We start from the raw sequence: 57,671 nt of genomic DNA, 5'->3' as shown, positions 1-57,671 counted from the left end.
TACGCGGGCATCGCCCTCGGCGCGGTGACGATGCTCTTCGTGTCCAACCCGCTGTCCGGCCTGGCCACGGGGTGGCAGTGGCTGCCCAGCGGCTGGGGCGAGTTCGGCCAGCTGCTCCCGGTTGGCGCGGCGGGGAACTTCCTGCGCTCCGTCGCCTACTTCGATGGCGCGGGCATGGGCGGCTCCCCGTGGGTGCTCGCCACCTGGTGCGCCGCCGGCACGCTCCTGCTCGTCCTCGGGGCCTGGCTCAAGTCCCGCAAGCAGGCCTGAGCCGGAGGCGGCACCGGAGGATCTCGCGGGGTGCCGGCGGGGCTGCGCCGGGGCGCCCGGGTTCCTACCGGGCGCTCCCGGGCGCCCGCCTTCGTACCTTCCGCCCCGGATCCGCACCCCGTATAGCACCGACCCGGACACCCTAGGTACGAACCCGATGACCGGCCCGCCGCCCTCAGCCGGACGCCCAGGCCTCCCACAAACGGGTGTACTCCCCTCCCGCGGCGACGAGCTCGTCGTGCGGACCGAGCTCGACGATCCGGCCGTCGATGACCACGGCGACCCGGTCGGCGGCGGCAGCAGCGTCGAGCCGGTGGACGATGGCCACGACCGTCCGGCCGGCCAGCACCCTGTCGAGCGACCTCTCCGCCGAGCGCGCCGCACTGGGGTCGAGGAGGCTAGTGGCCTCGTCGAGCACGAGGGTCGCGGGGTCCATGAGCACGATCCGCGCCAGCGCCACCTGCTGAGCCTGGCCGGGATCGAGCTGGACCCCGCCGGCTCCCACGCGGGTGTCGAGACCCTCGCTCAGCCGCTGCGCCCACTGGCGGGCGCCGACCACCTCGAGCGCGCCGAGGAGCTCCTCGTCGGTGGCCCCGGGGTCGGCCAGGCGCAGGTTGTCTGCCAGCGAGCAGGAGAAGACGTGGTGCTCCTGCGTGACGAGCACGACCTCCTTGTGGAGGGCCGCCTCGGTCAGGCTGGTCAGGTCGACGCCCGAGCACTGCTCGCAGGCGGCCTCGCCGTCGTCGCCAACGGCGGGCCCACTCCCACCGGGCCCATCCGACCCGCGGACCCCTCCCACGGTCACCCGCCCGCGCGTGGGCGGGTGGATGCCGGCGAGCAGGCGCCCCAGGGTGGACTTGCCCGAGCCCGAGGGGCCCACGACCGCGAGCCTCTCGCCGGGCACGAGCCGCAGCGAGACCTCGTGGAGGACCTCATGGCCCTTCCGGTAGGCGTAGGACACCGCGTGCGCCTGTGGCGGCTCGCCGACAACCTCCTGGCTCGTGGGCCTCCGGTCGGGCTCGACGAGCTCGACGCCCACGATGCGCGCCATGGCAGCGCCGGCCGACTGGAGGGTGTCGATCCAGAAGGTCATCTCAGCCAGAGGCGCGCGCAGCTGGACGGCGTAGAGGACGGCCGTCGTCACCGCCCCGAGGGTGACCGAGCCCTGTCCGAGGAGCCAGGACCCCCAGGCCAGGGCGGCGACCACCGGTGCGAAGGCAGACAGGCTGAGGGTCGTGATGAGGACGATCCGCAGCCACAGGGTGTAGAGCTCGGTCGACCACGCCTCCTGGAGGATCCTGTCGAACAGCCGGTTGCGTCGCACCCCCAGGCCCAGGGCGTCGATGCTGGCAGACTGGTCGGCGGTCTCGGCGATGTTGCCGTCCAGCTCGGCCCACATGGCGTTCATCGCGCGGTAGCCGGGAACCGCCCGGCGCATGTACCAGCGGGACACCGGCATCGTGAGCAGCAGCGGGACGAGGAGTGCGAGGCTGAGCACGGGTGAGGCGAGGACCGAGGCGCCGATGATCGTCGCGACGGTGAGCACGAGGATGATCACCTGGCTCACGCCCCGCTGGACGACGAAGCCGATGGCGTCCAGGTCCCGGTTCGTGCGCCCCAGGAGGTCGCCCGTGCCGGCGGACTCGACGACGCTGAGCGGCAGGTGCATGACGCCGGCCATCAGCTGTTCGCGCTGCTCGGCGAAGACCCGCTCGCCCAGGACCCGGGCGAGGTAGTCCCCGACCCCACTGAGGACGGCGTTGACGGCCGCCAGCACGATGACGGCGGCGATGAGCAGGTGCACACGACCCGCCGCGCCGGCCTCGGTGCCCGCGCCGGTGACCTGATCGACCATGGCGCCCAGGACCCAGGGGATGCCAACGGCCGCCAGGGCGGCGCACAGCTGGACGGTCGTGGCTGCGGCCAGGGGTCCGGCGTGGTCGGCGATGATCCGCAGGGCCCGACGGCGCACGGCGGCGCCATCGGCGACGGGAAGTCGGCGGCTCATCAGGCGTCTCCGTCCTGGGAGGCCGGCTGCTCGGCCAGGGGCGCCGCAGGGGACTCGGCCGGGGGCGCTTGACCGCCGCGCGCCACGATCTCGCGGTAGGCCGCGCAGCCGGCGATCAGCTCGTGGTGGGTGCCACGTGCCACCTCCTTGACCGCCCCACGCCCGTGGTCGCGGACGGCGAGCAGAACGACCTCGTCGCACCGGCCCAGCAGCAGCGGGGAAGAGGTGACCACGACGGTGGTCAGTCCCTGCCTGGTGGCGCGCAGGCGCTGGGCGACGATGTCCTCGGTGTGGGAGTCGAGCGCGCTCGTGGGCTCGATGAGCACGAGCACCGGGGAGCGGCGGGCCACCGCCCGGGCCAGGGCGAGACGTTGCCGCTGGCCTCCCGAGACATTGCGCCCCCTCTCGGTGAGGACCCCGGCCAGGCCGCCCAGGGAGTCGACGGCGTCCTCGGCCGCCGCGACCTCGAGGGCGGCGCCCACGCGCTCGCGCTGCTCGGCGCTCAGGGGAACGGCGTCCCCGGCAGTGGGCCCCTGGGCGCCGAGCATGTCGGCTCCGGTGCGCAGGACCTGGGCCAGGGGGCGCGGGGCCGATGGCGGGACCTCAGCGCCGAGGACCTCCTCGGCGAGGACCCCTCCGAAGACCTCGGCGTGGGCGCCGGCGACCACGATGGTGGCGCGCACCTCCTCCAGGCTGACCGCCCGCAGGTCGGTGCCGCCCAGGGTCACCGGGCCAGCGGCGTCGTCGACACGTCCGAGCCGCTCGGCCAGGACGGCGGCACGGGCCGGGTCGGCGCATACGAGCGCCGTCATCCGGCCCCCGCGCAGGATGACCCCGGTGGACCCGTCCTCGAGGTCGCCGTCGGCGTCCAGGCGGGCGCCGGGCCGCAGGTGCGTGTCGCCGGTCAGCGGCTCGACGCCCTGGATGCGGGCGACCTTGCGGATTCCCACCCAGGCGCGGGCGGCGAACTGGATGAGCTCGGTCATGACCCCCAAGGGGCCGACGAGGAAGAGGGTGTACCCGTAGAAGGTGACGAGCTGGCCGACGGTGATGGCTCCGGCCAGCGCCGCCTGCGCGCCGGCCCCCACGACGACGGCGGTGAAGACCATGGGGGCGCCGGCTCGCACCGCCGCCAGGGAGGCCTGGGTGGCGGCAACACGGATGCCGGCGTCGCGCACGCGCGCCGAGGCCCGGACGTAGCGGGCCGAGTAGACGTCCTCTCCGCCGATGCCCCGCAGGACGCGCAGCCCCGCGACGGCGTCGGTGGTGACGGTGGACAGGCGCCCCTGGGCCTCACGCCGGGCGGACAGGCGGGCGTTGAGAGGCTTGACCAGCACGCCCACGAGACCCAGGACCACCGGCAGCCCGCACAGGACGAGCAGGCCGAGGCTCACCGAGGTGCGCAGCATGAGCACGCCCACAACCACGACGCTGAGGAGCGCGCCCAGGACCTTGACGGCGTAGTAGCCGAACTCCCCGATGTGATCGGTGTCCCCCAGGATGGTCTCGACGGCGTCACCTCCGGCGACCTCGCGGGTCACCGCGCGTGAACGCAGGGCGATGCGGTGGGCCGGAGCGCGCACGACGTGCTTCCACAGGCTCGTGAACGCGGCCATGCTCGTCGCGGACTCCATCCCCGCGGCCAGCGCCCCGACCACCCCGAGGGCCGTCAGGGCGAGGAGTCCGGGCAGGAGCTCGGTGCTCAGGCCTGTGGCCAGGCCGGTGTCGAGCAGCGAGCCCACGACGGTGGGGACGAGGGCCTGGCTGAGGAAGACGACCGTCGAGGTGGCCACGCCGACCACGATGGCGGGCGCGCCCAGACGACCCAGGGCGAGCAGGAGCGCTCCGGGGGTGGCGGGCAGGTCGGGGGGCGGGGCCGTGGGAATGGTCAGGGTCGCCGGCCAACGGCGCGGGTGACGGGCGATGGGGTAGGGCAGCGGAGTCCGCTCGGCGCCGCACTGGGCCGGGGTCCGGGAGGTCATGGTGTCTCGTCTCGTCGTAGTCGTCAGCGGCGCGAGCACGGCTCGGCGGGTCGCGGGCATGCCGTAGCGCGCGGGGGTGGGCCACATGGGTGCTCCGGGGTGCCGGAGCACGGCCTCAGCTGTGGTCTGGCGCGATGAGCATGACGACGGACATGGGACGACCATATGGGGCGGGGTTCCCGGGGGCAAGCGCCCGGAGGCACGCTCCGTACGCGCCTGCTCTGTGCGTGCCCGCGCGGCCGCGTTCGTACCTTCCGCCGTCGGTGCGCACCCCGGGGCGCCCGGGTTCGTACCTTGCGCCTCGGGCGCGCACCCTGTGGTGCCGATCTGGACGCACAAGGTACGAACCCGGCGACCTCGCCTCCCACCCCAGGGACGATCAGACCACAGTCAGCCACTCGACATCCTGCTCTGGGAAATTCTTTTCCGATACGAGGGGCTTGTGCTACGTTCGGGGCATGCTCCTCACCTTCTCCGTCGCCAACTTCCGGTGCTTCGCCGAGGAGACCACGCTCGACCTGACCCATGACCTCAAGACCATCAACCCCGGCGCCGACTCGACCTGGCAGGACTCGACCTGGCGGGTCGCCGCGATCTACGGCCCGAACGCCTCTGGCAAGTCCACCCTGCTCGACGCGCTGACCCGCCTGTCTCATGCAGTCGGGGGCGAGCGCGACCTCCTGCACCAGCCCTACCTGCTCGACGCCGCGAGCCGACGCACCCCGACCCGCTACACGGTCGACTTCGTCCACACGGGTCGGCGCCTCCAGTACTCGGTCGAGGCCTACTCCTGGGGCATCGCCCGCGAAGAGTTGTGGGCCGCGGGCGCGAGGTGGCGCAAGCTCTTCGTTCGCACCCAGGACGCGGAGGACGCCGAGCCCACCTTTGACGCCGGACCCTCCCTGAGAGGCGCGACCTCCGAGGTCCGTCGTATCACCACCGCCAAGGACCTTTTCCTCGCGGTGGCCATGCGCTACGGTCACGAGACCCTGGCTCCCATCGGTCGAGAGCTGCGCTCCATCCGCACGATCCACCACGACGATGAGGAGCGTTGGTCCCGACTCCGGTGGCTCATGAGCCGTCTGGCGGAGAAGCCCGAGTGGTGGCACGACCTCGGGGACGCGATCGCCCGCGCCGCCGACCTCGGCATCACCCGGGTCGAGCTGGAGGAGCAGGAGGTTCCGCCCGAGGTCCTCGAGGAGATCCGACGTGTCGCCGCGACATTGAGCGAGGACGAGGAGATCAAGATCCCGGATGAGGTCCTGCAAGCCATGCAGCGGTCTCTCGTGTTCTTCCACCGAGGCTCTGACGGCATGAATCACCGGCTCAGGCTCGGCGCGCAGAGTCAGGGCACACTCACCTGGCTGGCCACGGTCGGCCCGGCACTCGACGCCCTCCACAAGGGCCAGGTCCTGCTGGTCGACGAGCTCGACGCGAGCCTGCACCCCACGCTGACGGCGAACCTGGTCGAGATGTTCAAGGACGAGGGCCTCAACCGCACAGGCGCGCAGATCGTCTTCACCACGCATGACACCTCCCTGCTTGACAACTCCCCCACACAGTTGCTGGTCAAGAACGAGGCGTGGCTGTGCGAGAAGAACGACGACGGCATGAGCGAGCTCTACTCCCTGGCCGACTTCTCGAGCACCCGCCAGGGCACGAACAAGCAACGCCGTTACCTCGCCGGCGCCTTCGGCGCCATCCCACGGGTGGACACCACCGCGATCCGCCTCCTCCTGGCCTCCGACCCGGAGGAGGATTGAGGTGGCGCCGAAGCGTCGTCCTCAACGCCCTGCACGTCAGGAGCGGCGGACCGTCCTGCTCGTCACAAACGGCAAGCAGACCGAGAGGACCTACCTCGACCAACTCAAGCGGCGGGTTGCCACGAGCATCGCGGTGACGACTAAGTTCATCAACGGAGCTCCGCTGACCGTCACCAAGGAGCTGCAAGGTCCTCGCTCCGACACCTCGTCCTTCGATGAGGTGTGGATCGTCGTCGACCACGACGGGACCGACCGATCCGACTTTCTGGCGGTGTGCCGGAGAATGAGCACGCGCAAGACTGCCGTGCACGGCGTCGTCTCGGTGCCCTGCTTCGAGGTCTGGCTCAACGCCCACTACGGTCCGATCCGCAACTACCAGGACCAGGCCGACGCGCAGCGCCACTACCGCGACCTGGTGCAGGCGCCTCCGGGCGGGGACAAGGGCATCCCACCGGAATTCCCCTGGGACAAGATGTCCGAGGCCGCGCATCAGTGCTACCTCACGCACGCGGGCCTCCCAGCCATCGACACTCAGGGCCCCTGCCCCTCAACGACGATGCCGCACCTCCTGGCCGGCCTGGGGCTCCTCACACTCCCAGTGCCTCCGGCGTGACGCAGCCGGGTCCCGCGTTCGTACTTTGCGTCTCGGGCGCGCACCCTGTGGTGCCGATCTGGACGCACAAGGTACGAACCCGGCGTCCTCGGGGGCGCGATCGCCGGCTTGACGCGCGCGGCGCGGCGCGCGGTAGGCTTCCGCCATGGCCTTCTCGACGCGACAGACCCGTACCCGGCAGGTGCGCGCCCTCGTCACGCGTCGAATGCCCATGCGCTGACAGCGCCAGCCGTCGCTGTTCACCGAGTAACGGTCAGAGTCCGAGCCGCGCCAGCGCCGCTCGTCGCACTCCGCGGCCCCGCCACCGGCGGACCCGTGTTCATCCCTCCCCACGTCATTGCCGCACGCGCGCCGGGCCATGATCCGGCGTGCCCGTGCGCGCCGCCCCGAAGGAACCACAGCCATGCACGCCGCCTGGACCCAGTCCACCCCCGCCTGTCCGGCCACCGCCGTCGCCCCGCGCACGCCCACTGGCCAGGACCCTGACGGGCCCTCGGCCCCCGGCCGATCCGCCGGCCTCAGCCCGAGCACCCCGCCCGCAGGCGCCCGCGCCCCGTGGCCCGCAGGCCCCGCCGGCCCCGGCGCTGGCGGCGTCCCGGTCCCCTCCCCCGGCGTGATCTCCCCCTTCGACCTCGTCCACGACCGCACCGGCACCGGCTCACTCAAGTGGGACTTCGCCGCCGAGCGCGGCAAGCCCGCCTCCGCCCTACCGCTGTGGGTGGCCGACATGGACCATCAGGCGCCGGCATGCGTCACCTCGGCCCTGCTGTGGCGGGTGCGTCACGGGATCTTCGGCTACTCCGAGCCCGACGCCGACTACGACGCCGCCCTCGTTGACTGGTTCGCCCGCCGCTACGACTGGGCCGTCGACCCGGCGTGGAACGTCATCACCGCCGGGGTCGTACCGGCCCTGGCCCTGGCCGTGCGCGCCCTGACCGAGCCGGGCAGGGCCGTGGTCATCGAGGAGCCCGTCTACTACCCCTTCCGGGAGGTCGTCGAGGCCAACGGCCGCACGGTCGTCTCCGTGCCGCTCGTGCGCGGGGCCGACGGCGTCTACCGCCGCGACCCCGCCGCCCTCGAGGAGGCCCTGACGAGCACGGGCGCCCGGCTCCTGCTCCTGTGCAACCCGCACAACCCGGTGGGCCGCGTGTGGTCGGCCGCCGAGCTCACCGAGCTGGCGGAGATCACCGGCCGCCACGGCGTGCGGGTCGTGGCCGACGAGATCCACGCCGACCTCACCCTGCCCGGTCACCGCACGACGCCCTTCGCCTCCCTGGGCGCGGAGGTCGCCGCGCGCACGATCACCTGCACCTCGCCCTCGAAGGCCTTCAACCTGGCGGGGCTCCAGATCGCCAACATCCTTATCCCCGACCCCGGGCTGCGCGAGGCCTTCACCCGCGAGCTCGCCGCCACCGGCTACTCCCAGCCCAACGCCCTGGGGCTGACCGCCTGCCGCGCGGCCTACGAGTCCGGCGACGCCTGGCTCGAGGAGCTGCGCGAGCACATCGCCGCGGCCCGCCGCCACGTCGTGAGGCGCCTCGAGGCGATCCCCGGGGTCGAGGCGTGCCCCTGCGAGGGCACCTACCTGTTGTGGCTCGACTGCTCGGGGCTGCTGGCGGCCTCGGGGCTGCGGGCCGGCGAGCTCGACGCCTTCCTGCTGGAGGAGGCGGGCCTGTGGCTCGACGACGGCGCGATCTTCGGCGCCGGCGGCGAGGGCTTCACCCGCATCAACGTCGCCTGCCCGCGCGCCACCCTTGATGCGGCCCTCGACCGGCTGGCCGCAGGGGTCGAGGCGCTCCTGTCCCGCCGGACCAGCCGCCCCGTCCCCCTGTCCGCCTAACCCCGAGATCGGGACATATGACACCTCGACTTCGGGACATATGACACCTCGAGATCGCCACACCCAGCCCGGCCCCACGACCCAGGACCACCGATGAGCCACACGCCCCCGTCCCCCGAGTCCTCCAACCCCGCCTACGACGACCGCTCCGAGTGTCGCAGCGCACCGATCCACCACCACCCCTCCTGGGCCCTGTGGCCCGACCAGGCCGAGTCCTGGGGGATCGACACGCTGCTAGCGCACGCAGGCACCTCCACCGACCCCACCACCGGGGCGATCACCGCCCCGATCCACCTGTCAACCGCCTTCGGCCACCCGGGCATGCGCCAGTCCACCGGCTATGACTACACGCGCACCGCCGCCCCCACCCGTGACGTCCTCCAGGACGCCCTGGCCCGGCTCGACGGCGGTGCGGCCGGCTTCGCCCTGACCTCCGGGATGGCCGCCGTCCAGCTGGCGGTCACGACCCTGGCCGCTCCCGGCTCCCGGATCGTGGCACTCGAGGACGTCTACGGCGGCACCTACCGCTACCTGGCGGTGCTGGCCGAGCAGGGCGTCTACGAGGTCGACTTCGTCGTCGGCTCCCAGGGGTTGCGCGAGGCCCTGGCACGCCCCGCCTCCCTCGTGCTCATCGAGACGCCGACCAACCCGATGATGGTCCAGATCGACATCGCCGAGGCGGCCCGGTGGGCCCATGAGGCCGGCGCCCTCCTTGCGGTCGACAACACCTTCTACACCCCGATCATCTGCCGCCCGCTCGAGCTGGGTGCCGACGTCGCGGTGTACTCGGCCACGAAGTACCTCGGCGGTCACAACGACCTCATGGCGGGCACCCTGGTCGTGGCCGACCCCGCCCTGGGCGAGCGGCTCCAGTACATGCTCAACACGACCGGCGCGAACCTCGGGCCCTTCGACGCCTTCCTCCTGCTGCGCGGGCTCAAGACCCTGGCCCTGCGCATGGAGCGCCATGAGTCCAATGCGGCGCGGGTCGTGTCCTTCCTGGAGTCCAGCCCCCACGTGACGCGGGTGCTCTACCCCGGTCGCTCCGGCATGGTGTCCTTCGAGCTGGCCGAGGACGTCGACATCCCCACCTTCCTGGAGTCGGTGCGCGTGTTCACCTTCGCCGAGTCCCTGGGCGGGGTTGAGTCGCTGGTCACCTGCCCGAGCGTGCAGACCCACGCCGACGTCCCGCCGGCGGTCCGGGCGGCCTACGGGCTGAGCGACCGGCTCATGCGACTGAGCGTGGGGATCGAGGATCCCGCCGACCTCGTGGACGACCTGCACCACGCCCTCGAGGCCGCCCACACCTGACCGAGCCCGGGCCGACCCGACCGACGCCGACCCTGCCGGCGCCGGAGGCGGCGGGCAGCCCGGGGCGCCCTGCCGCCGGGCTCACCAGGACACCGGAACTGGCGCCCCCTCGCGGTACCCGGAGGCGGACTGGATGCCGATGACCGCCTTGTCGCGGAACTGCTCGATGCTCTGCGCCCCGGCGTAGGACAGGGCCGAACGGACCCCCGCGACGATCGAGTCAATGATGTCCTCCACCCCGGGGCGGGCCGGGTCGAGGTACATACGCGCGGCGCTGATGCCCTCCTCAAACAGCGCCTTGCGCGCCCGCTCGAAGGCGTCCTCCCCGGCGGTGCGGTGCTGGACGGCGCGGGCCGAGGCCATCCCGAAGGACTCCTTGTAGGCGCGCCCCTGGGCGTCGTGCTGGATGTCGCCCGGGGACTCGTGCGTCCCGGCGAACCAGGAGCCGACCATGACGTTGGCGGCTCCGGCGGCCAGGGCCAGGGCGACGTCACGCGGGTGGCGCACCCCGCCGTCGGCCCACACGTGGGCGCCCAGGCGGTCCGCCTCCTCGGCGCACTCCAGGACCGCGGAGAACTGGGGCCGCCCGACGCCGGTCTGCATCCGGGTGGTGCACATGGCACCGGGGCCCACCCCGATCTTGACGATCGAGGCGCCGGCCTCGACCAGGTCGCGCACCCCGGCCGCCGAGACGACGTTGCCCGCGACAACCGGCAGGTCCGCGGGCAGTGCCGCACGCACCGCCGCCACCGCCTCGACCATCCGGTCCTGGTGCCCGTGGGCGGTGTCGACGACGAGCACGTCGACTCCGGCCTCGACGAGCTCGGCGGCCTTGCGGGCCGTGTCCCCGTTCATGCCGATGGCGGCGCCCACCCGCAGCCGGGAGGAGGCGTCGACGACGGGGGTATAGATGGTCGCGCGCACCGCGCCGGAGCGGGTGAGCAGTCCGACGAGCCGGCCGGAGGCGTCAACGACGGGTGCCAGCCGGCGGTGGGCGGCCTTGAGGCGGGCGAATGCCTCGCGCGGGTCGATCCCCTCGGGCAGGGTGAGCAACTCGGTGCTCATCACCTCGCGCACCTGGGTGAAGCGGTCGACGTCGGAGACGTCCCCGACGTCGACCAGGCCCACGGGCACGCCCGTGGCGGGGTCGACGACGACGGCGGCGCCGTGGGCGCGCTTGGGGATGAGGCCAAGGGCGTAACCGCAGGTGTGGTGCGGCTTGACGGTCACGGGGGTGTCGTAGACGAGGTGGGAGGCCTTGACCCGGGAGACCGTGTCCGCGACAACGTCCAGGGGGATGTCCTGCGGGACGATCGTCAGCCCGCCCCGCCGGGCGACCGTCTCGGCCATGCGCTTGCCCGCCACAGCGGTCATGTTGGCCACGACCAGCGGGATCGTGGTGCCCGACCCGTCCCGGGTCGACAGGTCGACCGCCGTGCGCGAGTGGATGCCCGAGCGCGAGGGGACCATGAAGACGTCGTCGTAGGTCAGATCGAAGGTCGGGGTCATACCGTTGAGGAACTGCACGCCTCGATCCTATCGGCCCGCCCCCGACCCACCGCCCCCTTGTTTCCGCGCCGCCCTGCACCGCGCCGACCGCGGCCGTGATCGAACCGTGATCTTGTTCTCGGGGAGGAGGCCTGGGCTCCCCGCCCCGGGGGGACAGTGGCGTCATGAGACGTGTGAGACGCTCATTGACCTGTGCCCTGACGACCGCCGCATGCCTGATCCTGACCGCCACCGCCTGCCAGCCCCTGAACCCGAGCACGCGGCCACGGCCGCAACCGCCGAGACGATGGTGACCAATGGCCGGGAGACTGCGGCGCTGTGCGAGCAGTTCGACAACTGGCACCTGCTCACGGTCGATGCCGCGATTCACGGCCAGCTCGGGGCGAACAGCTGCTCGACCCAGCGCATAGGCGAGTTCCTCGTGTCCGGCACGCTGCCCGCCCAGGAGCAGACCTGCCCCTCCGATCCCCTGCCGCCCTTCGAGGGCTGAGCGGCCGGCCGGGGGCGGGAGAGCCCCCGGCCGCCCCGCCGCGGCGGGGGTGCTCAGGCGCGTGAGACCCGGGAGGCCTCGGCGACCTGCTCGGGGGTGGGACGCACCCCGGTGTAGAGGGCGAACTGCTCGGCGGCCTGGAGCGCGATGACCTCCGCACCGCTGATGACCGGCTTGCCCGCGGCCTCGGCCGCCCGCACGAGGGGGGTGCGGGAGGGGAAGGCGACGACGTCGAAGACGGTCCGGGCGGCCTCGATGAGCTCGGGGCCCACCGGCAGGTCGTTCTCCGCGGGGCCGCCCGCCATGCCCACGGGGGTGGCGTTGAGGAGCAGCTCGGCGGCGCCGTCGGCCAGCTCCTCGGGAGCGGCCGCCCAGCTCCAGCCGTACTGCTCGGCCAGGGCAGGGCCGGAGGTGGCGTTGCGGGCGACGACGGTGCCGGGCCCGAATCCGGCGTCGGTCAGGGCGGCGACGCAGGCCTTCGCCATGCCTCCGGCGCCGAGCACGGCACAGGAGGTGCGGGGCACCTCGTGGGTGTCGAGCAGGGTGCGGATGGCGATGAAGTCGGTGTTGTAGGCGACCAGCCGGCCGTCGTCGTTGACGATCGTGTTGACCGAGTGGATGGCCTGCGCCGAGGGGGTCATCTCGTCGACGAGTGCGATGACGTCCTCCTTCCAGGGCATGGACACCGAGCAGCCGCGGATGCCCAGGCCCCGCACGCCCGCGATGGCCGCGGTGATGTCGGTGGTCGTGAAGGCCTTGTAGACGAAGTCGAGGTCGAGGAGCTCGTAGAGGTAGTTGTGGAAGCGCGTGCCGATGTTGGTCGGACGGGCCGACAGGGAGATGCAGAGCCGAGTGTCCTTGCTGATGTCTCGCATAGGCCAATCGTGCCACGCGCGCCGCCCCGGTTCATCGTTTCCGGGCATTGGAAAACGCCCCGTCGCCGACTTGTCAGCCGATGGCGGGGCGTTGGTGCGCCCGAAGGGATTCGAACCCCCAACCTTCTGATCCGTAGTCAGATGCTCTATCCGTTGAGCTACAGGCGCGATGTCAGGACTGACAGTCAGGAAGATTACCCGCGGGCGGGGGGTCCGCCAAATCGGGGGGCAGTGAGTCTCGGCACAAGAGACGTCGTCGTCCGCCCTCCGGCGCCAGGTGCCGTCGCGGCTTGCTCAGGCCCGTCGGCGGCGCACCATGAGCAGCGCACCGCCGGCGAGCAGCCCGATGGCGACGACGATCAGTCCTCCGGTCGCGCCGGTGCGTGCCAGCCAGGTGCCGGCGTGCCCCGGGGCCAAGGCCCCGGTCGAGGCTCCGGCCGTCCCGCCGGCGGCCCCGCCCGTCGTCCCGCCACTCGCAGCCGGGCCGGTCGGCTGCGCCGTGGCCGGGCTGGTCGCCCCACCACTCGCCGGGTCGGTGGGCTGCGCCGTGGGCTGGTTGGCCGAGCGCTCGCCGGCCGCGCGGATCTCGGCCGCCCCAATACTGACGTCCTGGCCCGTCTGGGCGTTGGCCAGCTCGACGCGCAGGAACCGGGCACTGACGGGTGCGGGCAGCTCCAGGACGGCCGGGGCCCAGCGGGCCGGGTCGATCTGGCCGGAGGCGGCCTCGGTCCAAGTCACCCCATCCAGGGAGGTCGACACCGTCCAGCTCGTGGCGTGGGCCGAGGCGAGCTCCTGGTCGGGCGTGTAGTGCACCCTGGTCAGGTCGTAGACGGCGCCCAGGTCGGAGTCGTAGGGCGCGGTCGTGTCCTGCTCGACAGTGGTGAAGATGTTGTCGTCGACAAGAGCGACGGCATCGGCCGGGGACACGACGCTCAGCTCGGACTGCTCGATGTACCCCTCGGTCTTCCAGTCGATGCTGATCGTCGGGGAGGTCCACGTCGCCCAGTCCTCGGGGCGCCGGCCGTCGTCACCCACCGGCAGGACACTGACCCGCAGCTGGTACTGCCCGGTGGGCGCCTGCTGGACCGCCCCCGACTCATCGACATAACTGCCGTCCCACACGAGCGACGGGGCGTCGGAGCGCAGGTACCAGTTCTCGTCGATGGTGGCCTGACCGAGCTCGGTGACGGTCCCGTCGGCGGCCACCCCCAGGACCTCCAGCAGCGCGCCGCGGAAGGGGATGAGCGGTTCGATGAGGACGCCGGGGCGGTCCTCATACATCCCCTCGGTGGTCCGCGTCGAGGAGCCGAAGACGTAGGTGGCGGTGTCCACCGGGACGCCCTCGGCGTCGACCACGGCGGTGTTGGGCCCGAAGACCTCGGCCTGGCCGAGGTTGCCGCCGACCCCGGAGAAGGGGATGCGCACGGCCGCCTGCCCCGACGCCGGGGTGAGCACGATCCAGCCGCCGTAGAAGTCACCGTCGTCGATCCCCGCCGGGGCCGTGATCGTCACCTCCAGGGTCGCGCTGCCCCCGGCAGGCACCGTCACGCTGGAGCCGTCGGTCGACACGGTCGCGGGCGAGGAGGTGCCCTGCACGGGGGTCCAGGAGCCACCGGTGATCGTCACCGCGTCGACATGGCTCAAGGCGTAGGTCACGGGCGCCGCCGAGCGGTTGGTCAGGGTGAACGTCTGCGTGCGCCCGGACGGGTAGTCCTGGGACTGACCGAGGTTGATGACACTCGGGTCCGTCTCCAGCTCGGCCTGGATCGCCCGGTCGACCGCGATGAGGCCGGCGCCCTGGCGGGCCAGGGGCTCGAGCAGTGCGGGGTCCCCGGCCGCCTGGGTCCAGGTGACCGGCGCCGCCGTCGAGCGCAGCCGCCAGGCGACCTCCTCGAAGGCCTCGAAGCCCTGGGCGTTCTTGATCTCCGGGTGCGCCTGCACGATGAGCGCGGCCGCCCCCGCCACGTAGGGGGAGGCCATCGAGGTGCCCGAGCTCGTCCGGTGCGGACCGTCGCTCTCCAGGGGCCAGGTCGACCAGATGAGGCCGCCGGGGGCGACGACGTCGGGCTTGAGGGACAGGTGCTCGTTGAGTCCCCAGGACGAGAAGTACGAGACCTGGCCGGTGGTGGGGACCGCGAACTCGGAGTAGTCCTCGGAGAAGGTGAAGGTGGAGTCGGCGGTCAGCCCCGCGCGGATGGCCTGGCCGTCGGCCTGGGAGATGGTGACCACCGGCACGGAGATGACGGCGTTGTCCTCACCGTACAGGTCGGCGATGAAGCCCCCCTCGACGTTGTTGTCGAGGATGACCGCGGTGGCGCCGGCATTCTGGGCGTTGAGGACCTTGTCCCGAAAGGCGCAGGCCCCGCGGCGCACGAGAACCGCCTTGCCGCTCAGGGAGCCGTCCGGCAGGGCCTGGCACAGCACCGAGGCGTCGGTCGGCTCGTCCCCCCCGTCGGCGGCCGGGTCGCCCGCGGCCACAAGGTCGATGGCGACATCGTCGTCCCGCGTGACCGCGGCGGTCGAGCCGGAGGCCTCGGTGTAGAGGATCTCCCGCCCAGGGCTCGTGGAGACCGTGAGGTAGAAGTTCGTCTCGACGGTGTTGTCGACGCTGCCCACGGCCAGGACGTGCTCGGCCGCCGCCGGGGCGCCCATCGTCCACCGTCCGCCCTCACCGAGGTTGCCCTGGGAGGCGGTGACGATGACCCCCTGGGAGGCGAGGTTCTCGGCGGCCACGGCGGTGGGGTAGTCGGTGAAGACGACGAAGTCGGCGCCGATGGAGATGTTGACGACGTCGACGCCGTCGGCCGCCGCGCGCTCCATGGCCGCCGCGATGACGTCCGCCCCGGTGCTGCCCTGGCAGCCGAGGACGCGGTAGACGGCGAGGTCGGCGTCGGGGGCCACACCGCGGATCTCCTCGGTGCCCGGCTGCCCGTCGGCGGCGGCGATGCCCGCCACATGGGTGCCGTGGCCGTCGCAGTCGTCGGGGTAGGAGTCCGGGGAGGCCGCGTAGCGGGTCGCTATCGGGGCGGCCGGGTCGCCGTAGGCGTTGCCCACGAAGTCGTATCCGGCGGTCACCTTCCCCGTGGGGAAGGCCGTCGACCCATCCCCGTCGGCGGGCTCAGGCCCGGGTACACCCGTGCCGCCGAACTCCGGCAGGTCGTAGTCGACGCCGGAGTCGATGATGCCGATGCTGACCCCCTCGCCGGTGTAACCGAGCTGGGACTGGGCGACGTCGGCGCCGGTCATGCCCAGGGCGTGGGTCATCTGCGGGGTCGAGACGCCTTCGGCCGCCTCGGCCTGCGAGAGCGTCATCTCCTGGGCCTGGGCCTGGGACTCGGGGCGCGGGACGACGACGACCGGCTGGATCGAGACGACCTCATCGAGCGCCGCCAGGGAGTCGAGCTCGGCCTCGTCGACGGCCAGGGTCACGCCGTTCCACAGCTGTCCGTACTCGGCCGTCACCTCGGCCTCGATCCCGGCGTCGTCGATGGCCTCGACCAGGGCGTCCTGCTCCTGGCCGATGGCGGAGGCCGAGCCGCCGGCACTCTGGGCCGGCTCGGTCAGCTCGATGAACCACCGGCCGGGAATGTTCTCGGCCTGGCTGCCGTCGGCCAGGGTGACGGTGCGGGCGATCTTCGAGGAGGGATCAGCCGAGGAGCCGGTGGAGGGGTCATCGGGGGCGGCGGAGGCCGCCGGGACGACAAGGACGCAGGCCGTCAGTGCCGTGACGGCGGCCGCGAGCAGACGACGTCGTGCTGGGATCGTGGGCACGGTTCAGCTTCCTGGGCGAGGGGTGGGCGCGGGAGACGCGAGCCGACGGCTCACGGGTGACGGTATCGACTCCGGGGCGATGAGGCAAAGAACACACCGCCGCGGGGAGCTTCGTCCCGCGACCGCACCAGTGGGAAGGGACTTGACCGGACGGCGATGACTCGGGACGGCGACCCCGGGCCCGCAGGCCAGGGGTCGCACTCGGGTGGGAAGCGGTGGCGGAGATGGGGAGATTCGAACTCCCGAGGGGTTTTATCCCCAACCTTCTTAGCAGGAAGGCGCACTAGGCCACTATGCGACATCTCCATGACCCTGGCGGGCGACTGCCAGCCTACCGGTCGGCCGTCCCGCCGGGCAAACCGGGTGGGCGCGGAGAGGGAGGGATTCGAACCCCCGGTGCGCCAGGCGCACAGCGGTTTTCAAGACCGCCACATTCGGCCGCTCTGTCACCTCTCCCAGTCCCGGACAGCCGAGGCCGACGGGACGGTGCACGACACTACCACCTCCGGCCGGCCCGTCGTCCACCGGTGGCCGGCACGTCGCCGTCAGGACCGGCCGAACAGGCCCCGGCGGCGGGCGGGCTGGGCCTTGATCGGGATGTGGGCGGCAGGCTTGTCGAGGCGGCCCTCGGCCAGGGCCTGCCCCATCGCCGGCCACACCGGCAGGCGGGGGATGAGGGTGGTCTGCAGGGCGTGGTAGATGTCCGGGTGCCCCGCCCAGGTGCGGGTCGAGGGACGGTTGTCCCGGTCGAGCTCGTGGGTCCACACCCCCGGTGAGGCGATGAGGAACTCCTCGGCGTAGTCGAGCCAGGACCGGTAGCAGTGCTCGTAGTGCTCGACCTCGATCTCGCCGCGGCCGTCGTCGAGCAGGGCCCGACGGATCGCGGCGGCCGCGCTCACCCCCTCGCAGACCACCCAGTGCATCCGCTCATGGACGACCGGCTCGCCGTCGAAGTCGGTCGTGTAGACGAAGCCGGGGGCGCCGTCGACGCGCCACCCGTCCAACCGCGCCCGCTCGAACAGCTCCTCGGCGGCGTCGAGCATCCAGTCGGGCACGGGTAGGGACCGGGCCACAAGGGCGCCGCGGGCCTGGACGGTCAGGCGGGCCCACTCCAACCCGTGGCCGGGCGTGACGCCGTAGGGGCGGAAGGGGTGGGCGGGCTCGTCCTTGTTGTAGTCCGGACGGGGCCGCCAGCTCGTGTCGTAGTGCTCGGGCAGGCGCCAGCTGTTGGCGCGCGCCTGAACGTTGACCGCGAAGTCGATGATCTGGACCGCGCGCGTGAGCCAGGCGGTGTCCCCGGTGACGTCGGTGGCGGCCAGGTAGGCCTCGACGGTGTGCATGGCGGCGTTGATGCCGCGGTAGGCCTCCGGGTCGGTGAAGTCGGCGGCGTAGGACTCCACGGGCATGCCGTAGGTGTCGTCCCACCAGTAGCGGTCCTGGACGGCCATGGCCTCGCGCAGCAGCTCGTGGGCCCCGGGCCGGTCGGCGGCCGTGGCGGTGGCGGCGGCGAGCATGACGAAGGCGTGCTGGTAGCACTCCTTGCGGCCCTCCGGGTCGACCGGGACCCCGCGGCCCTGCTCGTCCAGCTCGTGGTGCACCGCGGAGTACCAGCCGCCGCGCTCATGGTCGCGCAGCGCCGTGCTCAGGGCGCGCACGCCGTGGTCGGCGAAGCGCCGGCAGCCGGGGACTCCCATGAGGGCCCCCAAGGAGAAGGCGAAAGTCATGCGTCCGGTGATCCACAGCTCGACGGGGTGGGAGGTGTCGACCTTCCCGTCCGACCCGATCCAGCCGAATCCCGCCGGCACGGCGGCCGCGCGGGCGAAGCGGAGCAGCGCGTGCGTCTCCTCAGCGAGCCAGCGGTTGTGCTCAGGTGCGCCGAACCATCCCAGTCCCATGGTGTCCTCCTTGACCCGGTGCGCGCGGGTGCCGGCTGTGCCGGCCCGAGGCCCGCGACGCGACTCGTCGCACCGTATCAGCCGCGCCCGGTCCGTGTCTGATCCGGATCGGTCGCGTCCGCTCCACCTCCGGTTCCCGGCGGAGGCAGGATGGGACCACGCGCCCTCCATCGAGCAGGAGTCGAGCATGCGCCATGGCAGCAACCTTCCCCACGTGTCCTCCTTCAACCGGGCGGTGGTCCTTGAGGCGATCCGCCACTCCGGCCACGGCCTGACCAGGGCCCAGTTGGGCCGTGTCACCGGCCTGTCGGCCCAGACGGTCTCGAACGTGACCCGAACGCTGCTCGACCACAAGCTCGTGCGTGAGACCGGCGTGGTGACCCAGGAGGGCCGGGGCCGGCCGGGCATGGCCCTTGAGCTCGACCCCACCGGAGGCTTCGCCGTCGGTATCCACATCGACCCCTCCGCCCTGGGCGTCGCGGTTGTCGACCTCACCGGCGAGGTGGTTGTCGAGCACCACGGCCCGCTGCCCTCACCACAAGACCCCGAGGCCCTGGTCGAGCATCTGCACCACCGGGTCCGCCAGATGGTCGCCGACGCGGGCGTGGCCGACGCCCGGCTCCTGGGGATCGGGGTGGCGGCTCCCGGGCCGATCGACGACAAGGCCGGGTCGGTCAGCCCGCCACTGCTGCCCGACTGGGGAACCGTGCCCCTGCGTCCCCTGCTCGCCCGGGCCACCGGGGTCGACGTCGTCCTGGGCAAGGACGTCATCGCTGCGGCCAAGGCGGCGCTGTGGACTGGGGAGGCCCCCGACCGCAAGGACTTCCTGGTCGTCTACATCGGCGCCGGGGCGGCGATCGTGCCGGTCATCGAGGGCCAGGTGGTCCGCGGCACCTCCGGCAACGCCGGGGAGACGATGCATCTGCCCGGCGACCCGGCCTCCGGCTCGCCGCACCGGTGGACCCTGGGAGGGTGCCTCGGTGAGCGCGAGCTCGTCGCCCACGCCCACCGGCTGGGTATCGACCTGCCGGGCAGCGCCGAGTCCTGGGACCCGCACGTCGTGTCCCTGGGCTTCACCCGGCTGCTCGGGCTCGCCCACGCGGGAGACTCGCGCGCCCTCGGCGTCTTCGGCTCAGCCGGCCGGGTGCTGGGGACCGCGGTCCTGGTCGTCGCCGAGCTGCTCGACGTCACGGCCATCGTCATGACCGGACCCCGGTGGGAGTCGGTCCGATCCCTGTGCGAGCCCGCGTTGCACGAGGTTGTCGATGACCATGCCGTCCATGGCCAGGCGCGGCCCCTGACCCTGCACACCTCCCGCCTGGCGGCAAGCTCGGGGACCGTCGGGGCGGCCTGCCTCATCCTCGACCGCCTCTTCTCCCCCGACCATTCCCGCCTGCTCATCACGCAGTGAGGCGCCCCCGGGCAGCACGACCAGGGCGAGTCGACCGGGCTCCACGTCCAAGGCCGGGCGGCGCCACCGGCCCCGGGCATCGCGACCCGCTTGGGACGCTGGCTGACGCAGCCTCGCACACGCGGGCACGGGCCGGCAACGGCCGGGCCCATGACGGACCATGAGCACTTCCCGCACGCGAAGATCACGAATTGGTTACGCTCCTAGCAAGCCCATTGACAGGATTTCATCCATTTGATGGAGTTATTTGCGTCACGACATTCACGGCGGATGTCGTCGGTGCAAAGGAGCCCGTCATGATCACCCCACCCCCATCCCCCGGCGCCCTGCGGCGCCCCGCCCTCCCCACCCCCTCGCGCAGGTCCTTCCTCGTCGGCACGGGGCTGACTGCCGCAGCCGCAGCCCTGGCCGCCTGCTCCGGCTCCTCGGGGGAGCGCTCGAGCACGACGCTGACCATCGCCTACCAGAAGACCTCGACCTTCTTCCAGCTCGACGACCTGCTGCACAAGGCCAAGAAGGAGTTCGAGGCCGCCAACTCCGAGGTCACCATCAAGCTCAACCCCATCGAGGCCGAGCAGGACCAGTACTTCACCAAGCTCGCCCTCATGAACGGCTCGTCGGACACCGCGCCCGACATCATCTACGAGGACACCTTCCAGATCCGCTCCGACGCCGCAGCGGGCTACCTCATGCCGATCGACGAGTACCTCGACGGCTGGGAGGACTGGAGCCAGTTCGTGGACTCCGCCAAGGAGGCCGGCGTCGGCGACGACGGCAAGACCTACGGCGTGTCCATGGGCACCGACACCCGCGGCATCTACTTCAACAAGACCATCTTCGCCAAGGCCGGGCTGCCCGCCGACTGGCAGCCCACCACCTGGGAGGAGATCCTCGCGGCCGCCCGTGCCATCAAGGAGAAGGTCCCCGACGTCATCCCGCTCAACATCTATGCCGGCAAGGCCGGCGGTGAGCAGACCACGATGCAGGGCTTCGAGATGCTCCTGTACGGCACCGACGACGTCCTGTACGACGACTCGTCCCAGAAGTGGTACACCAAGTCGACCGGAATGCTCGACTCCCTGACCTTGATGAAGACCGTCTACGACGAGGGCCTGGGTCCCGACCTCGACCTTGCCCTGGACGCCACGATCGGCTCACGCGTCGTCTCCAGCCTCCTGCCCGAAGGCAAGCTGGCCATCGCCATCGACGGCTCGTGGCTGCCGGGCCTGTGGATGTCCGGGGACAACGAGTGGCCGCAGTGGCAGGAGACGATCGGCCTGGCCAAGATGCCCACCCAGACCGGGCAGGGCGCCGGCTTCACCTCGATGTCCGGCGGCTGGACCCTGGCCATCGGCTCCCAGTGCGCCAACCCGGAGGCGGCCTTCCAGTTCATCTCCATCGCCCTCAACGAGGAGAACGCCCTGAAGTACGCCACCGAGAACGCCGCCATCGCCGTGCGCACCGACGTGGCCGACTCCGAGGAGTACCTGAGCTACAACCCCTCGTTCGAGTTCTTCTCCGGCCTGGTGGAGTACACCCACTTCCGCCCCGCCACGCCCGACTACTCTCAGATCTCCTCCAACATCCAGACGGCCTGCGAGTCGGTCATCACTGGCCAGGCCACACCCCAGGAGGCCAGTGACACCTACGACGCCGGCCTGATCAAGATCGTCGGCGACGACAAGGTGCAGGAGGCCTGATGCCTTCCACGGCAACCGGTGCGGCGGCGGGAACCGGCAAGGGAGCCGCCCGCCGCCGTACCGGTCGAACACTGGGGCGCCTCGCCCCGATCCTGCCCGCAGTACTGCTCCTGGCCTCATTCCTCCTGGGCCCGATCCTCTACTCCCTGTACGGATCCTTGACCAACCGGGCCATGAGCGGGTACCGGGCCGCCTCCCCCGAGTTCATCGGCCTGGACAACTACACCTCCCTGCTGAGCGACCCGGGCTTCCTGCGCTCCGTGGCACTGACCGCCGTGTTCGTCCTGGCCTCGGCGATCGTGGGGCAGAACGTGCTGGGCATGGTCCTGGCCGTGCTCATGCGCCACGCCCCCCGGCCGCTGCCCTCGGTCGTCGGCGGTATCGTCGTCGTGGCCTGGGTCCTGCCCGAGATCGTGGCCGCCTTCGCCTGCTACGCCTTCTTCTCATCCGACGGCACCCTCAACGCCATCCTCGCAGCACTGGGCCTGCCCGAGCCGAGCTGGTTGCTCAACCTGCCGATGCTCTCGGTCATCCTCGCCAACGTCTGGCGTGGCACCGCCTTCTCCATGATGGTCTACCACGCCGCCCTGGCCGAGGTCCCCCCGGACGTCATCGAGTCCGCCCAGATCGACGGGGCGGGACCCTTCCAGCGGTTCACCCGGATCACCTTGCCGATGATCCGCCGCTCGATTGCCACCAACCTCATGCTCATCACCCTCCAGACCCTGGGGGTCTTCACCCTCATCTGGGTGATGACCGGTGGCGGCCCGGGAACCTCCTCATCCACCCTGCCAGTCCTGGCCTACCAGGAGGCCTTCAAGTTCTCCCAGGTCGGTTACGGCACCGCCATCGCCACGGTCACCCTCGTCGTCGGCGCCGTCTTCTCCCTGGTCTACATGCGAGTCCTGCGACCGGAGGTGGACTGACATGTCCGCAGCACTGTCCCTTGCGTCCCCCCGCCGGCACGGTGTCGCCGTAGCGGCCTCCGTGTCCCTCGTGCTCATCGGCGCAGCCTTTCTCCTGCCCCTGGCCTGGATCCTGCTGGCGGCACTCGACGCCAACGCCACCGTGTCCGTCAAGCTGCCCACCTCGTGGACCCTGGAGAACTTCACCGCGATCATGAGCGTGGAGGGCACGCTCCGACCGCTGTGGAACTCGGCTCTCATCTCCTTGGGCACCGCCACGCTGTGCGTTGTCGTCTCGGTGCTGGCCGCCTACCCGCTCTCGCGCTTCCAGATGCGCTTCAACCGAGCCTTCCTCTACACGATCCTGTTCGGCACCTGCCTGCCGATCACCGCGATGATGGTGCCGGTCTACGCCCTGTTCGTCTCCTTCCGCCTGCTCGACTCCCTGCCGGGCACGGTGCTGTTCATGGCGGCGACCTCCCTGCCGATGGCGGTGTGGATGATGAAGAACTTCATGGACTCGGTGCCGATCTCCCTGGAGGAGGCCTCCTGGGTCGACGGAGCCTCAGGCATGGCAGCCCTGTGGCACGTCGTCGTGCCGCTGATGAAGCCTGGCATCGCCGTCGTCTTCATCTACGTGTTCACGGCCGCCTGGGGGAACTTCTTCGTGCCCTTCGTGCTGCTCATGAGCCCGGAGAACCAGCCGGCGGCAGTGGCCGTCTACACCTTCTTCGGCAGTCACGGCGAGATCGCCTACGGCAGGCTCGCCGCCTTCTCGATCTTCTACTCACTGCCCGTCCTGCTCCTCTACGTCCTGGTCCAGCGCCGTTCCGGCGGTGGATTCGCCATGGCCGGAGCGGTCAAGGGCTGACCCGAAAGGCACCACTCATGCACACCAACCCGCTACTGACCGAGAAACGCGCTGAGCGGATGCTGCGCGAGCACGTGTCCGCCGCGCTCCACCGCCAGAGCCTGCCCCTGGAGCTGAGCGGATGGGAGGTCCCCGACGAGCCGGTGAGTTTCCAGGAGGCGATGGCCCAGGACTTCGCCCCCACCTCGGTGGGCACAGCATGGGGCGCCCCATGGCGCACCTTGTGGCTGCGTGCCACCGGGACCGTGCCCGCACAGTGGCGAGAGGTCGCCGGCACGGAGGTCGAGCTCGTCGTCGATCTGGGCTTCACCGACACCCAGCCCGGTTTCCAGGCCGAGGGCCTGCTCATGCGCGCCGACGGCTCGATCATCAAAGCGGTCTCCCCGCGCAACCAGACGGCGCCCTGGGCGGCCGAGCCCGACCGGATCGAGGTCTACATCGAGGCGGCCGCCAACCCCGACGTGGCCGGCGGTTTCGGTTTCGCCCCCACCCCTTACGGACGCAAGTCCACCGCGGGGCAGGACCCCCTCTACCGGCTGCGACGCGTCGATGTCGCCCTACGCGACCTGGAGGTCGACGCACTGGCCGCCGACCTGGGAGTGCTCCTTGAGCTGGCGGCGGCGCTGCCCCTGGACTCCACCCGACGCGCCCTCATCGACGAGGCCCTGGACCGGGCCACCGACCTGCTCGACCCGCGCGACATCGCCGGCACCGCAGCACGGGCGCGCGCCGAGCTCGCCGGGGTGCTGGCCCGTCCGGCTCACGCCAGCGCCCACCACGTGCTGGCCGTCGGGCACGCACACATCGACTCGGCCTGGCTGTGGCCGACGCGCGAGACGGTGCGCAAGTGCGTGCGGACCTTCTCCTCAGTCCTGGCGCTGATGGACACCGACCCGGACTTCGTCTTCGCCTGCTCCTCGGCCCAGCAGTATCTGTGGGTCAAACAGGCCCGCCCTGACCTTTACGCCCGGATCAAGGAGCGCGTCGCCCAGGGCCGCTTCGTGCCCGTGGGCGGCATGTGGCTGGAGTCGGATACGAATATGCCCGGCTCGGAGGCCCTGGCCCGCCAAATCATTGAGGGCAAGGGATTCTTCCTCGAGGAGTTCGGCGTCGAGACCCTTGACGCCTGGCTTCCCGACTCCTTCGGCTACAGCGGCTCCCTGCCCCAGATCATCCGGGCGGCCGGGTCGCGCTGGTTCCTGTCCCAGAAGATGTCGTGGAACGAGGTCAACCGCTTCCCGCACCACACCTTCACCTGGGAGGGGATCGACGGCTCCAGGGTGCTCACCCATTTCCCGCCGGCTGACACCTACGGCGCCAGGCTGTCAGTCGACGAGCTGCGGCACGCCGAGTCCAACTTCGCCGACAAGCGGGTGGCCTCGAGCTCGATCGTGCCCTTCGGCTATGGCGACGGCGGGGGTGGGCCGACCCGCGAGATGCTCGCCGCCGCCCACCGTTTCGCCGACCTCGAAGGGGTGCCGACGGTGGAGCTGGCCAGCCCCAACACCTTCTTCGAGCGCACCGAGTCCCAGGCCGGCGGAGCCGGAGGGCTTCCGGTGTGGAGCGGAGAGATGTACCTGGAGTTCCACCGGGGCACGTACACCTCCCAGCTGCGTACCAAGCAGGGCAACCGACGCAGCGAGCACCTGCTGCGCGAGGCCGAGCTGTGGGCGGCCACTGCCGCCGTCCGTGAGGGCCTGCCCTATCCCTACGAGGAGATCAAGGAGTGCTGGCACACGGTGCTGCGCAACCAGTTCCACGACATCCTGCCCGGGACCTCCATCGGCTGGGTGTACGAGCAGACCGAGCGGGAGTACAGCGAGGTCTCTGAGGCCCTCGAGGCGATCATCGCCCGTTCGGCCGCCGCCCTGGTCGGCGAGGGCTCGCGGCCGCTGCGCCTCAATGCCGCACCCGTCGAGGTCGGGGCGGTCCCGTCCCTGGGCATCGGCACCGGTCGTCCAGCCACGGGACGCACTGCCACCGAGCAGGTCGATGGCGGGGCGGTGCTCGACAACGGCCTCCTGCGCGTCTCGATCGATGCCGCAGGGCTCATCACTTCGGTCATCGACCTCCGGGCCGATCGGGAGGTCCTGTCCCCCGGGGCGCGGGCGGGCCTGCTCCAGCTCCACCGGGACGTTCCCCGCCAGTGGGACGCCTGGGACATCGACGCCGAGTACCGGCGCATGGTTGAGGACATCGTGGACGTCCAGGTGCTCACCGTCGAGCAGGACGGGGCCGACGGCGTCGTCCGCATCGAGCGACGCCTGGGTGAGGCATCACGCCTGACCGAGGAGATCCGGTTGCCGGCGGACGCCACCCAGGTGGTCTTCGATCTTGATGTCGACTGGCACGAGCGTCAGCGACTGCTTAAGCTGGCCTTCCCCCTCGACCTCATGGCGGAGAGCTCGACCTCCGAGATGCAGTTCGGCCATGTCTCACGCCCGACACACCAGAACACCTCCTGGGACGCGGCGCGTTACGAGATCTGTGCCCACCGGTGGATCCATGTGGGAGAGCCGGGCTACGGCACGGCGGTGCTCAACGACTCGACCTACGGGCACGACGTGACCCGTGGGCTCGACGAGCTGGGCCGACCGAGCACGGTGGTGCGCCTGTCCCTCCTGCGGGCCCCGCTCTTCCCCGACCCCGAGGCCGATCAGGGGCGCCACCGCCTGCGGGTCGCACTGCGCCCCGGTGCCCGGATCGAGGAGGCAGTGGCCGAAGGCTACGTCTTCAACCTCCCGGATCGGGTGGTGACCGGTGACCATGAGGTCGAGCCGCTCGTGTCGGTCGAGGGGCGTGGTGTCGTTGTGGAGGCGGTCAAGCTCGCCGAGGACCGCAGCGGCGACGTCGTCGTGCGTCTCTACGAGTCCCTGGGGGCGCGCACGCGGGCGCGGGTGACCCCGGGATTCCCCGCGGGCCCGGTGCGCACTGTCGACCTGCTCGAGCGTGACGTCGCCGGTCCGGCGCTCGAGGCGGCGCCGGAGGAGGTGCGGCCGGGGCTCGATGAGACCGGGCCGACCACATCCTTCGAGATGCGGCCCTTCCAGATCGTCACGCTGCGAATTCCCCGCGCCTGAGCCCTGCGGGTCATGGCCTCGTGCCGGCGGCGCGAGGCCATGACCCGCAGGCAAAGGCACGCCCCGCATCAGTCGCTGGGCCAGGCCTCCTCGGCCTGGGCCAGTGCCTCCTCCGAGCTGAGCTCCCCGGCGGTCCACTGGGTCAGCGCCGTCCACAGTGCGTCTGTGCCCACGGCTGAGGGCATCGTGTCGGACCCGTCGAGCCGGATAACCGTCTGGCGCGACTGGAGCAGCTCGGTGGCGCGGCGGGCGACATCGGAGTCGATGTCCGAGGCGTCGACGCCCCGGTTGGCCGAGGCCATCCCGCCGAGCTCGACGCGCTCCTGGGCCCACGCCGCGCTCGTGAGGTACTCCATGACCGCGTCCGCCGCCTCCGAGGTGCGCAGGGACACGAGGTAGTCCCCGCCGACCAGCACCGGCGTGCCCCCGTCCTCGTCACCCTTCGAGGGCAGGAGGAAGGCGGAGACCGCGCCGGGGACCATGACCGTCGGGCTCGACTGCGCCTCGGGCGAGGCCGTCGCCTCGGCCTGTGGGCTCTGGCTCGTCGCGGCGGCCGCGGCGGTCGTCGTCGGAGTCACCTTGACCCCGCGCTCTCCGTTGGGGTCGGTCACGAGGGTGCCTGCGGGCAGCACGGTCTCATAGGAGCTCGAGGCATGCAGCATGAGGCACCTGCCCGAGACGAGCTGCTGGCCGGCCTCCTCCACGGTCGTGGCCACCGCCGCCTCCCGCCCCCCGGGGACGTGCCCGTCGGCCAGGACGAGGTCACCGACCGCATCGAGGGCCTCGACCGCTGGTGCGCTGTCGAGCGGGGTCTCATGGTCCGCCCAGTCGTCGAAGGCCCCGGTGCCCCGCGTGGCCAGCAGGGCATCCTCGAGCCAGTCGGTGACGGGCCATCCCGTGGCCTCGCCGTCGGCGACACCCAGGCACCACGGGGTGACGGCGCCGTCGGGGTGGTCGGCCACCACCTGGTCGGTCAGATCGACGAGCTCCTCCCAGGTGCGGGGCACCTGGTACCCCGAGGCCTCGAAGGCCGCCGGGGAGTACCAGACGAAGGACTTGACCGAGGCCATGAGCGGGGCCGCGTACAGGGTGCCGTCGACCGCGCCGACATCCGACCACGCCCGGTCCCAGCCGAGCTCGATGTTCGCCCCGACGGTGTCGGGCAGCGGAGAGACCACCCCGGTGTCGACGAGCTCGGTGACCAGCCCTGACTGCGGAACGACGGCCAGGTCGGGCAGGGTCGGGTCGGCGGTGGCCGAGCCGGCGTCGGCGGCGGCACGCAGCACCGTCTCGAGCTGGTCGGAGCCGGAGTGGACGACGTCGATGCCGGTGCACTCCTCGAAGTGCGCGAGCGAGGCCTCGAAACGCGCCGCCTCATTGCCCGTGAAGACCGTGCCCACGGTCACGGTCGCGCCCTGCGCGGTGGTGCCATAGGCCTCGAACTGCTCGCAGCCGCCTCCACCGGTGGCATCATCTGCGCCGCCGGGCGAGCAGGCCGTGGTCACCGAGGCCGCCAGGGCCAGGGCGGCCAGGACCGAGGCCGAGCGCACAGCCACCCGGGCGGAGGCCGCGGCGGGCCGGACGCCCGGTCGAGCAACCGTCGGGCGGGGCCCCAGGGGGACCCTCGGGGAGCGTTCCATCAGATCCTCCGCGTTCTTTCGACGAGGGCGTCCAGGACGGCGGCGCAGCCGTCGTGCCACACGGGCTCGGTCACGATGTCGCCACGGTCCTGGACCCACTGGGGGGCCGATCCCATGACGACGCCGGCCCCGGCCCACTGGAGCATCTCGACGTCGTTCGCCCCGTCACCCACGGCCAGGGCGTGCCCGGCGTCGGTGCCCAGCCGTCCGGCCAGGACCTCCAGCGCCGATGCCTTCGTCACGCCCGGCGGCGCCACGTCGAGCCACGCGGTCCAGCCGATGGCGTACTCCACCGAGTGCAGGCCTGAGCGGCCCACGATCTCGGCGAAACGGTCGACGTCCATGCCCGGCGCCCGCAAGATGACCCGGGAGACCGGCGCGGCGCGCAGGTCATCGAGCGGGCGGACCACCGAGTGCTCGATGAGCTCGCCGTCGGGGAAGGGCCGCGAGACCCTGAAGGGCAGGCCCGGGGTCTCGACGGCCAGGATCCCGTCGGGGACCGCCTCGTGGAGGGCATCGATGGCCTGGGCGGGGTCGAAGGTGACCGTCTCGACGATCTCGTAGCCGCCGGGGCGCTCGGGATCCATGCGCAGCGTCACCGCGCCGTTGGCGCACACCATCCAACCGGCGGTCAGGCCGACGTGGCGGGCGACGGGCAGAGCGGCTTCGACGCCCCTGCCGGTGGCGATGACGACCTGGACGCCGTAAGTGCGCAGGCGCGCGATCGCGGCCATGACGCGCTCGGAGACGCGCCCGCCGAGGTCCAGGATCGTGCCGTCGACGTCGAGGGCCACGAGCAGGCCCGGTCCGGGCACCAGGCGCGCGCCGCCTCCCAGGGGGTCGAGGGCGTCGAGGTCGGCCATGCGCCGGCGCACGAGGGCGTGGTAGTCGTCGTGCCCCAGCGGTCCCGGCATGTCGAGGCTCAGCTCAGAGGACAGGCCGAGGGCCGGGTCGGGCGGCCCTGAGGAGGGCATGGCACCGGGCACCGCGGTCGGGACCGGGGCGCTCCCCGAGGGGCCGGGTGCCGCCGGGGCTTGGGCCGCCGACGCCCCGAGGACTGACGGGGTCCCCGGGGCGATGACGTGCGCGCCCCCCGCCTGGGGGTTCGGCTCGCTCCGGGGCTCCCGGGTGTCGAGCGGGCGGTCGTCGTCCATGTCAGGCAACCGGCTCGATGAGGTCCAGGCCGCCGAGGTAGGGGCGCAGCCCGTCCGGGACGACGACGGAACCGTCGGCGCGCTGGTGGTTCTCCAGGATCGCGACGATCCAGCGGGTCGTGGCCAGGGTGCCGTTGAGGGTGGCCACCGGGCTCGTCCTGCCGTCGCGGCGCTCACGGATCGAGAGCCGACGGGCCTGGAAGGTCGTGCAATTCGAGGTGGAGGTGACCTCCATCCACCGGTTCTGGGTCGGCAGCCAGGCCTCGCAGTCGAACTTGCGGGCGGCCGAGGATCCCAGGTCGCCCGCGGCGGTGTCGATGACCCGGTAGGGCAGGTCGACCAGGGCGAGCATCTCCTCCTCCAGGGCCAGCAGGCGCTCGTGCTCCTCGGCCGCGTCCTCGGGACGCACGTAGGCGAACATCTCGGCCTTGTTGAACTGGTGGACCCGGATGATGCCCCGGGTGTCCTTGCCCGCGGCGCCCGCCTCCCGCCGGTAGCAGGTCGACCAGCCCAGGTAGCGCCGGGGGCCGGCCGACAGGTCGAGGATCTCGTCGGTGTGGTAGCCCGCCAGGGCCACCTCGGAGGTTCCCGTGAGATAGAGGTCGTCGGCCGGGAGGTAGTAGATCTCGTCGGAGTGGGCGCCCAGGAAGCCGGTGCCTCCCATGACCTGGGGGGTGACCAGCGTCGGGGTGGTCATCGGCACGAAGCCGTAGGAGGTGGCCTTGTCCAAGGCGGCGGTCATGAGCGCCAGCTCCAGGCGCATGCCCCAGCCCTTGAGGAAGTAGAAGCGCGAGCCCGAGACCTTCGCACCGCGCCGGGTGTCGATGATGTCGAGGGTCTCGCCCAGGGCCAGGTGGTCGGCGGGCTCGAAGCCCTCGGCTGCGAAGTCGCGGGGCTCGGGCCCCTCGTGGCGCAGGACGACGTAGTCCTCCTCACCCCCCGAGGGCGCGCCCTCGATAAGGTTGGCGAACTGCAGCGTCAGCGCCTCGAGGTCGGCGGCCGCCTGGGTGGCGGCGGCCTCGGCGGAGCGGACCTGCTCGGCCAGCTGCTTGGCCTGGGCCAGGACGGCCGGTCGGTCCTCCGGGCCGGCCTTGCCCACGGACCGGGAGACGGCCTTCTGCTCGGCCCGCAGGGCCTCGAAGGCACCCAGCGAGGAGCGGCGGGCCTCGTCGGCGGCGATGACGCGGTCGACGAGGGAGACATCCGCCCCACGTGCGCGCTGGCTGGCGCGATAGGGCTCCGGATTGTCTCTGAGGGCGCGCAGGTCGATCATGGGGCCGAGTGTAGTCAGGCCGTCGAGGACCTCGACGATGGCCTTCGCCATCGTGTTGCCAGGGCGGGTGCGGGTTGGCGCCGCCAGGCAGGTACTCGCCCGGACGCGCACGGACGCGCACGGACGCGCACAGTGGCGACGTCGTCCTCCCGAACCCGCAATTAGTGACCTGTGAAACCTACTTTATTCATTGGTTACGCCCTATCATCACAGGAAGGTCAAGAGGTCCGGGCCGCCCGGGCATCGTGACGACACAACCACAAGACGACACAGGAAACTCATGCCACCGTCCTCCCTGCCCTCCTTCTCCCAGCTGCGCGCCTTCGTCGCCTTGTGCGACCACCAGCACTTCGGCGAGGCCGCCACCACCCTGGGAGTGAGCCAACCGAGCCTGTCCCAGGCGATCACCGCCCTGGAGAAGCGCATCGGGGGCGAGCTGGTCGAGCGCACCACGCGCCGGGTGCTCGTCACCCCCCTTGGTGAGACGCTCCTGCCCTACGCCCGCGACGCCGTGCTCGCCGCCGAGTCCTTCAACGAGGCCGTCTCCAGCCAGGGCGCCGCACTGACCGGCCTGCTGCGCCTCGGCCTCATCCCGACCCTGGCGCCCTATCTCGCCCCGGTCATCCTCGACGGGCTGCCCAGCGAGCTGCCGCTGCTCCAGCCCGAGCTGCGCGAGATGGTGACCGGCGACATCCTCGACATGCTCAACCAGGGCCGCCTCGACGCCGCGATCATCGCCATCGACGTCGACCTGCACCGCGCGGTGGCCATCCCCATGTACGACGAGCCGCTCGTCATCCTCGTCCCGCCGAACCACCCCTGGGCGGGGCGCGAGGACATCGCGCCCTCCGACCTGGACAGCCAGGACCTCCTCCTGCTCGACGAGGGCAACTGCCTGCGCGACCAGACCCTGGCCCTGTGCCAGCGCTACGGCACCGTCCCGCCGGTGGCGGTGGCCACGACCCTGCTCACGGTCGTGCGCATGGTCACCCACGGGGTGGGGATCACGGTCGTGCCCGAGGGCGCGCTGCCGATGCTCGGCACCGAGCCCCACGCCGTCGCCCGCTTCGCCGAGCCGGCGCCCGTGCGACGCATCGGCCTGGTCCACCGCAGCTCCTCCTCGCGGGCCACCGACTTCGCCCGCCTGGCCCACGTCATCACCGACCTGACCCGCAGCGCCGGGCTGCCCGCACTACCGCTGACCGAGCGCGAGGACTAACGCCCGCCCCTGAAGCCAGACCGCCCACCCTCCGGGCAGGGCAGGCCCTCGCAGGCCTGGGGATCGCTACCCTTCACCTGTGGCACAACGACGTGGAGGCCAGCACCCGGGCACCGACCCCGGGCGCGGGGCCGTGGCCTGCGTCGTCTTCAACCCCTCCAAGCCCGCGGTCACCCCGGCTGTCCGCGAGCGCCTCACCCACGCACTGGCCGCCGCCGGCTACGCGAACCCGGTGTGGATCGAGACCACGCGGGCCGAGACCGGAGCCACCCAGGCCAGGCTGGCCCTGGCCTCGGGAGCCGACCTCGTGGTGGCCGTCGGGGGCGACGGCACCGTGCGCTCGGTGGCCGCGGGCCTGGCGGGTGCCTCGGTCGACATGGCGATTCTGCCTCTGGGAACTGCGAACCTGGCCGCACGCAACCTCGGCCTCCCGGTCGGCCGCACTGCCGAGGCCATCGAGCTCGCCTCCCGCGGCACCGCGGTGCGAACCGACCTGGCCTGGGTGAGCACCGAGGCCGGCGAGGACTCCCCCGCTCCTCCGGGAGGCTGGGCCCATCCGACCCTGGGCTCGGAGCACGCCTGCATGGTCGTGGCCGGCCTCGGCTTCGACGCGGGGCTCGTGGCCTCCACCCGCCCAGTGCTCAAGGCGCGGATCAAGTGGGGGGCCTACGCGCTGGCCGCGTTCCAGAACCTCAGCTCACCGCGCATGGAGTTCGTGCTCGGCCTGGACGCCGACGGCGGACCCCACCGCGTCGAACGGCTTCGCGCCCGTTGCCTGCTCGTCGCCAACGGGGGGCGGCTGCCCGCGGGCATCACCTTGCTGCCCGGGGCCAGGATGGACGACGGCGTGCTCGACGTCGCCGCGATCGACACGGTCGCCGGCGTCGTGGGGTGGAGCTCGCTGGCGCGACAGGTCCTGGCACCACGCACTTCAGTGCCGCGGGCCGCCGAGGACGACCGGGTCCTGCGCCCCACCGGCCGGGTCCTGCGCCGTTTCGGGCACACGATCACTGTGCGCCTGGCCGAGCCCGCCCTCGTCCAGGTCGACGGCGACCTGTTGGCGCCCACCCGCGGGGTGCGCGTGCGCCTGCAACCGGGGGCACTGCGGATCCGGCGTCCCACGTGACCGGCGCGTGCCGTCAGTCCCGCCCGCCGTCGTCGCCCCGCCCGCCGATCCCCGGACTCACGTCCCCAGCTCTGGGCCCACCCCCTCCGCGAGATCGGGACATATGACACCGCGAGATCGGGACATATGACCCGATCTCGCGGCGCATCGGACCGGCCCCAGGATCAGCTCAGACGGTCCGACCGGCCAGGACGTCGGCCACCCAGGCCCGCGCCACGATGAAGTCCTTGTCGCTCGTGCCCGCCGGCACGACGACAGGCCGGGCGTCCAGGCGGGGGTAGGAGCCCAGGAAGCGCACCATGGGGCAGGTGCGGTGCAGCCCGATGAAGGCGGCCTGGACACGCGCCTCGCGGATATGCCCCTCGACGTCGATCGAGAAGCGGTACCTGCCCAGCGACTCGCCCACGGGCCGCGACTCGATGCGCGAGAGGTTGACGCCCCTGGCGGAGAACTGCTCGAGCATGTCGAGCAGCGCGCCGGCGCGGTCGTGCGGGGCCTGGACCATGAGCGTCGTCTTGTCAGCGCCCGTGGGCTCCCCGACCCGTCCCGGCCGCGTCACCTGCACGAAGCGCGTGACGGCGTCGGGGTTGTCGGCCACGCCCCCCGCGAGCACCTCCAGGCCGTAGCGCTGGGCGGCCAACGGGTTGCACAAGGCGGCCTCGAAGGCGAGCGGCTCGTCGGACTCGGCCAGGGCCTGGGCGGGGGCGGAGGTCGATGTGCCGGCCACGTAGGCGGCCTCCGGCAGGTTGTGGCGGACCCAGCCCCGGCACTGAGCCCAGGCGTGGGGGTGGGTGCTGATCGCGCGCACCTCGTCCAAGGTGGTGCCGGGACGAGCCGCCAGGACGAAGGTGACCGGCACGGCGACCTCGGCCGCGATGACCAGGGGCGTGGAGGCTACGAGGTTGTCGAGTGTCGCGTTGACCCCGCCCTCCACGGAGTTCTCGATCGGGACGACGGCGGAGTCCGCGGCCCGCTCGCGCACGCGGTCCAGGGCGGTCGCCACGTCCTGACAGGGGTCGAGCAGGGCGTCGTCGGGGGCCACCTGCTGCAGGGCCATCTCGCAGAAGGTGCCGGAGGGGCCGAGGAAGGCCCAGGTACTCGTCATGGCGGCCAGCGTATCGACAAGCGGGGGGGGCGGTTCGCACCGGGACTGCCCTGCGGACGACGTGCCCCGGGAGCCACGCCCGGAGGCGCCGCCGACGGGGCTGCGGACGGGGCTGCAGATGCACCCTCGGGTCGTGTCGCCGCGCGACCCCGCCCGGGAGCGCCCCGCCGCGCACCGCACCCGGGAACGCACGCGGCCCGAGGAGGCCGTGGGAGGCTGGGTCCATGGGCGACACGATGCGCAAGCGGGACGACCTGCCCGGTGCCACCAGGCTCGAGGCGCAGGGGCTGGCCTGGCTGGCCGAGGCGATGCCCGACGGCGGTGCGCACACCGTGCCCGCCGTCGTAGGCGATGGGTGGATCGACGAGCCCCGACTGGGCCACGCCTCGATCACCCCTCAGGCTGCTGAGGCCTTTGGCCGGGCGCTGGCGGTCACGCACGCGGCCGGTGCGCCTGCCTTCGGTGCCGCGCCGCCGGGGTGGGACGGCAGGACGCAGATGGGGCGCTGCGACATTCGCCTGCAGCCCCATGAGCCCGCCCCCCGGGGCGGCGAGCGCAGCTGGGGCGAGTTCTACGCCGAGGACCGGTTGGCGCCCTATGTGCGCTCCGGATACGACGGCGGGGCGCTCGACCGGGGCCAGGTCCGGCTTCTCGAGACCGTGTGTCGCCGGCTGCGGGACGGGGAGCTGGGGGACGAGCAGCCCGAGCTCGTGCTCCGCGGAGCCCATGAGCGCGAGCAGCGCACCGCCGTGGCGCGCACGCATGGTGACCTGTGGTGCGGCAACGTCCTGTGGGTGTCGCTCGGCGAGGTCGGCTCCTGGGCGCCGCGCCGCGCTGGACTCGGGCCGGAGTGCATTGCCGGCGCTGACCGGGTGCAACAGGACGGCTCGTCCTCCGGGGCTCACCCTGGCAGTGGGGTCGTCGGCGTGCTGATCGACCCGCTGGCCCACGGTGCCCACGCGGAGACCGACCTCGCCGCCCTGGGGGTCTTCGGTCAGCGCCACCTCGACCGAATCGTCGGCGCGTACAACGAGGTCTCGCCCTTAGCGTCCGGCTGGCGCGAGCGGGTGGGCCTGCACCAGCTGCACATCCTCATGATCCACGTCCACCTCTTCGGCGGCGGCTACGGGGACCAGGCCGCATCGGTGGCGCGGCGCTACGCCTGAGCCCGGCGCCGGCTGGACCCGACGGTTCATGCCAGGGGGCGGGGTGGGGACACGGGCTGGGCGACACGGCTCCCGGACCCATCCCCTCCCCGAGATCGGTAGATATGACACCTCGAGATCGGGACATATGACACCTCGAGATCGGGACATATGACACGGCGGGGCGCGGGCCCGACGGTCGGCTCCCTGGTTCTGGGTGGGCCGCAACTGTCAGCACAGAAGAAACATCGTGATGCCGTGGATCGTCGTCGGGCAAGCGGTGGGTCCGGGTGATGGCGATGACGCTACCGGGCACAACGCGCCAGCGGATCACCGCGGATCTCCAAGGCGCGCCACACTGTCATCCGATCGTGCCACCAGGGCTGTGAGGTCGTGCCCCCGCGTGCCCGCCCAGCCCGCGTTCACAACCTCACAGGGAAGTACACCTAGGCTGGGGGTATGGGGTCTCGACGCGGCAGCAGCCACCGGCAGCGCTTCGTGCGGGCGGTCGTCTACGCGATCGTCATCCTGATGGTCCTCGGGCTCGTGGCCACGATGGCCTCGAGCGCCCTGGCCGCACCCCGGCCGACCCCCGCCCCCCAGGCGACCCCGACGCCCCCCGCCGCCTCCGCGCAGGCCTCCGGCCCCACCTCCCCGACCGCCGCCACCGAGCCGACTCCGAACACGACAACCGCCGCCACCGACACCGACGCCACCGACGCTGACACTGCCTCCGGGCCGATCGTCGTGCTCGGCACCACCGGCCTGTCCTGGGCCACCCTGACCGAGCTCGCCGGTTCGCAGGCGAGCACGGCGCAGGCGGCGGCCGCCCGCACCCTTCTCGGTTATGCATCGGCCAACACTCCGGTCAACCTCGTCCAACGCGCGGTCGGGGACGTCACCTGCCCCGCCGACGCCTGGCTGACGATCGGCTCGGGCACGCGCACACGCGCCTCTGCGCCGGGGTCGGACTGCGCCTGGCCCACCTCTTGGACGCAAGCCGTCACGATCTCGCAGGACGCGGGCTACGGCGCGCGGCCGGGCGCCCTGGCCGACGCCCTGGCGCGCGCCGGGGTCTCCACCGCCGCCGTCGGCGACGGCGCCGGGCTGGCCCTGACCTCCTCGGACGGAACCCAACCGGCCGCGGCCCCCACTCTCGGTGATCTCGTGGACGCGGGCCTGCCCGACCTCACTCTCGTCGACCTCGGCTCCGCCGAGGACCCGGCGTCGGCCGTGGTCGAGGCCCTCACCCAGATCCCTCCGGGGGCGCGCGTCCTCGTCGTCTCCCTGGCCGATCCCTCCGACGCCGGCCTCCAGCTCGCCGTCCTCCCGGCCGGATCCGCCTCTGAGCAGGGCGGCTCGGGCGAGCTGCTCATCGGCCCCTCGACCCACCAGGAGGGCCTCCTCCAGCTGACCGACCTCACAGCGAGCCTCCTGGCCGCAACCGGTGCCGCTCAGCAGTCGGGCAGCGACGGCGGACGGGTCGACCTGCCCGCGTCGACCGCGCTGAGCCAGACTTCGCCGAGTCGCACCCCCACCGCCGTGGTCACCGCGCTCGTCGACGACGCAGCCCGCGCCTGGGCCTCGAGGCGGGCCGTCGTCCCGGTCACCCTCGTCATCCTGACCGCGGCGCTCGCCCTCGTGGGGTTGGCCGCCGCGGCTCTGCGACGGCCGCCGGGGGCGGGCCCGGCAGGTGCTCCACCGCAAGGGGCTGGAGCCGACCCGGCGGTCGATCAGGGCCGGTCGGCCCCGCAGGCAGGGGCCCGGCGGGCGGGCGGGGTGCTCCTGCCCGCTGCCTGCGTCGTCGCCGCACTGCCCGCGGGGGTCTGGCTGGCCTCTGCGGTGCCGTGGTGGCGGGCGGGGCAGGCCGGCAGCCCGGCGGCGGCCACTGCGGCAGCGGCCGCGGTCACCATCGCCATGGCGGTGGTCGTCACCGAGGTCTGCGCGGGCGCGGCACGGCTCCTCGACCTCCTGGCCGCCCGGCGGCGCGCAGCAGGCTCCGCGGGGACGGACCCGGCGCGTCCATGGTCGGTCCCCGCGCTCACGACGACCCTTATCGTGTGCGCCTCCCCGGTCCTCCTCCTGGCCGACGCCGCCTGCGGCGCGCCCCTGGGCTTCAACGGGGTGCTGGGAATGGATGCCATCACCGCCGGACGCTTCTACGGCATGTCGAACACCGGCTTCGCCCTGGCCGGGGCCGGGTTGCTCGTCGCCCTCGGCGCCGTCGTCGGGCCGGCAGTCGCGCGCCGCGAGGCTGCGGCGCGGCGGCGGGTGGCTGTGGCCGGTGCGGGGGTGCCGGGCCTGGTTGCGCTCCTCGTCGACGCCTCCCCGCAGATGGGGGCCGACGTCGGAGGCGCGCTGACGCTCATACCCGCCCTGGCAGCCCTCGTCGCGGGGCTGGGCGGTGTCCGTCTGGGGTGGCGCCGGTGGGCGGTCGTCGCCCTGACGGCCGTGGGCACCGTGGGCGCGCTGGCCGTCGCGGACTACGCGGCGGGGTCGCGCACCCACCTGGGGCGCTTCGCCACCCAGGTGCTCGACGGCAGCGCCGGCACGACCGTGGCCCGCAAGGCGACGGCCCTTGTCGCGCCCTTCGTCTCCAGCCCGCTGGCGCTGACGGCGCTGGCGGCGGGGCTGACTGTCCTGGGGGCGTGCGCCTGGTGGCTGACGAGAGCGGTGAGGGAGGCGCGCTCGGGCGACGGGCCGTACGCGTGGCTGGCCCGTCCCGGCGTCCTGGGCCCCTGGGTGGCACCGGTGCTCAAGTCCCTGGCGGTGCTCGTCGTGCTCGAGGTGCTCGTCAACGACTCGGGTGTGGCGATGTTCTGGTTCTCCGCGGCCGCGGCGGTGCCCGGGCTGCTGGCCGTGCTCGGCGCCCGAATCGGCGCGGACGGGGGGCGGCTCGGCCCAGGCAGGGGGCGGCTCGACCCGGACGGGGCCTAGCTCGCTCTGGGGCGTCGGTAACGGCCGCGCCGATCAGTCCGGCCGCACCGGGCCACGGGGACGGGCCGACGCGGGCTGCGCCCCGGGGGAGGGACCGGACCGCGCACCGGGGCGGGGCGGGCCGCTTAGGAGGCGGGGTTCTCGGGCGCCGGCCAGGCCCGGTAGGCGAGGAAGTGCGCTTGGTCGCGGGCGGCGGACTCGAAGACTCGCGCGGGCACCCGCACCCGGCGCAGCCTGCGGGCCGCCACCGCCCGCAGGACGTCGCGGTACTGGGAGGCGCGGTGGAGGCGCCCGGCGGCGTCGTTGCCGGTGACACGGTGGGTGATGTCGCAGGGGACCTCGATGACCGTCTTGCCGGCGACAAGGATGTCGATGGTCAGGCCGACCTCCACGCCCCAGCCCTCGGCGAGCGGCGCGGCGGCCTCGTAGGCCTCGCGGCTCAGACATCGCTGGCCGGACAGGGGCGCGACCGGGGACCAGCCGGTGGCTGTCGCGATCGCCGAGCGGGCGGCACGCACGACCCGGCCACGACCGCCGGCGCCGGCCTGCCGTGGCGGGACGGCGATGGACATGTCGGCGACGCCGTCGACCACCGGCGGGACGAGGTCGGCGCAGGCGGAGGCGGAGTCTCCCAGGTCGGCGTCGACGAAGAGCAGGACGCGGGCGGGCCCGTCCTCGTAGTCGCGCATGGCCACGACGCTGGCACCGGTCTCCATCGCGGAGGCCTTCCCGCGGGAGACCGAGTGGCGCACGGTGACGGCGCCCGCTGCGCGCGCGTGGTCCTGGGTGCCGTCGGTGGAGCCGTCGTCAACGACGACGACGAGGTCGACCCGCGGGATGGCGCGGCAGGCCCTGACGGTCGTCGCGATAAGGTCGGCCTCCTCCTTGGCGGGTATGACCACGGCGACGCGCTGGCTCCCGGGGTGGGGGTCAGGGGACGTCTCAGCGGGCGGCATCGGAGTCACGTATCAAGGGTAATCACAGGAAGTCTCCTACCGGTCACAGGACGGCCTCCGGGGCGTCGCGGTCCGGTCGCGCCACACGCGTCCGCACGGGCGCCAGGAGGAGGCCGCACCACCCCCCAGCGTCCTCCCTGAGCGAAACTGTGTGATCTAGCCGTGATTCCCGCAAGTTCGAGCACAAATTGCAATACAAACGGGGTGTTCGCATGCAGATTTCGTGACAAGGTGTGCCGTGGGACCCGTCAACGGAGCCGGGTTCCGCCCCTGGCCTCTCCAGCGCCGTCCTCCCAGTGCCACCCCCAGCACTGCCCTTCCCGCGAGATCGGGACATATGACACCTCGAGATCGGGACATCTGGCACGCCGACCCCCGGGGATCGTTCGGCGCCAACGCGCCCGGCACCGCCGTCGAGTCCTCCGCCGTTGAGCTCACAGGCTCCGCGGCGGTCGGTACGCGGTCCTCTCCCCCGGCACGACCGCGCGCACGACCCGAGCGGGCACGCCCGCCACCACGGTCATCGGCGGGACGTGCGCGGTGACCACCGCCCCCGCGGCAACGACCGAGCCACGCCCGATGGTCACACCCGGAAGAATGGTGACATTGGCCCCCACCCAGACGTCGTCCTCGATGGTGACGACGGCGGAGAACTGCGCTCCCGTGGCGCGCAGCTCGGGGTCGATCGGGTGACCGGCGGTCGCGACGGTGACATGGGGCCCAAACAGGACGCGGTCGCCGATGCGGATCGCGGCGTCGTCGATGAGGGTGGTGCCGGTGTTGAACCAGCAGCCGGAGCCGATGCTCGTGTGCGACCCGTAGGCGCAGTAGATCGGAGTCTCGAGCCAGGAGCCCTCCCCGAAGGAGGCGAAGAGCTCGCCGGCCAGAGCCAGGCGGAGCTCGGGGTCGCGAATGGTGACGGCGTTGAAACGCTCGACGAGCTCCTTGCCGCGCACGCGCTCCTCTTCCAGTCCCTCCCTGCCCGGGCCGAAGTCCGTGTAGAGCTCGCCTGTGTCGAGGCGACGTCGGGTCTCGGTCTCGTCGAAGACGTACGGGTTGTCCGGGTTGCTCATGGCGCGAGGCTATCCCGGGACGGCCGACGGCGCTGGGACGGCCGGCGCCACGTTCCGACGGTCCGTCAGCGCACTCGGGGTGCCATAAGTCCCGATCTCGGCGTGCCATATGTCCCAATCTCGGGGCGGGTGGGGTCAGACCTCGGGGTGGCGGGCGGCGCGGAGCTGGCTCTCGCGCCACTGCGCCAGGAGGACGGAGGGGCCGCCATCCAGGGAGGTGCCGTGGTGACCGGGCATGTCGAGGGGCTCGTCGGGATCCAGGCCCCGTGCCGCCAGCCCGGCCAGGGCGTCGGGCACGAACTCGCGCCCGGCGGCCACGACCAGGCGCAGGTCGCGCAGAGCGCCCAGCCCTTCGCGCGGGTCTCCGGCGACGGCGATGAGGTCGGCCGCGAAGTCCTCGGCCACGACCCCGTCACCCCGGCGCAGCCGATGGCGGCCGCCGCCCGGGAGGTCGCGGCGAGCAGCACCTCGGCGCGCGGCAGCCCGACCCACTCCATGGCCTCCAGCCCGCCGACGTAACCGCGCTGGGGCACACCGGGGATGCCCGAGTCCCGACCCGCCACGATGCGCACCCCGTGCTCCCACAGCAGCCTGACCGGCGGGGCGAAGGAGTCGTCGCGCTGGAGCATGCGGGGGATGTCGGGGGTGATCGTGCAGTCGACATAGACGCCCGCCTCGGCCATGAGCGCCCCCAGCCGGGGGTCCCACACCGAGCGCCCCGCCTCGGAGATGAAGGAGGCGTGGGCGAGGTAGTCGACCCCGGCGCGCACGGCCCGCTCGATGCCCGTCACCCCGTGGGCGTGGGCGGCCGTCCACCTGCCCAGGCGGTGGGCGTCGTCGAAGAGAATGGTCAGCTCCTCGAGGCTGAACTGGGCGTTCCATGGTGTCGAGCCGCCGGTGGTGAAGCCCCCGGTGGCCATGGCCTTGATGGTGTCGACCCCCATCTTGTGGTGGGTGCGGACCTCGCGGCGGATGTCGTCGGGGCCATCGACCTCGGCGCGGTGGTACCAGGCGTGACCGGCGGTCGTCGTGATCTGGGGGCCCGAGGCGCGCACGCGGGGCCCGCGCAGCTCGCCGGCCTCGATGGCGTCGCGCAGGGCGACGTCGACGTAGTGGCGCGCCCCCAGGCTCTGGACGCTCGTGACTCCTACGCTCAGGAGGTGGCGGGCCGAGCGGGCGGCGTTGAGCGTGAGCCGGGCGACCTCGTGGGGGCCGTAGGCGGGGTACTCGACGTCGGTGTCGGAGCTCGCCAGGTGGGCGTGGGTCTCGATGAGGCCGGGCAGGAGGGTGCAGCCGGGCAGGTCGATGCGGCGGACCTGGGCGGCGGTCGATCCCGCGGCCTCGGCCAGGCGGTCCAGGCGGGCGGCGAGCTCGATGGCCGTTCCCACGGCGAGGATGCGTCCACCCGCGGTGAGGACCGCGCCTCCGCGCCCGGCGGAGCGGGCTGCCGCGAGGTCGGCGGCGGAGGCCGAGGCGGCGGTCGGGACCTCGCCGATGACTTCGAGGGATCCAGGGGCGTCCCCGCGCCGACCGGTCAGCACCCTGTCGGCGGTCAGGAGGTGGAGGGAGTGCCCGTCGAGTCGCTCGCCACCGTCGGTGGGCGGGGTGATCCAGCCGTCGAGCTCACCGGGGGCCGGCGTGGTGGGCTCGGTGGGATAGGCGTCGAAGGCGGGGAATGCGTCGGGAAGGTGCGGGGTGGAGGAGCGGGGCGATGGCATGGCTGGTTCTTACGTGGTGGTCGAGTTCCTGGGGGCCGGGCGAGCTCGGCACGGCCCGGGCCCGAGTCTGGCGCGACGGCGCGGCCGGCGTCCAGCCCACAGGCGGCCGCCCGTCCCAACCCGACGGCGGTCCCCGTGCCGGCGCTGTTCACCCGGCCCTGTCCTCCGACGGCGGTCCCTGCCGGTGACAGTCCGCAGACGCCGAACCGTCTCCCGGTCTGGCGGCGCAGGCCACGGCGACGCGCCGCGCCGCTCCATGCGCCGCCTCCCCGAGCAACCGGCTTTCTCGGCTTAGCATCCCGATATGGCCACCCTGACCCTGACGCATCAGCAGGACCTGGAGCTGCGGTTCAAGGCCGCCTCGACCAGGGACCTCCTCGCCAACGGTCTACGTCTCGTGCGCGACCGGCGGCTGTCGGAGGCGAACAAGGACTCGGTCATGATGACCCTGTCGGCCGGGGTGGGTCGGCTCTACGACCTTGTCCTGGGCCTGCGCGACCTCGACAGGCACGGGCACTGGACGGCGCCTGAGCCGCCCGGGCCCCAGATGCGCGACCTCGCCACCACCCACAGCCGGGTCTTCGGCTACCTCGCCGAGCACGCCGACGCCGACCGCACCGTCGACCGGTGGATCAACCGGGTGGCGGCCGACCCCGTGCTGCCGCCCCTGCTGGCCGCCCTGTCGGTCTACTCCGGCTCCGCGGTGCCGACGTCGCTGGGCTCCGTGGCCTGGGAGGCGGTCATGGACGCAGTGCACCGGGACCCCGGCGTCTCCAGCCGGATGGAGCGCGCCATGGACCTCGACACCGACGAGCTGTGGGCCGCCTACCGCAAGGCCTGGGATGAGCGTCTGGCCCAGGCGGTGGAGATCATCTGGTTCGCGCTCGCCGTGTGCGGGCGCCGCGGCCTGCTCGGTGAGGCCGGGCGGACCTTCGGCCGCGAGATCGTCACCCGCGAGCCCGTTCTGCGCATCGCCGCCTGAGCACCGCCGTCACCGGTCGTGTTCATATGCTGGCGTGGCTGGGCACGAGGCCGACCACCTCGCGCGCGCAGGTCAGGGCACTGCGAGCCACCAAGGATGCCAACGCGAGGATCGGCGACCTCCTGGCTGAGGTCGAGCAGTTCCTTGGTGATGTGGCGACCCTGGGACCGCACGGCCAGAGGGTGCAAGCGGGCTTCGCCCATGCCAGGTCGGCGTAGGAGGACTACTGGCGGCGTCGCGATGCCCTGGCGGGGGCCGCCGACTTCATACGACTGCTTCCGCCCCGCGGCGCACGGGTCGTGAGCGCCGGTGACCTCACCGCCGAGCCCTGGGGGCCTACTCCTCGATCCCGCGCCTCATGGCGGTACTCGACGCCTTGGACGATCCGGCCGGCGGCTGAACGACGGCCCGGGTGCGCGGCGCTGCCACCCAGCCGGCCGCAGGGAGACGGTGGGCCTCGATCCAGGCCTGCCGACCACCGCCACGAGAGTGAGCACTGCCCGGACGGGCAGCGCTATCGTCGGACCGTGGCCACCGACGTCTTCACACCTGCCGCCTCGAAGAAAGAAGCCGTCGCACGCCTCTACGCGATCACAGGCCGGCCGGCAGAGCCACTCGGGCCCGGGAGCAAGGAGAAGAAGTCCGCCCTCACCGCGGTCGCCGACCGACTCGAGCTCGACGTCGACACCACCGCGCCCAAGGACGTCCTTGCACGCCGGTTAGTGGAGACACTCGGCGGACAGTGGCACTCCGTCTACTCCTCGACGGGGCAGACGGTCACCCTCGCCGGGCTCAACACGCTGCTCAACCTGACCGAGACCGAGCTGCGCCGCACGACGGTCAAGGAGCTGCGCGCCGAGGCCGACGCGCTTCCGGACTGGTTCACCCCGGCCCGTGACAAGCTGGAGGCGGTTCGACGCATCTCGGCACTGACCGCCGCCGGCCCCCAGGACCTGGGACCGGGAAGCAAGGAACGCAAGTCCGTGCTGGTCAACCTCGTACGCGACCTGGACCTCGGCCTTGACACCCGGATGTCCAAGACCAAGCTGGGCGGCGCGATCGCTTCGCTGCTCGGGATGCGCTGGGACGACTCCTGCTGGTCGACGGGCGAGACGATCACGCTCAGCGGGCTCAACATGCTCCTCGCCGGTGCCGAGGGCAGAACACTCCACCATCAGCTGCCGTACCAGGACCACATCCGCTACGAGGCTCAGCTGCTCACGACCGCGCTCGCTGCGAGTTGCCCTCCCCTGTGGCGCGGTCGTGACTGCGTCGAGCAGATGCGAGAGAGCGAGTTCCGGCACTGGCGCCAGACCGAGTGGGCGGGATGGTACTTCGAGTTCATTGGCCTTCCTGCGCTCATTGATGCCTTCGGCGGAGAACCTGTGACGGTCGGAAGCACCGAGTTCGACTACCAGAGGCACTTCGTCTGGGACCTGAAGACACACGCGCAGCCCGGGCTCAGCTCACCGGCTGGAGTGGCGGGTCAGACCCTCCTGAACGACAAGGAGGCCATGGAGCGCTGTGTCGATGAGAAGGGCGCACTGGGCTTCCTCGTGCTGTCCGGACGGCCTTCGTTCGAGGGGCTCGCCGACTTCGACTCCTGGCACCGGAACCTTCGCGGCAAGCCGACCTCCTGCTCCCCCAAGCCCCGGCGGCTCAAGACCGCGCTCCACCCCGTCGTCGTTGAGGCCTACGTGTTCGCAGGCACCGGGTCGTTGCAGGAGGCCGGGGATGCCAGGGTGCTGGCCTCGTTCAACCAGGGCCGCCAGACAAGCGGGGCGCGCCGTCGGCCGAAGTACCGGATGGACCTCAGGGCGGCGCGCGAGGCGGGACTGGTCGCGGCGCACTGCGACCTGGGGACGGGTGACTGAGTTCTCGGCGAAACCCCACCGCTGCTCTAGGTTCGTGTCACACCCATGTGCTTAGCTATCCCCATGACGTCACCCTTCACCTACTCCGACCTGTTCGCCGGCATCGGCGGCTTCCACGCTGCCTTGTCCGCCATGGGTGGAGAGTGCGTCTATGCCGTCGAGATCGACAAGGACGCGGCCCGCGTCTACGAGCAGAACTGGGGCATCGACCCGTTGGGGGACATCACCAACGACGCGGGCGACGCAGGAGTCACCGACGCCATCCAGGCTCATGACGTCCTTGCCGCAGGCTTCCCGTGCCAGCCCTTCTCGAAGTCTGGCGCCCAGAAGGGCATGGAGGAGGTCCGCGGCACGCTCTACTTCAACATCCTTCAGATCGTGCACAAGCACCACCCCACCGTGCTGCTCCTGGAGAACGTCCGGAACCTGGCCGGTCCCCGGCACAAGCACGAGTGGGAGGTCATCGTGCGCACCCTCCGCAAAGAGGGGTACCGGGTCTCCTCGACCCCGGCGATCCTGTCGCCCCACCAGATCAGCCCCGAACGTGGCGGTCGGCCGCAGGTGCGGGAACGCGTCTTCATCACTGCGACCTACAACCCCGACGGCATTGGCGAGTCGGAGCCGGAGCCGGTCGCCCGTCCTGGCACTCTCTACGGCGAGGGGGCGACCGCCTGGGACCTGGAGGCCTTCCTGCTTGACGAGGCGGAGGGCTACGAGTTGTCGGAGGCGGAGACCGAGTGGATCAACGCCTGGGACGACTGGGTTGAGCGCTACCGGCGTTACAACCCTGGGCAAAAGCTGCCCGGATTCCCTATCTGGGTCGACGCCTGGCAAACCATCGAGGCCCTGGAGGCTCAGATCGATGCCGGCGAGCACGACGACGTCCCGGCCTGGAAGATGAACTTCCTGCGCAAGAACGCCGAGCTCTACACGCGCAACGAGGCCTGGTGCCGCGCGTGGAAGACGACATCCGGAGTGATGGGCTTCCCGCCCTCCCGCCGCAAGCTCGAGTGGCAGGCCCAGGACCTCGGGTCGCTGTGGGACTGCCTCATGCACTTCCGGCCCTCCGGGCTGCGCGCCAAGCCACCGACCTACGCGCCGGCGCTGGTCGCAATCACGCAGACGAGCATCGTTGGACCACGACGGCGACGGCTTGCTCCACGCGAGACCGCGCGGCTGCAGGGGCTGCCCGACGGGTTCTCCTTCGACGGTCAGCCCGATGCCAAGACGTACAAGCAGCTCGGCAATGGGGTGAACGTCGGCGCCGTGTGGAACATCTTCAAGCTCCACTGCGAGCGCGACCGGGACATCCTGGAGACGACGGAGGCCGGCAGGCGCATTCTTGAGGCAGTGTCCGCCGCACCTGCGAACCCCGAGGCGCCAGTCGCCGCGCTCCTGACACAGTAGGCGCCATGGACGACGAGCCCGAGGACCCCCTGCACGCACCCGAACCCGGGAGGCGCACGCCCGTTGATCCCAGCGTCTCGCAACGGTACGCACGGCTTGCGCGCAGGGACACCAGCCCCGAGATGGCACTTCGCCGGGCCCTGCACGCCACAGGCTTGAGGTTTCGCGTCCAGTACATCGTCCCGGGCCTGCCGCGCCGCAGGGTGGACATCGCCTTCACCCGGTGGAAGGTGGCCGTCCAGGTCGACGGTTGCTTCTGGCACGGGTGCCCGGAACACGGACGCAGGCCCGACCGGAACTCCGAGTGGTGGCAGTGGAAGATCGCGCGCAACCAGGCCCGCGACTCCGACACCGACGCCCGCCTCGCGGAGCTCGGCTGGACCGTCATCCACGTCTGGGAGCATGAGGACACACACCATGCTCAGCACCGCGTGCAAGAGGCGCTGACATCCCGGATGGTTACGAACAAATAACGATAACCCACCCCTTCAGCACCAGCCCCGCAAACCGACCAACCGGCCAAAAAGCAGTGCTACCCTTGGTGCGTATAGGCATCATACCGCGACCGTCCGCTATTGTACAGCCAAATCTCAGAACCCGCTTCAAGGAAGTGCCTCCTTTGCCTTCGCCCTCGCCATCAACCAGCGAAGTGACCGTTCGCCCCGGCGTCGGGATGCTCGCGCTATTCCCCGCCATGAACTATAAGGCTTGGTACGCAATCGGAGAGTTCGTTGACAACGCACTCCAGTCATGGGCGGCCAATCGGCACAGGCTGGTCGAAGCATTCGGAGACGACGCCCACCTTGAAATAGAAGTTCAGTTCAGCGAGACTTCCAACACGATCACCGTCACCGACAACGCAGCAGGAATATCGGAGATCGACATCCCACGGGCTTTCACCCCCGCATCGCCTCCGGCCGACACCAGCGGGCTTTCGCAATTCGGAATCGGAATGAAAAGCGCGGCGACCTGGTACGCAAACGACTTCACTGTCACCACGTCCGCCCTTGACGAGAACGTGCGTCGCACGGTACATTTCGATGTCCCCGCCATCGTCGAGTCAAACAGGTCCACGATTCCGCTATTCGAAGAGCCGGCAGGACCGCTCGAGCACGGGACAACGCTGATTCTGCGCCACCTAAACCAACCAATCCCCAAAGGCAGAACCCTCGGGAAAATACGCGAGTACCTTCAAAGCATATATCGCACATTCATAGCCGACCCTGACGTGACGATCATCGTTCAAGGCAGGAAGTTAGCACCAGTAAATCCAGATCTTCTTACGGCCTCCCGCTGGGACCGGCCGCACGAAGCCCCAGTCGAATGGAAGAAAGACGTCGCCATCACACTGGCGTCCGGGGCAAAAGTCACAGGATGGGCAGGGCTTCTGAAAGATGGGCAGGGCTTCTGAAAAAAGGTCGCGCCAAGCAAGCAGGGTTCGCACTTTTGTATCGCGGAAAAGTGGTCAAAGGTGCAGGCGGGGCGGCGAACGACGCCGAGGACGGATACAAGCCTTACGAAATCTTTGGCGCACCCAACTCGTTCGAGTCGCAGCGTCTTATCGGCGAACTGCACATCGTCAACGTCCCCGTGACCCACACCAAAGATGCTCTTCTATGGGAGGGCAACGATGAGGACACTTTCGTCCGTAAACTCGCAGAGATCCTCAACGCCGAGCCACTTCCGTTGCTCAGTATGGCCAAGGGACATCGCGTCACTGAACGAGGACGCAATGCTCACCAAGCAGTCACTAGAGCCCTCGATGCGGTTGCTCGGTCGATTGAGTCCCCTGTTCCACCGCAATCCTTCGCCACCTCACCACAGGTCGACACCAAGCATTTAGACAACACCAATTTCGCGGAGCCCATAGAGCACACGATCGACTTGTCGACAGTCTCGAGCAGCCTAGTAAATACGAGCATTCGAATCGTGGTTGTAGATGCCCCTCATTCCGCCGATCGATGGATTCGGCTGACACAGGACAACGGATCGCCTCCTCGCGAAAAATGGACTCTCGAAGTGAATCGTTCACATCGTTTTATGCAGTCGTTTGCGAATGTGCCAACCATGGATATGGAGCCGATCATACGTCTCGCCATCGCTTTTGCGCTCGTCCAAACCCGAGCCGAACGCAGTGGGGCACTTGAACCCAGCCTTCTCATTCCGCTACTCAACGACACCGTGAACGGTGCGCTCTCAAGAAGGATAGAACTGTGACACCTCAAACTGCAGGCTGGGAACCGCAGGTCGGCTCGGAAGCAACTGCAATGCTGGAGCGCAGCGGGCTGGAACCCGAGCAACAATCTCAGGTCCTAGGCGGGGCCAAAAGAGTTCTTTCCCGCTGCGTGAGCCCTCACGACTGGAACAGGCGCGAAAAGTCGGCGGAACTTGTCGTCGGCGAGGTACAGAGCGGCAAGACAATGTCGTTCACGGCTCTCACCGCGCTCGCACACGACAATCGATTTCCGCTTGTCATTCTTCTCGCAGGAACAAAGGTAAATCTCATGGAGCAGACGTTCAATCGTCTACATGACGACCTGCAAATGGAAGGCGACGGCGGAATCCCAACGTGGCGGCCACTCAATCTACGAAAAGAACGTGAGCCCAACGACATCGCCTCCCTGATCTCAAGCGCCCGAAAGTCCTCGACGACGACGCATACGACAACCATAGCGGTCGTGCTCAAGAATGCCAAGAACTTAGGGTACGCCAAAGATCTGGTGTCGACGTTGACTCAACAGTGCGGACGGTTTCCTGCACTGATCATCGATGACGAGGGCGATCAGGCTGGACTTAACCTGCTAGCGAAGAAGAGCGAGGAGAGCGCCAGCTATAAGGCGATCCGCGAGCTACGTGATTCACTTCCTCTTCACAGTTACGTGATATATACCGCCACCCCTCAGGCGCCGCTTCTCGTCTCCCTCGAAGACACGGTCTCGCCCCGCACAGTGACTGTACTTCAACACAGTCCAGGGTATGTTGGTGGCGAGGAACTGTTTATTAATCGCAGAAACAGTTTTGTCCGTGCCATCGATGACAATGATGATGCTCTCGACACCTCGCTCCCCACTCCCCCGAAGTCTTTTCAAACCGCATTGGCGACTTTCCTGATCGCGCTCGTGGTCACTCAAGAGCGAGGCAGACCCCGTCCACTTTCGATGCTCATTCATCCGTCGTCAGAGACAGACCTGCACGAGGTGTATGAAACTTGGGTGACCAGCGTTTTACATGATCGCATCCAGATCGCTTTTGATTCCGGTGACCGTATGCTGTTCGAGCAGCTCCGCGACTCGATGTTCCGCGTCGCTTACGATGACCTCGACTCGACCGGCGGCACTACCGTGGGCACTGAGAAACTGTCCCTGGACACCATCCTAGAACATCTCAAGAGTTATCTCGCCTCTATTCGAGTCCGGTCCGTCAACAGTAAGAATGGGGTGGATATCGATTCCCGGGATTGGAGAGGAAGTCCTGGCTGGATTGTCATCGGGGGCGCCAAGCTCGACCGCGGTTTCACGATAGAGAACCTGGCCGTGACTTATATGCCGCGCTCACCGGGAATTAAGAATGCGGACACCATCCAGCAAAGGGGGCGGTTTTTCGGGTATCGCCAGAACTACCTTGACGTCCTGCGCGCCTGGATAAATCCCGAGACAATCGATGTCTACCGGAACTATGTCGAACATGAAAAGACTATGAGAAGTTCGCTTATCGAACTGGACGAGGACGGCAGTTCTCTCGGGACCTGGAGACGTAGTTTTCTTCTCGATGAGAGCATGAATTTGACTCGCTCACAGGTTATTGCACTTGACCTGGATTCACTAAGGATGAGTCGGGGCTGGTTCGTCAAGCAAGAGCATCTTTACATCGAACACATCGGGCCTAGCGACAAGCATCTTGACCTACTGCATCATCTCAAACACGAGGCTTCGGTCGACCCGCGAGATCACCGCAAGGGCCCAGAGAGGCGAAACATGCTGGTTGAGGTCGACTGGAGTACGATTGCGCCTATTCTTGCGGACTGGAACGCGCACTCCGAGGAGCGGACAAGAATCGCGGCATTCATCATGTCGATAAACTCTTTGACGCCGCCACCAAAAGTTGACTTGCTTTTTATGGACAATTTAGAAGTGAGGGATCGCGCGCCTCTGCCGTCGAAAAAGAGTTCAGGGCGGGAGTTTTCCACGTCAAACTCGATAATGGATCACCGCAAAATCGCCAACATTCATCAAGGCCCGAGCCGACCAACACATCACACCGGCTACGCTGGCGACGCGAAGTTTCGTTCGCAGGCTGGTATTACGGTCCAGATTCATTGCATCCAACCAAAGATGAATGACGAGAATTGGGGTCCGCCGGCGTTGGCTCTTGCCCTACATTCACCCGAGGAAGGAACCCGTGTTATTCAGCAGCGCAGGTAGTACCGGCAAGGAGTCATTCAAGCGGTTCGGCGAGGACGACACGCTTGAGTTATAGTGGTCTTTCGTCTGGTTCGATACGAATACGGCGCCCGTAACACACACTGCCGGTCAACCAGCACGCCGGCGGCCGCCGTCGGAGGATGTCCGATGGCGGCCGCCGCGTGACGCTGCACCACATGCCCGGCGCGTCCAACCGGGTGACGACCGATCACGGCGGGCCCCATGCGTCCGGCCGGACCGTCCGTCATGTCCTGTCCGTCGCGCCCTGTCCTCAAGCCACCGACGCCCGGAAGATCTTCTCGACCGTCTCAGCCAGCACGGTGTCGAACTCCTCCTGGCTCTGCCCGTCGGACAACCCGTCGAGCAGGGCGCGCGAGAAGCTGGCGATGAGCCCGGGGTTGCGGGCCAGCCGGGCGTTGGGGTTCTCGCGCTCCTACCCGCCCGACAGCGCCACCACCCGCATGACCCGCGGATGCCCGATCAGCGGGGCGTAGAGGTCGTCGACGCTGGGGGATCGTCACCCTGAGCATGACCTCACGCCCCTCACCCAGGGCGTCCAAGCGCTCAGTGAGCGCGGCGAGCAGCAGATCCTCGGCCAACCTCTGGTCGACCTTGCGGAAGGGCACGACCCGCTTGACCTCCCAGAGGTACTCGGCGGTCGGACGCCCCTCGATCCGGCCATCCATCGTCCGCTCGAAGAGGATGGCACCGAGAACCCCGGCCCGTGCCGCATCCGTTCAGCCTGCTGCGCGTTCACGCTCTCTGTCCTCGGCTGCTCATGATGACCTTCCGCGCCGGGCCGAGGCTCCACCGACCCACCCCCTCTCGTAGGATGTGGACCACAGCAAGGACGCACCCGAACCAGGAGGGACCGTGAACGCCGTCGACTCCGACGCAACCGGTACCGTCACACAGCCCGCCACACCCGCCCAGGACGCCGGCGCCACCAGCACCACCGCCACCTCCGCCACCCGCGCGCCGACCGTCGACGCCGTCGCTGAAGTCGATGAAGTCGAGGCCATCGACGTCATCGACACCCACACGGCGGGCGAGCCCACCCGCGTCATCACCGGGGGCCTGCCCGAGATCCGGGGCGAGACGATGGCCCAGCGCAAGGAAGACTTGCGCGACCGCCTCGACCACCTGCGCACCGCCGCGATATGCGAGCCACGCGGGCACGCCGACATGTTCGGCTCGGTCATTCTGCCTCCCTGCCTGCCCGAGGCCGACCTCGGCGTCGTCTTCATGGACGGGGGCGGCTACCTCAACATGTGCGGTCACGGCACCATCGCCACCGTGACCGCCGCACTGTCCACGGGGATCATCGAGGCGCGCGAGCCGGTCACCCCGGTCGTCCTCGACACCCCAGCCGGAATCGTGCACACCGAGGCCCGCGTCGAGGGCTCCCGGGTCTGCTCGGTCTCCTTCACCAACGTGCCCGCCTTTGTCGAGCGCCTCGACGTGCGCACCGAGGTCGAAGGGCTGCCGGTTGTCCTTGACATCGCCTTCGGCGGCAGCTTCTTCGCGATCGTGCGCGCCCGCGAGCTCGGCGTGCGGGTGCGCCCCGAGGACCTGCCCCTCCTGCGCCGTCGGGCCCTGCTCCTGCGCGAGCGCCTCAACGCCGAGATCGCCGTGCGCCACCCCCTGCAACCCCACATCGCCAGCGTCGACCTCGTCGAGGTCTACGAGGAGACGCCCGAGGGGGTGCGCAACGTCGTCGTCTTCGGCCGCGGCCAGGTCGACCGCTCCCCGTGCGGCACCGGCACCTGCGCCAAGCTCGCCGTCCTCCACGCCCGCGGCCGCCTGGCGGTGGGCGACGAGCTCTCCCACGAGTCGATCCTGGGCACGCGCTTCCGCGGGGAGATCCTGGGCACGACGACGGTGACCGACCGCCCCGCCATCATCCCGCGGATCACCGCGGCGGCCCACATCACCGCGTTCAACCGGCTCGTCCTGGACCCGCACGACCCGCTGCGCCACGGCTTCGTCCTGCAGTAGAGCGGCCCCGCCACGCAGCGCCCTGGCAAGGGCCTAGCATGACGTCGAGGCACCGCACACGTCGCGTCACACCCGTCCCATTCGCCGCACCCGACCCAGCCCGTCCCGTCGTACCCATCCGCCGCACCGTCCCAACCCGTCGCACCCTCGGATCAGAGAACGCCCATGCCCTGTCATGACGACCTCGGCCGCACCCACCTGGTACCTGCGGGTGGCCGCCGGCAACGCCATCCCCCGCGTGTTCCTCGGCACGACCCTGCGTCAGCTCGGCATGCGCGGCCGCCGGTGGGTCAACTTCGGGCGCGTCGACCAGGGCGGGCCCGAGCGCCGTCGGGCGCACCTGGCCAGGACGGCGCGCCTGGCGGCCCAGCCCGCGCCGAGCCGCGCCGTCAGAGGTTGACCTGGCGGGAGATGATGCCGGCCTTGGCGCGCCGGGCGGCGGCGTCCAGCGGGGAGTCGTCGGCCAGGGCCGCCTCGAGGCGCTCGCCCATGGCGCGCATCGGGGCGGTCAGATCCTCGGCCTCGGTGCCCGGGTTGAGCTCCCACACCGGGATCGCCAAGCCGCAGGCGCGGAAGGCGCCGATGAACCGCGCCCCCTCCTCCAGGTCGGACTGCCGGGCGGCATGCACGCGGGCGAAGGCGTCGAAAAAGACGTCCTCGTCGTCGCCGCGCACCCACCGGACGAACTCCTTGCCGTTCATGCGGCACCAGTAGGCGTGGTCGACGCCGGGGACCGGCACCGTCGGGGCGAGCTCGTCCTTGACCTCCTCGATGGTGCGCCGCGCCTCGGGGTTGGCGGCCGCCTCCGCGTCGAGCCAGAAGTCGAAAGTGTCCGACACGGTGACCACCGGAGTGACGGCGGGGTCGAGGATGTCCTGAAGCCGCGGCCCCGGCTCGGGCAGGCCGTTCATAACCAGGCCGGAGCCCTTCTCAAGCTCGAGGGCCGACAGCAGCGCGGCGGCCACGTCACGGCTGGCGTCACCGGAGTGCATGGAGGTCTGGAGGGCGACGAGCACCTCGCCGTCGGCGCGTCGGAGCGCCGGGATGATGTCGGGCAGGAGGGTGACGAGCCGGACCTGCGCCCCGCCGTAATCCTCAGCCAGGCGCACGCTCGCCGAGGCGGCCGGGATGATCTGCATCATCGCGACCAGGTCCTCCTCGTTCACGATGCCCTCGAAGGGGCGCGCGACGAAGGGGATCTGCTGCTTCTTGGGGGCCTTGTCGGCCGAACGGCGCGGCTGGCGCTTCTTCTTCGACATGACCGCCACCCTACCGGGCCCCACACCACTCCCTGCGCCCCCACTCCCCCACCGCCCCTCACCGCTCACCCGCCGCTCCCCACCGCGAGATCGGGACATATGACACCTCGAGATCGGGACATATGACACGGTGGCGCGAGGACATGAGGATCTCCGGCACACCGACGGCGCTCCGGTCCGCGACAGTCGGCGGCCCACCGCGCCCACCACCCCAGCCGCCGTCGGCTGTCAACGCTACTGTCCACCTACTGTCAAAGGGCTTAACAGCAGGCGACAGCCCCGGACCATCAGGACCTCTGAACGACCCAGGTTGCTCGAGGATCCTGGGGCGAGTGGCCCCTGCGCTCGACAACACCCTGCTCACGAAGACTTTTAAGCCGTTTGAGGACAGTCTGTCGGCTCACCCCGATCGCCGAGGCGATGTCAGACGTCCCGAGAGGGCCGACAGAGCGCAGCAGAGCCACGATCTCCGCAGCTTCTTTTCCCAGCCCCTCGGGGTCGAGCCCGGCAATCCTCGTGGCGGCGTCGAGTCGAAGAATGACGCTGGTTGCAGTCTGCTGGTAGAGCGGATCCGCCAGCCCCGATTGCCGCATCATTCCCACCATGCGCCGGATTCCTTCACCCAGTTCCTGCGCATAACCCAAGTCGGCGCAAACCCTTGCGATCCGCGGGTTTCTCGCATATCTGGCGACTTCCAGCGGACGATCGGGGCTGACGAAGCCAGGGAACCTCCCCGGGGACGAGACCTCGATCCGATGCGGAAAGATCGAGACCCTGATGTGGTCACCCGCCATGGAGTACGAGCGGTGAATTACCGCGTTGACAACGGCTTCCAACCATGCCTCCCTCGGGATGACATCGATGCTACCGAAGCGGCCATCGGGCCTGAGCGCACGCCGCCGCGGCGCCCACTGGTCCACCAGCGCAGTGGCGGCATCCAGCATCGTCGGGATCGGGCCCTCGAGCCGCCGATCACCATCAGCGACCATCGTCTGACGAGAGCCCTCGCCGACTTCGTCGGACTGGTACCTCAGCACTCTCACGACAGCCTGCGGCAGGTAGCGCTGCGGCCTGTCGGCCAGCAGGAGCAGGCCCGCGATATTGAGCCGGTCATCAGCCGTCACCAGACTCCTCGCACGCAGGACATGCAACACATCTCCTTCGGCCCCGATCGCCTCTTGGAGCCGGAAGACATGAGCGCCGTCGACCGCGTCGGTCCCGGCTGGTGCCGGCTGTGCCTCATAACTGTCCGCCTCACGATCGTAAACGAGTTCCTGCCAGGCGGAACGACTGAGCCTGATTGTTGAGTCGCCCGCGCGCACGAAAGCCTCGCCGTCCGTCCTCTGGTGCGCATGCTGACTGGGACTCACAACGAAAAGTAGAACGTGGTCCTCCTCCTGACGATCGTTGACCACCTCAACCTCGTCAATGCGCATCAGGATCGGGGGCTCGATCAGTTCCAGCGGAACACGACGAAGCCGGTTGACCTGCTTCAGGTCCGAATCCACCCCCTCCACACGCCCCTCGCTCAATCCGACGACGACGCTCCCGCCCTCGGCGTTCGCCATGCCAATGATGGCAGCCGCGAGCGCCTTCTGGGCCACCCTCGTGGACTTGCGCTCGAACCACTGAGACTCTGGCATGGCCGCAAGATGCCGCCCTCGCTCCGACCTCGACAGCGCTCGCACTGCAGCAGCATCCATTTTCACGGTTCTACTGTAAACTAGTTGACAGTAGTTGTCAGTAGCGCAACAGCCCGCTCGACCGCTCGATCCGCAGACGACAGGCCACTCCAGACTTGCGCCACCACCCCAGACGCCATCGGCTGTCAACGCTACTGTCGCCTACTGTCAAAGGGCTTGACGGTGAGCCTGTCTCACCAGAGGGTGGGGGATCGTTGGGGTGGTGCGGGAAGGTGGGTGTGTCGTAGGCGGGTGCAGGCGGGGCTGTCGGTCCGCATGGGTTGGGCGTTGGGGGGAGTCTCGCGCGGGTGTCCTGTCGCGCGACTCTTGACGTACCGGCTGCCGCCAGTGGGGGCTCGCGGTGGCCGGCCGAGCGCCGCCGGGCCCCGCTGGCGACCCGGTCGGAGACCAGTCGGCAGGACGTCGCGTTCGTACCTTGTGCTCCCAGATCGCACCATCAAGGTCCGGACTGGTGGCAGAAGGTGCGAACACGGCGGGGACCAGCCCGGCGCCGCTCAGACGCTCAGAACTGAGAGCTGGACCCGGCCCCGGAAAAGCTACCACCGCCGTACGACCCGCCCCCGCCGCCGAAGGAGGACGAGGACGACGACGGCTTCGTGTAGGACGAGGCCGAGGAGTACCCGGTCACCAGGCCCGCCACGGGGGCAAAGCTGGACGAGGAGCCCACGCCACTGGGCAGCCCGTCAGCAGACCCTCCCGCGGAGGAGGGGTTGAGCCGGATCGTCGAGGACGGCGAGTACTTCCCGCGGCCCGACGCCGACTGCCAGACACCGGAGTACACGATGCTCTTGAGTCCGTCCTCCGACGAGTCCCGGTAGCGCCTGCGCCGCTCCTCGGCGTCGGCGGAGGTGTCTGCGTCCAGGGCGCGCCTGGCCAGGCTGCGCACGCGCTCCCGAATCTCGTTCGACATCTCATCGAGAGTGTCGAGGGCCGCTGAGGGTGTCATCTCGCGCGCCTGGAGGGCCGTCGTCGTCATGTCGAGCCGCTGACGCTGAGCGCTGATCCAGGACCGCTCCTCCGCGGTGCTCAGGCCCACGTCATGGCTGTCGACGGAATCGAGCATCTCGTCCATGGCGCCCAGGTCCTCCAGCACCGGCCCCTTCTCGTTCTCCCAGGCCTCGGGCCAGGTCGAGGACATCGTGAGCAGCGCCGAGGCATGGGCGATCGTGTCGTCCAGGGAGTCCAGCTCGCCGGCTCGGCGCTGGAGATCCTTGGTGCGGCGGGGCATGTTCATGGCGAACCAGGCTGCGCCGCGGGGACTCCCGAATTCGTTGAAGGCTGCGGTCAACTCGTGGTACTGCTTCTGGAACCACTCGAAGCGGACGAGCACCTGGGCGCCGTGCGGCTCGTCGGCCGGGATTGTGCGCGCCAGGAGCTCGGTCGACTCCCAGTCATCGGTCACCGAGGAGTAGTGACGCTGGGCGGCGGCGAAGCGACGGCCTGCCAGGATCCTCCCGACGACGATCGTCACGAGCCAGCCGGCTCCTCCGAGCATCGCGACCGCGGGCAGGACGATTCGCTTGAACACCGACGGCACGGGTCGCCCAACGACCTCGGCCGACTTCTCGGCCATATGCTCCAGGCCGCCCGCCCAGTCCCCGGCACGGAAGGCGTCCTTGCCCGCCTCCTGGATGTCCTCCTGGAGCGACAGGTCGACCTTGACGTCCTCACCGAAGTAGGTGCCTACCCAGCGGCCATCCGGCGAGACCGCCAGGACGACGAGCCCATCGGCCCAGTAGTTGGGGTCGGCTGCGCTGATCCAGTCCGGCTCGTTGCGCCGGGCCCACTCCAGCACGGCGGCGTTGAAGTTCTCGCTGATCTCGGCGCCGGGCAACGTGAGGACCTCGAGGTCGACCTCTTTACGGAACTCCAGAGAGGCCAGGGAGTCCTCGACTGCCTCGACCTGGAGGACGCCGGCCTCGTCGTGGACCTCCACCGTGGGCTCGTAACGGGCCCCGAAGGGCTGGAGGACCATGAGGGGCAGGGAGCCGATGAGGGCCAGACAGGTGAGGACCTTGGCGCTCAGGCTGAGGACGGCGCGAGAACCGCCGAGAGACTGGATGAATCCACCAGATCGCATGGCTCCGCCTTTCGCATCGGGTTCGGGTGCCGCAAGCCTAGTAGCCCGCGCCACTCGTCGAGACACTCAGCCTGGGCACTCCTCCCCATGTCGCCGCCCCACCGCGAGATCGGGACTTGTTGCACCTCGAGTTCGCCGCATCTGGCGGCTCCGACAACGGGGTGTCGGGTGCGGTGGACGGCGGTTCCCGGGCTCCGGACCCGCCGTGTCATATGTCCCGATCTCGAGGTGCCATATGTCCCGATCTCGCGGAAGGGGGGTGCCCCTATGTGGTGTGTCAAGCGGCTGTGGGTAGTTTCGTGGCTGG

General features: G+C 70.5%; 41 protein-coding genes and 3 tRNA genes (1 of these 44 running past the window's edge). 25 read left to right on the top strand and 19 right to left on the bottom strand.

Annotated elements, in window-relative coordinates; genetic code table 11:
• Positions 1 to 270, top strand: partial view of an ABC transporter permease gene (locus Q4C85_RS03755; RefSeq protein WP_303139694.1) — the final stretch only. 792 nt of this gene lie to the left of the window's left edge; only the last 270 of its 1,062 coding nucleotides appear in the window; the start codon falls outside the window, past its left edge; it ends in the stop codon at positions 268 to 270.
• Between the two features lie 175 nt (positions 271 to 445).
• Here the strand turns inward: Q4C85_RS03755 and Q4C85_RS03750 are convergent, their stop codons facing one another.
• Together Q4C85_RS03750 and Q4C85_RS03745 are read right to left on the bottom strand one after the other, a co-directional pair.
• The gene (locus Q4C85_RS03750; RefSeq protein WP_303139692.1) at positions 446 to 2,278 is read right to left on the bottom strand and encodes an ABC transporter ATP-binding protein; all 1,833 of its coding nucleotides are present in this window, start codon (positions 2,276 to 2,278) and stop codon (positions 446 to 448) included.
• A complete protein-coding gene (locus Q4C85_RS03745; protein ID WP_303139691.1) occupies positions 2,278 to 4,347 on the bottom strand; it encodes an ABC transporter ATP-binding protein in 2,070 nt (689 codons plus the stop codon). The genes Q4C85_RS03750 and Q4C85_RS03745 overlap by 1 nt, the downstream gene beginning before the upstream one ends.
• Before the next feature lie 371 nt (positions 4,348 to 4,718).
• Here Q4C85_RS03745 and Q4C85_RS03740 point away from each other — a divergent pair, with 371 nt between their 5' ends.
• The 4 genes from Q4C85_RS03740 (at position 4,719) to Q4C85_RS03725 (ending at position 9,787) form a co-directional block, all read left to right on the top strand.
• Positions 4,719 to 6,023 carry an ATP-binding protein gene (locus tag Q4C85_RS03740; protein WP_303139689.1) on the top strand — a complete coding sequence of 435 codons (1,305 nt, stop codon included), beginning with the start codon at positions 4,719 to 4,721 and terminating at the stop codon, positions 6,021 to 6,023.
• Between the two features lies 1 nt (position 6,024).
• On the top strand, positions 6,025 to 6,636 hold the full coding sequence (locus tag Q4C85_RS03735) for an RloB family protein (protein WP_303139688.1): 612 nt from the start codon (positions 6,025 to 6,027) through the stop codon (positions 6,634 to 6,636).
• A gap of 403 nt (positions 6,637 to 7,039) precedes the next feature.
• Entirely contained in the window at positions 7,040 to 8,476 is a 1,437-nt protein-coding gene (locus Q4C85_RS03730) for a MalY/PatB family protein (RefSeq protein WP_303139686.1), read from the top strand.
• Positions 8,477 to 8,569: 93 nt separating this feature from the next.
• Entirely contained in the window at positions 8,570 to 9,787 is a 1,218-nt protein-coding gene (locus Q4C85_RS03725; protein ID WP_303139684.1) for a PLP-dependent aspartate aminotransferase family protein, read from the top strand.
• Positions 9,788 to 9,868: 81 nt separating this feature from the next.
• On the opposite strand, the gene Q4C85_RS03720 is transcribed toward Q4C85_RS03725, so the two are convergent.
• A complete protein-coding gene (locus Q4C85_RS03720; RefSeq protein WP_303139683.1) occupies positions 9,869 to 11,314 on the bottom strand; it encodes a GuaB1 family IMP dehydrogenase-related protein in 1,446 nt (481 codons plus the stop codon).
• 193 nt (positions 11,315 to 11,507) lie between these two features.
• Here Q4C85_RS03720 and Q4C85_RS03715 point away from each other — a divergent pair, with 193 nt between their 5' ends.
• Entirely contained in the window at positions 11,508 to 11,786 is a 279-nt protein-coding gene (locus Q4C85_RS03715) for an alpha/beta hydrolase (protein ID WP_303139680.1), read from the top strand.
• A gap of 53 nt (positions 11,787 to 11,839) precedes the next feature.
• Here the strand turns inward: Q4C85_RS03715 and Q4C85_RS03710 are convergent, their stop codons facing one another.
• The 6 genes from Q4C85_RS03710 to Q4C85_RS03685 form a co-directional block, all read right to left on the bottom strand.
• Entirely contained in the window at positions 11,840 to 12,661 is an 822-nt protein-coding gene (locus tag Q4C85_RS03710) for a shikimate 5-dehydrogenase (RefSeq protein WP_303139678.1), read from the bottom strand.
• Between the two features lie 92 nt (positions 12,662 to 12,753).
• Positions 12,754 to 12,829 (bottom strand) — tRNA-Arg (locus Q4C85_RS03705).
• Between the two features lie 126 nt (positions 12,830 to 12,955).
• Positions 12,956 to 16,432 (bottom strand): S8 family serine peptidase, encoded by a 3,477-nt coding sequence (locus Q4C85_RS03700; RefSeq protein WP_303139675.1) that lies wholly within the window; start codon positions 16,430 to 16,432, stop codon positions 12,956 to 12,958.
• A gap of 216 nt (positions 16,433 to 16,648) precedes the next feature.
• Positions 16,649 to 16,738, bottom strand: a tRNA-Ser gene (locus tag Q4C85_RS03695).
• A gap of 64 nt (positions 16,739 to 16,802) precedes the next feature.
• Positions 16,803 to 16,888, bottom strand: a tRNA-Ser gene (locus Q4C85_RS03690).
• 89 nt (positions 16,889 to 16,977) lie between these two features.
• On the bottom strand, positions 16,978 to 18,327 hold the full coding sequence (locus Q4C85_RS03685) for an AGE family epimerase/isomerase (RefSeq protein WP_303139673.1): 1,350 nt from the start codon (positions 18,325 to 18,327) through the stop codon (positions 16,978 to 16,980).
• Between the two features lie 187 nt (positions 18,328 to 18,514).
• Between Q4C85_RS03685 and Q4C85_RS03680 the strand changes: the two genes are divergently transcribed.
• The 5 genes from Q4C85_RS03680 (at position 18,515) to Q4C85_RS03660 (ending at position 26,294) form a co-directional block, all read left to right on the top strand.
• Positions 18,515 to 19,738: an ROK family transcriptional regulator gene (locus Q4C85_RS03680; protein ID WP_303139671.1), complete on the top strand. Its 1,224-nt coding sequence runs from the start codon at positions 18,515 to 18,517 to the stop codon at positions 19,736 to 19,738.
• Positions 19,739 to 20,034: 296 nt separating this feature from the next.
• Entirely contained in the window at positions 20,035 to 21,438 is a 1,404-nt protein-coding gene (locus Q4C85_RS03675) for an extracellular solute-binding protein (RefSeq protein WP_303139669.1), read from the top strand.
• Positions 21,438 to 22,364: a sugar ABC transporter permease gene (locus Q4C85_RS03670; RefSeq protein ID WP_303139667.1), complete on the top strand. Its 927-nt coding sequence runs from the start codon at positions 21,438 to 21,440 to the stop codon at positions 22,362 to 22,364. The genes Q4C85_RS03675 and Q4C85_RS03670 overlap by 1 nt, the downstream gene beginning before the upstream one ends.
• Before the next feature lies 1 nt (position 22,365).
• Positions 22,366 to 23,214, top strand: coding sequence for a carbohydrate ABC transporter permease (locus Q4C85_RS03665; RefSeq protein WP_303139665.1), 849 nt, complete (start codon positions 22,366 to 22,368; stop codon positions 23,212 to 23,214).
• A gap of 17 nt (positions 23,215 to 23,231) precedes the next feature.
• The gene (locus Q4C85_RS03660) at positions 23,232 to 26,294 is read left to right on the top strand and encodes a glycoside hydrolase family 38 C-terminal domain-containing protein (protein ID WP_303139663.1); all 3,063 of its coding nucleotides are present in this window, start codon (positions 23,232 to 23,234) and stop codon (positions 26,292 to 26,294) included.
• Positions 26,295 to 26,362: 68 nt separating this feature from the next.
• On the opposite strand, the gene Q4C85_RS03655 is transcribed toward Q4C85_RS03660, so the two are convergent.
• Genes Q4C85_RS03655 through serS form a run of 3 tightly spaced genes read right to left on the bottom strand, consistent with a single transcriptional unit; the run spans position 26,363 to position 30,361 of the window.
• Positions 26,363 to 27,934 (bottom strand): ABC transporter substrate-binding protein, encoded by a 1,572-nt coding sequence (locus tag Q4C85_RS03655; protein WP_303139661.1) that lies wholly within the window; start codon positions 27,932 to 27,934, stop codon positions 26,363 to 26,365.
• On the bottom strand, positions 27,934 to 29,088 hold the full coding sequence (locus tag Q4C85_RS03650; protein ID WP_303139659.1) for an HAD family hydrolase: 1,155 nt from the start codon (positions 29,086 to 29,088) through the stop codon (positions 27,934 to 27,936). The genes Q4C85_RS03655 and Q4C85_RS03650 overlap by 1 nt, the downstream gene beginning before the upstream one ends.
• A 1-nt stretch (position 29,089) precedes the next feature.
• A complete protein-coding gene (gene serS, locus Q4C85_RS03645) occupies positions 29,090 to 30,361 on the bottom strand; it encodes a serine--tRNA ligase (RefSeq protein WP_303139790.1) in 1,272 nt (423 codons plus the stop codon).
• A 280-nt stretch (positions 30,362 to 30,641) separates the two neighbouring features.
• Between serS and Q4C85_RS03640 the strand changes: the two genes are divergently transcribed.
• Positions 30,642 to 31,580 carry a LysR substrate-binding domain-containing protein gene (locus Q4C85_RS03640; protein WP_303139657.1) on the top strand — a complete coding sequence of 313 codons (939 nt, stop codon included), beginning with the start codon at positions 30,642 to 30,644 and terminating at the stop codon, positions 31,578 to 31,580.
• A 79-nt stretch (positions 31,581 to 31,659) separates the two neighbouring features.
• Entirely contained in the window at positions 31,660 to 32,706 is a 1,047-nt protein-coding gene (locus Q4C85_RS03635; RefSeq protein WP_303139654.1) for a diacylglycerol kinase family protein, read from the top strand.
• A gap of 169 nt (positions 32,707 to 32,875) precedes the next feature.
• On the opposite strand, the gene pheA is transcribed toward Q4C85_RS03635, so the two are convergent.
• The gene (gene pheA, locus Q4C85_RS03630) at positions 32,876 to 33,811 is read right to left on the bottom strand and encodes a prephenate dehydratase (RefSeq protein ID WP_303139653.1); all 936 of its coding nucleotides are present in this window, start codon (positions 33,809 to 33,811) and stop codon (positions 32,876 to 32,878) included.
• A 224-nt stretch (positions 33,812 to 34,035) separates the two neighbouring features.
• Between pheA and Q4C85_RS03625 the strand changes: the two genes are divergently transcribed.
• Together Q4C85_RS03625 and Q4C85_RS03620 are read left to right on the top strand one after the other, a co-directional pair.
• A complete protein-coding gene (locus tag Q4C85_RS03625) occupies positions 34,036 to 34,977 on the top strand; it encodes a fructosamine kinase family protein (RefSeq protein WP_303139651.1) in 942 nt (313 codons plus the stop codon).
• 438 nt (positions 34,978 to 35,415) lie between these two features.
• The gene (locus Q4C85_RS03620; protein ID WP_303139649.1) at positions 35,416 to 37,893 is read left to right on the top strand and encodes a hypothetical protein; all 2,478 of its coding nucleotides are present in this window, start codon (positions 35,416 to 35,418) and stop codon (positions 37,891 to 37,893) included.
• A 125-nt stretch (positions 37,894 to 38,018) separates the two neighbouring features.
• Here the strand turns inward: Q4C85_RS03620 and Q4C85_RS03615 are convergent, their stop codons facing one another.
• The 3 genes from Q4C85_RS03615 to Q4C85_RS03605 all read right to left on the bottom strand — a co-directional run bounded on the left by Q4C85_RS03615 (position 38,019) and on the right by Q4C85_RS03605 (position 41,640).
• A complete protein-coding gene (locus tag Q4C85_RS03615; RefSeq protein WP_303139789.1) occupies positions 38,019 to 38,849 on the bottom strand; it encodes a glycosyltransferase in 831 nt (276 codons plus the stop codon).
• Between the two features lie 434 nt (positions 38,850 to 39,283).
• A complete protein-coding gene (locus Q4C85_RS03610; RefSeq protein ID WP_303139648.1) occupies positions 39,284 to 39,922 on the bottom strand; it encodes a sugar O-acetyltransferase in 639 nt (212 codons plus the stop codon).
• A 65-nt stretch (positions 39,923 to 39,987) separates the two neighbouring features.
• Positions 39,988 to 41,640, bottom strand: coding sequence for an amidohydrolase family protein (locus Q4C85_RS03605; RefSeq protein WP_303139645.1), 1,653 nt, complete (start codon positions 41,638 to 41,640; stop codon positions 39,988 to 39,990).
• A 304-nt stretch (positions 41,641 to 41,944) separates the two neighbouring features.
• On the opposite strand from Q4C85_RS03605, the gene Q4C85_RS03600 reads away from it, so the two are divergent.
• The 10 genes from Q4C85_RS03600 (at position 41,945) to Q4C85_RS03555 (ending at position 52,722) form a co-directional block, all read left to right on the top strand.
• Positions 41,945 to 42,622 (top strand): hypothetical protein, encoded by a 678-nt coding sequence (locus Q4C85_RS03600; RefSeq protein WP_303139643.1) that lies wholly within the window; start codon positions 41,945 to 41,947, stop codon positions 42,620 to 42,622.
• A gap of 527 nt (positions 42,623 to 43,149) precedes the next feature.
• Positions 43,150 to 44,496: a hypothetical protein gene (locus Q4C85_RS03595; RefSeq protein ID WP_303139640.1), complete on the top strand. Its 1,347-nt coding sequence runs from the start codon at positions 43,150 to 43,152 to the stop codon at positions 44,494 to 44,496.
• Between the two features lie 63 nt (positions 44,497 to 44,559).
• Positions 44,560 to 45,903, top strand: a complete 1,344-nt coding sequence (dcm, locus tag Q4C85_RS03590) for a DNA (cytosine-5-)-methyltransferase (protein ID WP_303139638.1) — start codon at positions 44,560 to 44,562, stop codon at positions 45,901 to 45,903.
• Positions 45,904 to 45,908: 5 nt separating this feature from the next.
• Positions 45,909 to 46,376, top strand: coding sequence for a very short patch repair endonuclease (locus tag Q4C85_RS03585; RefSeq protein WP_303139635.1), 468 nt, complete (start codon positions 45,909 to 45,911; stop codon positions 46,374 to 46,376).
• A gap of 176 nt (positions 46,377 to 46,552) precedes the next feature.
• Complete coding sequence (locus Q4C85_RS03580) at positions 46,553 to 47,314, top strand: ATP-binding protein (RefSeq protein WP_303139632.1); 762 nt, start codon at positions 46,553 to 46,555, stop codon at positions 47,312 to 47,314.
• Positions 47,278 to 48,120 carry a hypothetical protein gene (locus Q4C85_RS03575; RefSeq protein WP_303139629.1) on the top strand — a complete coding sequence of 281 codons (843 nt, stop codon included), beginning with the start codon at positions 47,278 to 47,280 and terminating at the stop codon, positions 48,118 to 48,120. Before Q4C85_RS03580 ends, Q4C85_RS03575 begins: the two co-directional genes overlap by 37 nt.
• Positions 48,117 to 50,324 (top strand): Z1 domain-containing protein, encoded by a 2,208-nt coding sequence (locus Q4C85_RS03570; protein WP_303139627.1) that lies wholly within the window; start codon positions 48,117 to 48,119, stop codon positions 50,322 to 50,324. Before Q4C85_RS03575 ends, Q4C85_RS03570 begins: the two co-directional genes overlap by 4 nt.
• A gap of 161 nt (positions 50,325 to 50,485) precedes the next feature.
• Positions 50,486 to 50,818, top strand: coding sequence for a hypothetical protein (locus Q4C85_RS03565; RefSeq protein ID WP_303139624.1), 333 nt, complete (start codon positions 50,486 to 50,488; stop codon positions 50,816 to 50,818).
• Between the two features lie 379 nt (positions 50,819 to 51,197).
• A complete protein-coding gene (locus Q4C85_RS03560; RefSeq protein WP_303139621.1) occupies positions 51,198 to 52,322 on the top strand; it encodes a proline racemase family protein in 1,125 nt (374 codons plus the stop codon).
• 175 nt (positions 52,323 to 52,497) lie between these two features.
• Positions 52,498 to 52,722, top strand: coding sequence for a hypothetical protein (locus Q4C85_RS03555; protein WP_303139618.1), 225 nt, complete (start codon positions 52,498 to 52,500; stop codon positions 52,720 to 52,722).
• Here Q4C85_RS03555 and Q4C85_RS03550 read toward each other — a convergent pair.
• The 3 genes from Q4C85_RS03550 to Q4C85_RS03540 all read right to left on the bottom strand — a co-directional run bounded on the left by Q4C85_RS03550 (position 52,712) and on the right by Q4C85_RS03540 (position 57,364).
• A complete protein-coding gene (locus Q4C85_RS03550) occupies positions 52,712 to 53,581 on the bottom strand; it encodes a DUF5926 family protein (protein WP_303139616.1) in 870 nt (289 codons plus the stop codon). The two genes, Q4C85_RS03555 and Q4C85_RS03550, sit on opposite strands and share 11 nt — an antisense overlap.
• Positions 53,582 to 53,868: 287 nt before the next feature.
• The gene (locus Q4C85_RS03545) at positions 53,869 to 55,224 is read right to left on the bottom strand and encodes an ATP-binding protein (protein ID WP_303139613.1); all 1,356 of its coding nucleotides are present in this window, start codon (positions 55,222 to 55,224) and stop codon (positions 53,869 to 53,871) included.
• Between the two features lie 562 nt (positions 55,225 to 55,786).
• The gene (locus tag Q4C85_RS03540) at positions 55,787 to 57,364 is read right to left on the bottom strand and encodes a DUF5129 domain-containing protein (RefSeq protein ID WP_303139610.1); all 1,578 of its coding nucleotides are present in this window, start codon (positions 57,362 to 57,364) and stop codon (positions 55,787 to 55,789) included.
• Positions 57,365 to 57,671: the final 307 nt, after the last annotated feature.

Origin of the sequence: Actinomyces sp., from assembly GCF_030524025.1 — a bacterium.
Taxonomy (GTDB): Bacteria; Actinomycetota; Actinomycetes; order Actinomycetales; family Actinomycetaceae; genus Actinomyces.
The sequence above is the reverse complement of the archived record's forward strand: the minus strand, read 5'-3'. Positions and strand labels throughout refer to the sequence as shown.

What these genes read in the sequence shown, in the direction of transcription:
- Q4C85_RS03545 (WP_303139613.1), bottom strand. Translation starts at nt 55,224, where the DNA reads ATGCCAGAGTCTCAGTGGTTCGAGCGCAAGTCCACGAGGGTGGCCCAG.
- Q4C85_RS03675 (WP_303139669.1), top strand. Translation starts at nt 20,035, where the DNA reads ATGATCACCCCACCCCCATCCCCCGGCGCCCTGCGGCGCCCCGCCCTC.
- dcm (WP_303139638.1), top strand. Translation starts at nt 44,560, where the DNA reads ATGACGTCACCCTTCACCTACTCCGACCTGTTCGCCGGCATCGGCGGC.
- Q4C85_RS03650 (WP_303139659.1), bottom strand. Translation starts at nt 29,088, where the DNA reads ATGGACGACGACCGCCCGCTCGACACCCGGGAGCCCCGGAGCGAGCCG.
- Q4C85_RS03750 (WP_303139692.1), bottom strand. Translation starts at nt 2,278, where the DNA reads ATGAGCCGCCGACTTCCCGTCGCCGATGGCGCCGCCGTGCGCCGTCGG.
- Q4C85_RS03575 (WP_303139629.1), top strand. Translation starts at nt 47,278, where the DNA reads ATGGGCAGGGCTTCTGAAAGATGGGCAGGGCTTCTGAAAAAAGGTCGC.
- Q4C85_RS03725 (WP_303139684.1), top strand. Translation starts at nt 8,570, where the DNA reads ATGAGCCACACGCCCCCGTCCCCCGAGTCCTCCAACCCCGCCTACGAC.
- Q4C85_RS03600 (WP_303139643.1), top strand. Translation starts at nt 41,945, where the DNA reads ATGGCCACCCTGACCCTGACGCATCAGCAGGACCTGGAGCTGCGGTTC.
- Q4C85_RS03555 (WP_303139618.1), top strand. Translation starts at nt 52,498, where the DNA reads ATGACGACCTCGGCCGCACCCACCTGGTACCTGCGGGTGGCCGCCGGC.
- Q4C85_RS03605 (WP_303139645.1), bottom strand. Translation starts at nt 41,640, where the DNA reads ATGCCATCGCCCCGCTCCTCCACCCCGCACCTTCCCGACGCATTCCCC.
- Q4C85_RS03745 (WP_303139691.1), bottom strand. Translation starts at nt 4,347, where the DNA reads ATGTGGCCCACCCCCGCGCGCTACGGCATGCCCGCGACCCGCCGAGCC.
- pheA (WP_303139653.1), bottom strand. Translation starts at nt 33,811, where the DNA reads ATGACGAGTACCTGGGCCTTCCTCGGCCCCTCCGGCACCTTCTGCGAG.
- Q4C85_RS03680 (WP_303139671.1), top strand. Translation starts at nt 18,515, where the DNA reads ATGCGCCATGGCAGCAACCTTCCCCACGTGTCCTCCTTCAACCGGGCG.
- Q4C85_RS03655 (WP_303139661.1), bottom strand. Translation starts at nt 27,934, where the DNA reads ATGGAACGCTCCCCGAGGGTCCCCCTGGGGCCCCGCCCGACGGTTGCT.
- Q4C85_RS03615 (WP_303139789.1), bottom strand. Translation starts at nt 38,849, where the DNA reads ATGCCGCCCGCTGAGACGTCCCCTGACCCCCACCCCGGGAGCCAGCGC.
- serS (WP_303139790.1), bottom strand. Translation starts at nt 30,361, where the DNA reads ATGATCGACCTGCGCGCCCTCAGAGACAATCCGGAGCCCTATCGCGCC.
- Q4C85_RS03715 (WP_303139680.1), top strand. Translation starts at nt 11,508, where the DNA reads ATGCCTGATCCTGACCGCCACCGCCTGCCAGCCCCTGAACCCGAGCAC.
- Q4C85_RS03710 (WP_303139678.1), bottom strand. Translation starts at nt 12,661, where the DNA reads ATGCGAGACATCAGCAAGGACACTCGGCTCTGCATCTCCCTGTCGGCC.
- Q4C85_RS03640 (WP_303139657.1), top strand. Translation starts at nt 30,642, where the DNA reads ATGCCACCGTCCTCCCTGCCCTCCTTCTCCCAGCTGCGCGCCTTCGTC.
- Q4C85_RS03540 (WP_303139610.1), bottom strand. Translation starts at nt 57,364, where the DNA reads ATGCGATCTGGTGGATTCATCCAGTCTCTCGGCGGTTCTCGCGCCGTC.
- Q4C85_RS03585 (WP_303139635.1), top strand. Translation starts at nt 45,909, where the DNA reads ATGGACGACGAGCCCGAGGACCCCCTGCACGCACCCGAACCCGGGAGG.
- Q4C85_RS03670 (WP_303139667.1), top strand. Translation starts at nt 21,438, where the DNA reads ATGCCTTCCACGGCAACCGGTGCGGCGGCGGGAACCGGCAAGGGAGCC.
- Q4C85_RS03740 (WP_303139689.1), top strand. Translation starts at nt 4,719, where the DNA reads ATGCTCCTCACCTTCTCCGTCGCCAACTTCCGGTGCTTCGCCGAGGAG.
- Q4C85_RS03625 (WP_303139651.1), top strand. Translation starts at nt 34,036, where the DNA reads ATGGGCGACACGATGCGCAAGCGGGACGACCTGCCCGGTGCCACCAGG.
- Q4C85_RS03730 (WP_303139686.1), top strand. Translation starts at nt 7,040, where the DNA reads ATGCACGCCGCCTGGACCCAGTCCACCCCCGCCTGTCCGGCCACCGCC.
- Q4C85_RS03550 (WP_303139616.1), bottom strand. Translation starts at nt 53,581, where the DNA reads ATGTCGAAGAAGAAGCGCCAGCCGCGCCGTTCGGCCGACAAGGCCCCC.
- Q4C85_RS03660 (WP_303139663.1), top strand. Translation starts at nt 23,232, where the DNA reads ATGCACACCAACCCGCTACTGACCGAGAAACGCGCTGAGCGGATGCTG.
- Q4C85_RS03610 (WP_303139648.1), bottom strand. Translation starts at nt 39,922, where the DNA reads ATGAGCAACCCGGACAACCCGTACGTCTTCGACGAGACCGAGACCCGA.
- Q4C85_RS03685 (WP_303139673.1), bottom strand. Translation starts at nt 18,327, where the DNA reads ATGGGACTGGGATGGTTCGGCGCACCTGAGCACAACCGCTGGCTCGCT.
- Q4C85_RS03665 (WP_303139665.1), top strand. Translation starts at nt 22,366, where the DNA reads ATGTCCGCAGCACTGTCCCTTGCGTCCCCCCGCCGGCACGGTGTCGCC.
- Q4C85_RS03620 (WP_303139649.1), top strand. Translation starts at nt 35,416, where the DNA reads ATGGGGTCTCGACGCGGCAGCAGCCACCGGCAGCGCTTCGTGCGGGCG.